Annotated in this window: 51 protein-coding genes, 1 tRNA gene and 3 pseudogenes (2 of these 55 only partly in view); 30 read left to right on the top strand and 25 right to left on the bottom strand. The window is 58.2% G+C overall.

The window, feature by feature from the left end:
- Positions 1-741, bottom strand: the 5' portion of a protein-coding gene (gene radA / locus IEV00_RS06000; protein WP_188359346.1) for a DNA repair protein RadA. 654 nt of this gene lie to the left of the window's left edge; 741 of the gene's 1395 nt are visible here — the first part of the coding sequence; the start codon lies at positions 739-741; its stop codon lies beyond the left edge, outside the window.
- Between the two features lie 126 nt (positions 742-867).
- The gene (locus tag IEV00_RS05995) at positions 868-2196 is read right to left on the bottom strand and encodes an FUSC family protein (protein ID WP_229723086.1); all 1329 of its coding nucleotides are present in this window, start codon (positions 2194-2196) and stop codon (positions 868-870) included.
- A gap of 204 nt (positions 2197-2400) precedes the next feature.
- Here IEV00_RS05995 and pstS point away from each other — a divergent pair, with 204 nt between their 5' ends.
- From pstS to pstB, 4 genes are all read left to right on the top strand, one after another.
- Entirely contained in the window at positions 2401-3516 is a 1116-nt protein-coding gene (gene pstS, locus IEV00_RS05990) for a phosphate ABC transporter substrate-binding protein PstS (RefSeq protein ID WP_188359345.1), read from the top strand.
- Positions 3517-3653: 137 nt separating this feature from the next.
- Positions 3654-4622 (top strand): phosphate ABC transporter permease subunit PstC, encoded by a 969-nt coding sequence (gene pstC, locus IEV00_RS05985; protein WP_188359344.1) that lies wholly within the window; start codon positions 3654-3656, stop codon positions 4620-4622.
- Entirely contained in the window at positions 4622-5722 is a 1101-nt protein-coding gene (gene pstA, locus IEV00_RS05980; RefSeq protein ID WP_188359343.1) for a phosphate ABC transporter permease PstA, read from the top strand. The genes pstC and pstA overlap by 1 nt, the downstream gene beginning before the upstream one ends.
- 215 nt (positions 5723-5937) lie before the next feature.
- Positions 5938-6717 carry a phosphate ABC transporter ATP-binding protein PstB gene (gene pstB / locus IEV00_RS05975; protein ID WP_188359342.1) on the top strand — a complete coding sequence of 260 codons (780 nt, stop codon included), beginning with the start codon at positions 5938-5940 and terminating at the stop codon, positions 6715-6717.
- Between the two features lie 64 nt (positions 6718-6781).
- Here pstB and IEV00_RS05970 read toward each other — a convergent pair whose 3' ends face one another.
- On the bottom strand, positions 6782-7330 hold the full coding sequence (locus tag IEV00_RS05970) for a YceI family protein (RefSeq protein ID WP_188359341.1): 549 nt from the start codon (positions 7328-7330) through the stop codon (positions 6782-6784).
- 301 nt (positions 7331-7631) lie between these two features.
- Between IEV00_RS05970 and IEV00_RS05965 the strand changes: the two genes are divergently transcribed.
- The gene (locus tag IEV00_RS05965) at positions 7632-9032 is read left to right on the top strand and encodes a sensor histidine kinase (protein ID WP_188359340.1); all 1401 of its coding nucleotides are present in this window, start codon (positions 7632-7634) and stop codon (positions 9030-9032) included.
- A 128-nt stretch (positions 9033-9160) separates the two neighbouring features.
- Complete coding sequence (locus IEV00_RS05960) at positions 9161-9814, top strand: response regulator transcription factor (RefSeq protein WP_188359339.1); 654 nt, start codon at positions 9161-9163, stop codon at positions 9812-9814.
- 54 nt (positions 9815-9868) lie between these two features.
- Here IEV00_RS05960 and IEV00_RS05955 read toward each other — a convergent pair whose 3' ends face one another.
- The 4 genes from IEV00_RS05955 to IEV00_RS05940 form a co-directional block, all read right to left on the bottom strand.
- Entirely contained in the window at positions 9869-10882 is a 1014-nt protein-coding gene (locus IEV00_RS05955; RefSeq protein WP_188359338.1) for an inorganic phosphate transporter, read from the bottom strand.
- A 3-nt stretch (positions 10883-10885) separates the two neighbouring features.
- On the bottom strand, positions 10886-11506 hold the full coding sequence (locus tag IEV00_RS05950; RefSeq protein WP_188359337.1) for a DUF47 domain-containing protein: 621 nt from the start codon (positions 11504-11506) through the stop codon (positions 10886-10888).
- 369 nt (positions 11507-11875) lie between these two features.
- Positions 11876-12601, bottom strand: a complete 726-nt coding sequence (locus tag IEV00_RS05945) for a hypothetical protein (RefSeq protein ID WP_188359336.1) — start codon at positions 12599-12601, stop codon at positions 11876-11878.
- 31 nt (positions 12602-12632) lie between these two features.
- Positions 12633-13310, bottom strand: a complete 678-nt coding sequence (locus IEV00_RS05940; RefSeq protein WP_188359335.1) for an ABC transporter permease — start codon at positions 13308-13310, stop codon at positions 12633-12635.
- Positions 13311-13421: 111 nt separating this feature from the next.
- On the opposite strand from IEV00_RS05940, the gene IEV00_RS05935 reads away from it, so the two are divergent.
- A tRNA-Lys gene (locus IEV00_RS05935) sits at positions 13422-13494 on the top strand.
- Between the two features lie 106 nt (positions 13495-13600).
- Here the strand turns inward: IEV00_RS05935 and IEV00_RS11260 are convergent.
- Positions 13601-13738 (bottom strand): annotated as a pseudogene (locus IEV00_RS11260) (helix-turn-helix domain-containing protein); the annotation flags it as partial.
- Between the two features lie 75 nt (positions 13739-13813).
- Here IEV00_RS11260 and IEV00_RS05925 point away from each other — a divergent pair.
- A pseudogene (locus tag IEV00_RS05925) lies at positions 13814-14323 on the top strand (recombinase family protein); the annotation flags it as partial.
- Positions 14324-14517: 194 nt separating this feature from the next.
- Here the strand turns inward: IEV00_RS05925 and IEV00_RS05920 are convergent.
- The 5 genes from IEV00_RS05920 to copR form a co-directional block, all read right to left on the bottom strand.
- A complete protein-coding gene (locus IEV00_RS05920) occupies positions 14518-15174 on the bottom strand; it encodes a DUF305 domain-containing protein (RefSeq protein WP_188359334.1) in 657 nt (218 codons plus the stop codon).
- A gap of 47 nt (positions 15175-15221) precedes the next feature.
- Positions 15222-17456, bottom strand: coding sequence for a copper-translocating P-type ATPase (locus IEV00_RS05915; RefSeq protein ID WP_188359333.1), 2235 nt, complete (start codon positions 17454-17456; stop codon positions 15222-15224).
- Between the two features lie 51 nt (positions 17457-17507).
- Positions 17508-17837, bottom strand: coding sequence for a heavy-metal-associated domain-containing protein (locus tag IEV00_RS05910; RefSeq protein ID WP_188359332.1), 330 nt, complete (start codon positions 17835-17837; stop codon positions 17508-17510).
- Between the two features lie 116 nt (positions 17838-17953).
- Positions 17954-19081, bottom strand: a complete 1128-nt coding sequence (copS, locus tag IEV00_RS05905; protein WP_188359331.1) for a two-component system sensor histidine kinase CopS — start codon at positions 19079-19081, stop codon at positions 17954-17956.
- Positions 19078-19800, bottom strand: coding sequence for a two-component system response regulator CopR (copR, locus tag IEV00_RS05900; RefSeq protein WP_143539176.1), 723 nt, complete (start codon positions 19798-19800; stop codon positions 19078-19080). Before copR ends, copS begins: the two co-directional genes overlap by 4 nt.
- A gap of 394 nt (positions 19801-20194) precedes the next feature.
- On the opposite strand from copR, the gene IEV00_RS05895 reads away from it, so the two are divergent.
- Both IEV00_RS05895 and IEV00_RS05890 read left to right on the top strand, forming a co-directional pair.
- Entirely contained in the window at positions 20195-20770 is a 576-nt protein-coding gene (locus IEV00_RS05895; protein WP_188359330.1) for a CueP family metal-binding protein, read from the top strand.
- 71 nt (positions 20771-20841) lie between these two features.
- Positions 20842-22323 carry a multicopper oxidase family protein gene (locus tag IEV00_RS05890; RefSeq protein ID WP_188359329.1) on the top strand — a complete coding sequence of 494 codons (1482 nt, stop codon included), beginning with the start codon at positions 20842-20844 and terminating at the stop codon, positions 22321-22323.
- A gap of 272 nt (positions 22324-22595) precedes the next feature.
- On the opposite strand, the pseudogene IEV00_RS05885 reads toward IEV00_RS05890, so the two are convergent.
- The 3 genes and pseudogenes from IEV00_RS05885 to IEV00_RS11255 form a co-directional block, all read right to left on the bottom strand.
- Positions 22596-23255 (bottom strand): annotated as a pseudogene (locus tag IEV00_RS05885) (IS6 family transposase).
- A 513-nt stretch (positions 23256-23768) separates the two neighbouring features.
- Positions 23769-24985, bottom strand: a protein-coding gene (locus IEV00_RS05880; protein WP_188359328.1) for an IS3 family transposase whose coding sequence is annotated in 2 segments (ribosomal slippage) — positions 23769-24706 and positions 24706-24985 — 1218 coding nt in all. Because the reading frame shifts where the segments join, the coding sequence is not laid out codon by codon here.
- An 8-nt stretch (positions 24986-24993) separates the two neighbouring features.
- A complete protein-coding gene (locus IEV00_RS11255) occupies positions 24994-25221 on the bottom strand; it encodes a replication initiation protein (protein WP_373868223.1) in 228 nt (75 codons plus the stop codon).
- A gap of 616 nt (positions 25222-25837) precedes the next feature.
- Between IEV00_RS11255 and IEV00_RS11250 the strand changes: the two genes are divergently transcribed.
- The 7 genes from IEV00_RS11250 (at position 25838) to IEV00_RS05845 (ending at position 31315) form a co-directional block, all read left to right on the top strand.
- The gene (locus IEV00_RS11250) at positions 25838-25978 is read left to right on the top strand and encodes a plantazolicin family TOMM peptide (RefSeq protein ID WP_188359327.1); all 141 of its coding nucleotides are present in this window, start codon (positions 25838-25840) and stop codon (positions 25976-25978) included.
- A gap of 107 nt (positions 25979-26085) precedes the next feature.
- Positions 26086-26607, top strand: coding sequence for a hypothetical protein (locus IEV00_RS05870; protein WP_229723085.1), 522 nt, complete (start codon positions 26086-26088; stop codon positions 26605-26607).
- Between the two features lie 77 nt (positions 26608-26684).
- Positions 26685-27392: a class I SAM-dependent methyltransferase gene (locus tag IEV00_RS05865; protein ID WP_188359326.1), complete on the top strand. Its 708-nt coding sequence runs from the start codon at positions 26685-26687 to the stop codon at positions 27390-27392.
- The gene (locus tag IEV00_RS05860) at positions 27389-28093 is read left to right on the top strand and encodes a hypothetical protein (protein ID WP_229723084.1); all 705 of its coding nucleotides are present in this window, start codon (positions 27389-27391) and stop codon (positions 28091-28093) included. Before IEV00_RS05865 ends, IEV00_RS05860 begins: the two co-directional genes overlap by 4 nt.
- Positions 28094-28102: 9 nt before the next feature.
- Positions 28103-29074: a TOMM precursor leader peptide-binding protein gene (locus IEV00_RS05855; protein ID WP_188359325.1), complete on the top strand. Its 972-nt coding sequence runs from the start codon at positions 28103-28105 to the stop codon at positions 29072-29074.
- Position 29075: 1 nt separating this feature from the next.
- Entirely contained in the window at positions 29076-30470 is a 1395-nt protein-coding gene (locus IEV00_RS05850) for a YcaO-like family protein (RefSeq protein WP_188359324.1), read from the top strand.
- A gap of 11 nt (positions 30471-30481) precedes the next feature.
- A complete protein-coding gene (locus IEV00_RS05845) occupies positions 30482-31315 on the top strand; it encodes a SagB/ThcOx family dehydrogenase (protein WP_188359323.1) in 834 nt (277 codons plus the stop codon).
- A 1458-nt stretch (positions 31316-32773) separates the two neighbouring features.
- Here IEV00_RS05845 and IEV00_RS05840 read toward each other — a convergent pair.
- From IEV00_RS05840 to IEV00_RS05830, 3 genes are all read right to left on the bottom strand, one after another.
- On the bottom strand, positions 32774-33397 hold the full coding sequence (locus tag IEV00_RS05840) for a DUF6338 family protein (RefSeq protein WP_188359322.1): 624 nt from the start codon (positions 33395-33397) through the stop codon (positions 32774-32776).
- Positions 33394-33552 carry a hypothetical protein gene (locus IEV00_RS05835; protein ID WP_188359321.1) on the bottom strand — a complete coding sequence of 53 codons (159 nt, stop codon included), beginning with the start codon at positions 33550-33552 and terminating at the stop codon, positions 33394-33396. The genes IEV00_RS05840 and IEV00_RS05835 overlap by 4 nt, the downstream gene beginning before the upstream one ends.
- Before the next feature lie 780 nt (positions 33553-34332).
- The gene (locus IEV00_RS05830) at positions 34333-34950 is read right to left on the bottom strand and encodes a class I SAM-dependent methyltransferase (protein ID WP_188359320.1); all 618 of its coding nucleotides are present in this window, start codon (positions 34948-34950) and stop codon (positions 34333-34335) included.
- Positions 34951-35534: 584 nt separating this feature from the next.
- Here IEV00_RS05830 and IEV00_RS05825 point away from each other — a divergent pair.
- Positions 35535-36329 (top strand): MOSC N-terminal beta barrel domain-containing protein, encoded by a 795-nt coding sequence (locus tag IEV00_RS05825; protein ID WP_188359319.1) that lies wholly within the window; start codon positions 35535-35537, stop codon positions 36327-36329.
- Here the strand turns inward: IEV00_RS05825 and IEV00_RS05820 are convergent.
- Positions 36326-37300 carry an acrylyl-CoA reductase family protein gene (locus tag IEV00_RS05820; RefSeq protein ID WP_188359318.1) on the bottom strand — a complete coding sequence of 325 codons (975 nt, stop codon included), beginning with the start codon at positions 37298-37300 and terminating at the stop codon, positions 36326-36328. The genes IEV00_RS05825 and IEV00_RS05820 overlap by 4 nt on opposite strands.
- Complete coding sequence (locus tag IEV00_RS05815) at positions 37300-38316, bottom strand: nitronate monooxygenase (RefSeq protein ID WP_188359317.1); 1017 nt, start codon at positions 38314-38316, stop codon at positions 37300-37302. Before IEV00_RS05815 ends, IEV00_RS05820 begins: the two co-directional genes overlap by 1 nt.
- Before the next feature lie 333 nt (positions 38317-38649).
- On the opposite strand from IEV00_RS05815, the gene IEV00_RS05810 reads away from it, so the two are divergent.
- The 5 genes from IEV00_RS05810 to IEV00_RS05790 all read left to right on the top strand — a co-directional run bounded on the left by IEV00_RS05810 (position 38650) and on the right by IEV00_RS05790 (position 43626).
- Positions 38650-39411 (top strand): succinate dehydrogenase cytochrome b subunit, encoded by a 762-nt coding sequence (locus IEV00_RS05810; protein ID WP_188359316.1) that lies wholly within the window; start codon positions 38650-38652, stop codon positions 39409-39411.
- Positions 39412-39421: 10 nt separating this feature from the next.
- Positions 39422-41362, top strand: a complete 1941-nt coding sequence (locus IEV00_RS05805) for a fumarate reductase/succinate dehydrogenase flavoprotein subunit (protein ID WP_188359315.1) — start codon at positions 39422-39424, stop codon at positions 41360-41362.
- Entirely contained in the window at positions 41362-42114 is a 753-nt protein-coding gene (locus IEV00_RS05800; protein ID WP_188359314.1) for a succinate dehydrogenase/fumarate reductase iron-sulfur subunit, read from the top strand. The genes IEV00_RS05805 and IEV00_RS05800 overlap by 1 nt, the downstream gene beginning before the upstream one ends.
- A 308-nt stretch (positions 42115-42422) precedes the next feature.
- Positions 42423-42902 (top strand): GNAT family N-acetyltransferase, encoded by a 480-nt coding sequence (locus IEV00_RS05795; RefSeq protein ID WP_188359313.1) that lies wholly within the window; start codon positions 42423-42425, stop codon positions 42900-42902.
- Positions 42903-43113: 211 nt separating this feature from the next.
- Positions 43114-43626, top strand: coding sequence for a GNAT family N-acetyltransferase (locus IEV00_RS05790; RefSeq protein ID WP_188359312.1), 513 nt, complete (start codon positions 43114-43116; stop codon positions 43624-43626).
- A 194-nt stretch (positions 43627-43820) separates the two neighbouring features.
- Here the strand turns inward: IEV00_RS05790 and IEV00_RS05785 are convergent, their stop codons facing one another.
- The 3 genes from IEV00_RS05785 to IEV00_RS05775 all read right to left on the bottom strand — a co-directional run bounded on the left by IEV00_RS05785 (position 43821) and on the right by IEV00_RS05775 (position 50290).
- The gene (locus tag IEV00_RS05785; RefSeq protein ID WP_188359311.1) at positions 43821-46007 is read right to left on the bottom strand and encodes a glucose PTS transporter subunit IIA; all 2187 of its coding nucleotides are present in this window, start codon (positions 46005-46007) and stop codon (positions 43821-43823) included.
- Between the two features lie 521 nt (positions 46008-46528).
- Positions 46529-49081, bottom strand: coding sequence for an HAD-IC family P-type ATPase (locus IEV00_RS05780; RefSeq protein WP_188359310.1), 2553 nt, complete (start codon positions 49079-49081; stop codon positions 46529-46531).
- Between the two features lie 267 nt (positions 49082-49348).
- A complete protein-coding gene (locus IEV00_RS05775; RefSeq protein WP_188359309.1) occupies positions 49349-50290 on the bottom strand; it encodes a DUF559 domain-containing protein in 942 nt (313 codons plus the stop codon).
- Positions 50291-50520: 230 nt separating this feature from the next.
- Here IEV00_RS05775 and IEV00_RS05770 point away from each other — a divergent pair, with 230 nt between their 5' ends.
- The 6 genes from IEV00_RS05770 to IEV00_RS05745 all read left to right on the top strand — a co-directional run bounded on the left by IEV00_RS05770 (position 50521) and on the right by IEV00_RS05745 (position 55525).
- Positions 50521-51177, top strand: coding sequence for an ABC transporter ATP-binding protein (locus IEV00_RS05770; RefSeq protein WP_188359308.1), 657 nt, complete (start codon positions 50521-50523; stop codon positions 51175-51177).
- Complete coding sequence (locus IEV00_RS05765; protein WP_188359307.1) at positions 51174-52547, top strand: hypothetical protein; 1374 nt, start codon at positions 51174-51176, stop codon at positions 52545-52547. The genes IEV00_RS05770 and IEV00_RS05765 overlap by 4 nt, the downstream gene beginning before the upstream one ends.
- A gap of 153 nt (positions 52548-52700) precedes the next feature.
- The gene (locus IEV00_RS05760) at positions 52701-53378 is read left to right on the top strand and encodes an SDR family oxidoreductase (protein WP_188359306.1); all 678 of its coding nucleotides are present in this window, start codon (positions 52701-52703) and stop codon (positions 53376-53378) included.
- Between the two features lie 2 nt (positions 53379-53380).
- Positions 53381-53695 (top strand): acylphosphatase, encoded by a 315-nt coding sequence (locus IEV00_RS05755; protein ID WP_188359305.1) that lies wholly within the window; start codon positions 53381-53383, stop codon positions 53693-53695.
- A 74-nt stretch (positions 53696-53769) separates the two neighbouring features.
- Entirely contained in the window at positions 53770-54720 is a 951-nt protein-coding gene (locus IEV00_RS05750) for a cation diffusion facilitator family transporter (protein WP_188359304.1), read from the top strand.
- A 16-nt stretch (positions 54721-54736) separates the two neighbouring features.
- Positions 54737-55525, top strand: a complete 789-nt coding sequence (locus IEV00_RS05745) for a spermidine synthase (protein WP_188359303.1) — start codon at positions 54737-54739, stop codon at positions 55523-55525.
- Here the strand turns inward: IEV00_RS05745 and IEV00_RS05740 are convergent.
- A complete protein-coding gene (locus IEV00_RS05740) occupies positions 55522-56496 on the bottom strand; it encodes an EamA family transporter (protein WP_188359302.1) in 975 nt (324 codons plus the stop codon). The genes IEV00_RS05745 and IEV00_RS05740 overlap by 4 nt on opposite strands.
- 214 nt (positions 56497-56710) lie before the next feature.
- Here IEV00_RS05740 and IEV00_RS05735 point away from each other — a divergent pair, with 214 nt between their 5' ends.
- On the top strand, positions 56711-57376 hold the 5' portion of the coding sequence (locus tag IEV00_RS05735) for a di- and tripeptidase (RefSeq protein ID WP_373868222.1). The gene runs 132 nt beyond the window's last position; 666 of the gene's 798 nt are visible here — the first part of the coding sequence; its start codon is at positions 56711-56713; its stop codon lies beyond the right edge, outside the window.

The raw sequence follows: 57376 nt of genomic DNA, 5'->3' as shown, positions 1-57376 counted from the left end.
GCCCTCAAACTGGCAGACCACATCAACCAGGTGCTCGAGCAGGCGGGGTCCAGCGATGGTGCCCTCCTTGGTTACGTGGCCCACCAGCAGCGTACACATGTTCCGCGCTTTGGCAGAGGCAATAATCGAGGCTGCTACTTCGCGCACCTGGGTCACCCCGCCGGCGGAGCCCTCCACCTCGGTAGAGGCCAGGGTCTGCACCGAGTCCACAATCAAAAGCTGCGGGTTGACCTGCTCAATGTGGGCCAGGGCGGTGCCCAGGTCTGTTTCCGAGGTCAGATAGAGGGTATCAGCTACCGAGTTGGTGCGGTCGGCACGCAGCTTTACCTGGGCCGCCGATTCCTCGCCGGTCACGTAGAGAACATCCCGCGCCGCGCCCGGAGCGACTCCGCGCGCGAAGGTGGCAGCGACGTCCAGCAGAAGCGTGGACTTACCCACGCCGGGTTCACCCGCCATGAGAATCACCGCGCCGGGCACCAGCCCGCCACCGAGCACGCGGTCGAACTCGGGGTTGCCGGTAGACATGTACTGCGCCACCGTTGAGTCCACCTGCGCAATAGGTTTGGCGGGAGCCTGCACGGACGACGCCGCGGTAGTCTTCGCCACCACCGGCCCGCCGGCTTCTTCTACGGTGCCCCACTGCTGGCACTGGCCGCAGCGGCCCACCCACTTGGCGGTGGTCCAGCCGCACTCGGTGCACTTATAGGTGTTAGCTGATCGAGAGGTTTTTCGAGGGCTCATAGCTCTATCTTAGAAAGGGGGTATGACATTTTAAGGCCGTCAGCGCCGGGGCGCCAGCTTGACGTACCGTAGAAGTCGACAGGCCCCCTCACTGGCGGCGCTGACTCCTCGATGCTGGCGAATCCTTTAGTCCTTTAGGTGTTGGGCGCGCAGCACGATGTTCAGCGCGCGGGTGTCGTCGGGCGCCAGGCCGTCGAGGTCCTCAGCGTCGTCCTCGTTCTCGCACAGCGGCTCCTTGGTGGAGAGATCCTCGCTGAGGACGACGCGCCGCGGCTGCTGCTCCACTAGCGAGATCTGGTTGGTACGCGGGGCGTGCTCGGTCATTGACTCGCCCAGGGGAATTATGACCTCGGTTGCCTGGGCGTGGGTTAGGCCGCAGGCCTCAAGCAGGTCAATCACCAGCGGGCGGATCATTAGCACCAGGGATTCACCTTCGAGGGTGCGCACCCCCATGAGGGCGGGGTCGAGGGTACCGGCAATACGTTCTAGGTCGCTGGCTGCCTTCTTCTTCAGGGCGGCGCGGGTATCGGCATCAGAGCTCGACATGGCATCGCCAAGAATGGTCACCGCCAGCGAAATCTCGTGCAAGGTGTCGGCGATGGCGTCAATAGCGGGTCTGGAAAGCTGCACGTGGCTAATGGTCGATGCCATGCGGCGGTTGAGCATGCGGGTGTTGCGAATCGCCAGGTCAACCGCGTGCAGGGTCTCGGAGAACTCGGTCAGCTCGGTCATGTGCGACTTGCCCAGCACGGAAATCTGCGCCATGCCCTTGGCGGTGACGATATCCCCGGACGCCGCGCTGTAGAGGGGGTCGAGTTTGCGGGCAGATTCCAGGGCGGCCAGGCCCAAATCGCTCTCGTAGGCGCGCATGGCGGTGGCTGATTCTCCCAGCGTGCTGCTGTAGGCCTGCATGAGCTTGTGGGCGTTCAAGCGGGGAGTAACTCGCGGGTCTTTGGGAAAGAGAAACATCATCAGGAAAGCGAAGAGGCCGCCCACCACGCCGTCGAGACTGCGGGCGAAGACGCCGTCGCCGGTCGGCTCCATCAGCACCACCAGGCAGGATTGCAAGCCCATCTGAATGGAGAAGAGAATACCCTTATCGAGAAAGCGGGCGGTGAGCACCGAAATTAGCAGAACCACCGCCGCCTGCCAGAGGCCGCGACCCAGCAGCAGCATAAGCACATCGCCAATGAGAATACCCAGGGTCACGCCCAGGGTTACTTCGAGCATGCGGCGAGAATGAGTGGAGCCGCGCACAAAGCCCAGCGACACAATGGCTGCGGTGGCGGCAAAAATCGGCTCGTGGTGGCCTAATACGTGCAGAGCGAAAGCGTAGGCGCCCACACCCGCCACTACAATCTGTAGGGACTGCACAAAACCCTCGCGAACGCGCGCCATTCCGGTGGTAAAACGGTTCTTTGCGCGAGTTTTCAGAAGGGTCCATGTATCAGCCATGTGTTTAAGTTTATGGGCAAAGTCGAGTGGCCGCAGGTAGCCCGGTCACCCACCCACTGACAGTAAACGTTGCCCCAGAGTTAAGCCTTTGTTCACCAAGGTTAATCTTGTGCGCTACCTTGGGCCCATACAGTCTAAACCGTTGACTTGAAAACACACACGGCTTAGGCATCTACGCTCGAGCACTTTGTAAAGGATACGTTTTTGAAGACTAAGGCATTCGCAAGCGCAGGTTCACTCGCTTTTGTTGGTCTGCTGGCATTCACCGCCTGCGGTTCAGACAACGCTACCGGAGAAGCCGGTAACTCAGAGTCGGGTTCCGGTTCTGAATCAAGCGTTTCAGGTACCCTCTCCGGTATCGGCGCTTCATCCCAGCAGGCTGCTATTACCGCTTGGGAATCAGGCTTCGCTTCAGCCAACCCCGATGCTTCCGTTCAGTACTCACCCGATGGTTCCGGCGCTGGCCGTAAGGCTCTGCTGGCTGGCGGTGCTGACTTTGCTGGTTCTGACGCTCACCTCACTGAAGATGAATACCAGCAGTCCCAGGACGTCTGTGGCCCCGACGGTGCCATGAACATCCCCGTTTACATTTCTCCCATCGCAGTTTCCTTCAACCTGCCCGGTATCGACTCTCTGAACCTCGATGCCGAGACCATCGCCAAGATCTTCAAGGGCGACATTAAGAAGTGGAACGACGAGGCAATCGCTTCTCAGAACGAGGGCGTTGATCTTCCCGACACCAACATCACCGTGGTGCACCGCTCCGATGACTCCGGTACCACCGAGAACTTCACCGAGTACCTGGCAGCTGCTGCCGGTGATACCTGGGGCCAGGAACCCGATGGCAACTGGCCCTCCGCCTACGCCGGTGAGTCCAACAAGGGCACCTCCGGCGTCGTCGATACCACCACCTCCACCGAAGGTGCTATCACCTACGCAGACGCTTCTGCTGTAGGCGACCTGGGCAAGGTCAACGTTGTGGTTAACGGTGAGCCCGTAGAGCTCTCCCCCGAGGCAGCGGCTAAGACCGTTGAAATCTCCGACCGCGTGGGTGTGGGCAACGAAAACGATATGTCCATCGACATCAACCGCACCCCCGATGAAGCAGGCGCTTACCCCATCGTTCTGGTTTCCTACCACGTAGTCTGCTCCTCCTACGAGGATCAGGCCACCGCTGATCTGGTCAAGGCCTACGAGTCCTACGTTGTCTCTGAGCAGGGTCAGCAGGACGCCGCCGATGCGGCTTCATCTGCACCGCTGACTGACGCTCTGCTTGAGGACGCTCAGAAGGCTATCGACTCCATTGAGGTTGCTAGCTAAAACAGCCTCGACATAACGGTGTGTTTGTGCTGATCAGCGCGGGAAACTGCGCCGGGCACAAGCACACCGTTCAGCCGTGTAAGCGGTTTTCTTGAATCACACTGACCACCTGAACCAAACTGAAAAGCACAAGGGATATGTCAATTTCATCTGACGCGCCTACAGGGCCCAGCTCGCCGAAGTCGAGCAGAAAAGAGCTACCCGACGTCGGTAACCCGGCTGCGGATAAGATTTTCTCTGGAATCTCGCTTGCTGCGGGTATTTTGATTCTTGTGGTGCTGGCTGCCGTGGCAATCTTCTTGGTTGCGCAGGCACTGCCGGTGTTCACCGCTGATTCTGAAGACCTCTCTCAGGGTAGCTTTCTCAAGTACATCTACCCGCTGGTAATCGGCACCCTGATTGCTTCTGCCATTGCCCTGCTACTGGCTACCCCGGTGGGCATTGGTGTGGCACTGTACATCTCCCACTACGCACCTAAGAAAATCTCTCAGGCTGTGGGCTATGTGATCGACCTGCTGGCGGCTATTCCCTCCGTTATTTTCGGTGCCTGGGGCGCCTCGGTCCTGGCACCTAAGATTGTGCCCTTCTACGACTGGCTGGCCACCTACTTCGGCTTTATTCCCATCTTTGAAGGTCCGGCCTCGCAGACCGGTAAAACCATTCTGACCGCCGGTATTGTGCTGGGCATTATGATTCTGCCGATCATCACCGCCATGTGCCGCGAAATCTTCGTGCAGACCCCCCTGCTCCAGCAGGAGGCAGCGCTGGGTCTGGGCGCTACCCGCTGGGAAATGATCCGCATGACCGTCTTTCCTTTCGCCCGCACCGGTATCGTCTCATCTGTCATGCTGGCCCTGGGCCGTGCACTGGGCGAGACCATGGCAGTGACCCTGGTGCTGGCATCCGGGCCCCTCACCGCCTCCCTCATCAAGTCCGGTAACCAGACCTTCGCATCGGAGATTGCCCTGAACTTCCCCGAAGCCTACGGTATCCGCATGTCAGAGCTCATCGCAGCCGGTTTGGTACTGTTCGTGATTACCCTGGTGGTCAATGTGATTGCCCGCATGATTACCAGCCGCTACAAAGAATTCTCAGGAGCTAACTAATGAGTTCATCCACCGCTGTTACCTCCCGACTCACCAGCGGCCAGGCACCCAAGTGGCTGGTTCCCGCAATCGGCCTGGGCGCCGTCGTCCTCGGAGCAGCCCTCTCGGCGCTCATCGGCTTCTCGATTGGCACCTGGGCAATCTTCGCCGGCCTTCTCTTTGTGATTGTGGCACCGCTGGTCGTTAGCATGATCGAGGGCCGGCGCAAGGGCGCAGACTCCTTCGTGCGATTCCTGGTCTACGGCGCCTTTATCGTGGCGCTGATTCCGCTGGTTTCTGTAATCTGGGTTGTGCTCTCTAAGGGTATTCCCGGCCTCTCCATGAACCTGCTCTCCACCTCTATGCGCGGTGTCACCGGCGTGCACGATAACGCCGCTGCCGAGGGTGCCGGCCCCATCTACGGCGGTATCTACCACGCCATTATCGGTACCCTGGAAATCACCCTTTTGGCCACCCTCATCTCGGTGCCAATTGGTCTGCTGACCTCCATCTACCTGGTGGAATACGCTAAGAACGGCCCATTGGGCAAGGCAATCACCTTCTTCGTGGACGTGATGACCGGTATTCCCTCCATCGTGGCCGGTCTCTTCGCGGCGTCCTTCTTCGCCCTGACCACCGGTGACCCCTCCGAGCGCACCGGTCTGGTGGCGGCAGTCGCGCTGTCGGTACTCATGATTCCCACCGTGGTGCGTAACGCCGAAGAAATGCTGCGGATTGTGCCCAACGAACTGCGCGAGGCATCCTACGCGCTCGGCGTGCGCAAGTGGCGCACCATCGTCAAGGTGGTTATTCCCACCGCTATCTCCGGTATCGCCTCGGGTGTTACCCTGGCAATCGCCCGCGTGATTGGTGAAACCGCCCCCATTCTGGTGACCGCCGGATTCGTGACCTCCATCAACTGGAACGCTTTCAGCGGCTGGATGGCTACCTTGCCCACCTACATCTACTACCAGATCATGACCCCGACCTCACCCACCGCAGCCTCCATCTCGGAGACCCGCGCCTGGGCTGCGGCGCTGGTGCTGATCATCATCGTGATGCTGTTGAACCTCATCGCCCGCGCGATTGCCAAGTTCTTCGCTCCGAAGACCGGCCGCTAAAGGTCTTCGTGGCTGAAGGACGCCGCTCGCCGACTTCGACAGAAGGGACGCCGCGTAGCCGACTGGCACCGGGGCTGGCGTGAATCGCGCAAGTGAGCGCCAGCGAACCCGCGCGAGAGGGAGGTCGGCGAGCGGCGTCCCTGGCGGCGAGTAGAGTAAGCAGTACCTCAGCAATAACCTAAGAAGTTTTCAGACCAAGAAGAAAGATTTACCCCATGTCCAAGCGCATTGACGTTGAAAATCTGAACGTGTACTACGGCGACTTCCTCGCTGTCGAAGACGTGAACATGACCATTGACGCCCGCTCCGTCACCGCCTTCATCGGCCCCTCAGGCTGCGGTAAGTCCACCTTCCTGCGCACGCTGAACCGTATGCACGAGGTCATCGACGGTGCCTACGCCAAGGGTAAGGTTCTGCTCGACGGCGAAGACCTCTACGGTAGGGGCGTTGATCCGGTGAAGGTGCGCTCGCAGATCGGCATGGTCTTCCAACGCCCCAACCCCTTCCCCACTATGTCTATTCGCGAGAACGTGCTGGCCGGCGTCAAACTGAACAACCGCAAGATTTCTAAGAGCGATGCAGACGAGCTGGTGGAGTCGTCCCTGCGCGGTGCCAACCTCTGGAACGAGGTCAAAGACCGCCTGGATAAGCCCGGCTCCGGCCTCTCCGGCGGCCAGCAGCAGCGCCTGTGCATCGCCCGCTCCATCGCGGTGAAGCCCGACGTGATTCTCATGGACGAGCCCTGCTCTGCGCTTGACCCCATCTCCACCCTGGCCGTTGAAGACCTCATCAACGAGCTCAAGGAGGAGTACACCGTCGTCATCGTGACCCACAATATGCAGCAGGCAGCCCGCGTCTCTGACAAGACCGCCTTCTTCAACATCGCCGGCACCGGCAAGCCCGGCAAGCTCATTGAATATGCTCCCACCCAGGAGATCTTCAATAACCCCAAAGAAAAGGCAACCGAAGACTATGTTTCGGGCCGTTTCGGCTAAAAAGAAAAGGGAGCCCGTGGGCTCCCTTTTTTGTTGCTCCGGGGCCGCCCCGGGGCAAACCGACCTACTGAACCTTCAGCAGAGACAGCTCAAATTCCAGAGAGATTTTGTCAGAGACCATCACTCCGCCGTTATCGAGTTTCTCGTTCCAGGAAATACCCCATTCCTTGCGGTCAATGCGGCGGTTACCCTCAAGGCCCGCGCGTATCTGCCCCGAGGAATCTTCACCGATACCGGTGACCTCCAGGGGAAGCGAGACCGACTTTGTCACACCGCGCATGGTGAGGTTGCCCACCACAATAAACTGGCCGGAATCTACCTCATCAATGGTGGTTGAGACGAACTCGATGGTGGGGAATTCTTTGCTGTTGAAAAAGTCCGCGTTGCGCAGGTGCTCATCGCGCTGATCGTTGCGGGTATCAATGCTATTGACCTGAATGGTGACGCTGGCGGTGGAATTCGCCCAGTCTTCGGAGTCGATGTGGGCCTCGCCCTCTACCTCATTAAAGGCACCGCGAATCTTGGTCACCATGGCGTGCCGGGCAGAGAAACCCAACCGTGAATGTATCGGGTCGAGCTTCCAATCACCGACAAATCGTGAATCAATAGACATAAAATCCCCTTAAAATAAAAGCGTGATGGCTTTGGGTGTGCTCTGGCAGTGGCTAAAGCTACACAGCAGACGTAGAGCCTACAAAAAGTTTACTTTTTAAACCGAAATAGCCCTCGGAGGATTCTGTACCCTCATTGGCTTGATAGTCTGCTCTGATTAGCAAGTTTACTCTTTTTTGTAGGATATCTATATATCCTCAGTACCCTTTGTAGATTTAAGGTATAGCTGGCTCTACCCGCAGAGAGTAGAATCTCCTCCACTGTAACGTGAACCCGATAGCGGGAGAATTAAAGCCATGAACATGACTCAGACTCTTTCTTCCGATGTGGACGCCGCTGGCGCTGCGTCCGTTGCTCAGACCGGTGCTCGGCGCCTCGATTCCTGGGAGGAACCGCCCACAACCCTCTGGCGGCAGCTACGCTCGCCCCTCTTTCTACTGACCAAGGCCCCCTGGATAGCTCTGTTGCACCTGGTGATTCTTTCAGTGGTGCCAGGGGTAGCGGTCGCAATTACTTCCACCATTGTTGGTATTCTTTTTCTTCCGCTACTGGCAATTGGCTATGCTGTCTTTGAGCGCTGGCGACTAACCCAGCTGGGCTATTCCACCCGCGATAACCACGTGGCCATGAACCGTAACAATCTCTGGGAATGGGCCAAGTTCCGCTATCAAGAGACCGCCACCTGGCGCGAGGTAGGTGCCCTGCTGGTGGCTATCATTCTCGGTAGTGTTGCCGGTCTGGTTCTAACTTTTGAAATCATCCTCTTCGTACTCGCAATCGGCACCATGATTTGGCTCATCAACGGTGGTACTCTGACCAGCTGGGGCATCTACTCCAACGGCTTAGAAAGCTGGCAGATTACCCAGGCAGAGTTCGCCCGCTCCAACGAAAAACTGCTGCTGGCCCTGCCCGATCTGCACCAGGGCACTTGGTGGATTCCTCTGCTTGCAGCCCTGGTGATGCTGCCCATCTTCGCCTACATCAACGGAATTTTGGCAGCGGCATCGGGCTCGCTCTCCCACGTTATTTTGCAGCCCCGCCCTGAGGAATACGAGAAGCAACTGGCACGTTTGTCTGCATCACGTTCCACCATCGTAGACTCTTTCGAGTCGGAACGCCGCCGTATCGAGCGCGACCTCCACGACGGCGTCCAACAGGAACTGGTGAACATCAACCTGCGCCTGGGCCTGGCCGAAATGGAAGCCAAACGCCTGGGGCAGGAGGGCGCCAACGCCACCCTTATTCAGGAACAGGTAGCTGGAGCCCGCGAACAGCTGGCCCACGCCCTAGAGACTCTGCGCAACACCGTACGCGGTATCTACCCGGCAGTGCTCGAAACCCACGGCCTGGGAGCAGCGCTTGAAGAACTCTCGCGGAATACCCTTACCCCTGTCTATGTGAGCTACCTGGTCAATGAGCGTCTGGCGCCCGAGGTCGAGCGCACCGCCTACTACGTGGCCTCCGAGGGCGTGGCGAACGCCCTGAAGCACTCCGGCGCGCACGAGATCAAACTTGAGGCATATACTGCCCGCAGCATGCTGGTACTCACCGTCGAAGATAACGGCACAGGCGGCGCTAGCCTTGCCGGTGGCAGCGGCCTAGCCGGACTCACCGAGCGGGTAGCCGCCTTGGGCGGCCAGCTCACCGTATTCTCTCCCGCCGGCGGCCCCACCCGCCTGCGCATGGAGCTGCCGAGTCTCTGAGCCACGCGATTATTATGAAGACGAAGCTTCCAGACTGAGGGCGCCGGTCAACCTCCCCTAAACGCCAGTCCCGATGCCAGTTGACCGGCGCTCTCAGCCTCTCAGTTGCCTGTGAAAGAATGAATCCCATGAAAATCATCCTTGCCGAAGATTCCGCCCTGCTCCGCGAAGGCCTGGTAATGGTGCTTTCCCATTTGGGCCACGAGGTGATTGCGCAGGCCTCCACCGCCGATGAGCTCCTGGCGGCGGTGGAAGAGAATCCCCGGGTCGAGGTGATTATCACCGACGTGCGCATGCCCCCTCACCACTCCAACGATGGTCTTGAGGCCGCCGCCACCATTCGCCAGAAGCACCCCGGCATGCCCATTCTGGTGCTGTCCCAGTACATCGCCGCAGCCTACGCCCGCGAGTTCTTTTCCGCCGGCGCCTCGGGCCTGGGCTACCTGCTCAAAGACCGGGTGGGTAACGTGGAGGAGTTCTCCCGTGCCGTCACTATGGTGGCCGGTGGCGGCACGGTTATTGACCCCGACGTGGTAACCCACCTGATGACCACCGCCGCCTCTACCCCAGGCAGCAGGCTAGAATGTCTCTCCCGCCGCGAGCTAGAGATTTTGGAACTGATGGCCGGCGGCCTCTCGAACAAAGAAATCGAGCAGAAGCTCTTTGTCTCCTCAGCTACGGTTGCCAAACACATTGGCAACATCTTTGACAAGCTGGGACTAGCCGCTGACGAGGGCAACCGGCGGGTGCGCGCGGTACTGGCCTTTTTGCAGGAGCACTAGCGACGGCGTCGTCCTGAGAAAAAGGACGACGCCGGCCCCGGCCGCCCCGCGCGGCTAGCCCAGTAGCGGGGAGAGGGCGAGAAAGAGGGTCGCTGAGAAAACAAAGGTGGCAGGTATCGTAGCCAGCCAGGTGGCCATCAGCTTGACCACAATGCCCGGGCGAACCGAGCTAAACCGCTGGTTCAGCCCCGCACCCAGCACTGAGGCGGCCGCCATGTGGGATGAAGAGATCGAAGACCCCAGCAAAAATTGCACTGCCAACAGGGTCAGCGCGGTGGTTCCCTGGGCAACCGAACCGCGGTAGGGATCGAGGTAGACCATCTTGTGGGCGAAGGTGTAGCCGATACGCCAGCCGCCCATCATGGTTCCCGCGGCAAGAACCACAGCGCAGAGCACCAGCGCCACCGCCGTCAGGGTAGGGGAGCCAGCCAGTCCCGCAGAAACCATAATGAGCGCGAAAAGCATGGTGGCTCGCTGCCCAATCTGCATGCCGTGCACCAGGGAAATAATGGAGTTGGCCAAGGACATCACGCTGCGCGAGACCCGATTGACCGTGCGCGGGTAGGCGCGCTGGGCAAACCAGCCGGTAGCAAAGACCATGAACCAGGCCAGTACAAAGATGAGCACGGGCATGAGCAACAGGGGAATCAGCACAAAGGTGTAGGCAGATTCCGCGAAGGGAATAAAGTTATCTAGCCCCACAGCCCCTGAGGCCCAGGTAGCACCGAGCAAGCCACCAATCAGCGCGTGGGTGGAGGACGAGGGCATGCGTAGCCACCAGGTGATAAAACCCCAGGCACACTGGGCAATCAGGGCGGTTGCAAGCACCCCCAGGCCAACCACATTTTCGGGAATCGTCACCCACTCGTGGGCCAGGGTACTAAAAACCATTCCGCTGAGAATTACGCCCAAGAAGTTGCAGATAGCGCTCATGCGCAGGGCGGTCATGGGGGTCAACGCCCGGGTACGAACCGGCACCGCAACGGAGTTGGGGGCATCGTGAAAGCCCGAGACAAACAGGTAGCTTGCCAGTCCGATAAACGAAAGAACGGTAAGAAGCAGAACCACGGCCTATGATTCCTGCACGATAATGCGGCCAATCTGGGTGGAAACCGCCCGCATCGAGTCAGAGGTGGCCTTCAGCTTGGCAATGAATTGCTCAGTCTGCAAAAAGCGGTTGGTCTTGTAGTGCTCGATAATCTCAGCGGTGTAGGCCTCAGAGGTACGGGTTGCCTGGCGGGAGATGCGCAGCATGTCCATCCAGTACTGGTCTAGGCTTTTGAGTTCCTCAAGCCGGGGAAGAACCGAGGACGTCAGCACCGCCTCCCGCTGAATAATATCGAGCATGGTGGTGGCGTGGTTGGTGAAACGGTCAATCTTGTGCAGGGTCAGCACGTGCCCGGCGGAGGTCAGGTGCTCGGTAGCGGTCATCAGATGGGTTGCTAGCGAGTAGAGATCTTCGCGGGGAATGGGGGAGGTAAAGGTGGAGCGCACGTGGGTCATGGTCTGAAAAAATAGGTCCTGGGTTTCAGCCTCGTGCTCCACCATGCGGTCGAAGAGCTGCTCATAGTTATCGGTGCCATTCTCGCCCACCATCTCAGAGAGCAGAGCCGCCGCCTCAGCCACCTTGTTGGCAAGGCTCGACAAAGACCGCAGAGACACACTCTCCTGCGGAAAGAGACGCTCAAACATACTTCCCCCGAACCTTTTGGCTTCAGCTCCTTCGGCACCGTTGCGATCAGTCGCCTAAAGCGCCAAACAAGCCCATCATAGAGCACCCAAATTAACCAGGAGCCCGCGTTACGTTCTGCGACACCCGGTAAAAAGAGCCCACACGCATAGGGCATGTGGGCTCTTAAAAGTTAGCGGTGCCGGACTGGGAGCGCCTCTCGGCGGAAGGCCGCTCGTAGCGGCTATGATTTGGAGCCCGGGGCTACCTATTAGCAGCCCGACACCTGTTAACCAGTCTTCTAGGTTTACCGGTGGCTGTCAAACCGATACTTCCTTGGGCCGGGCTCGCTCCGCCGGGCCAGGTGTGTCTACTTCGGCGGAGGCACTTACCTAATCTAGGGTACCCGCCCGCCACTTGGCGGCGGCGGCCTCTAGCTCCACCGCTGTCCCCACCAGGGCGTGGGCCCTCTTTCTCAAGGACGACGCGCGGGCGGCGGCCTCAGCCTTGACTTCGGCGCTCGGTGCGCTGTGGCTGGGAGCCGGGCGGGCGCCGTCCTGTCTCATATGCGCTGTAGCGGCAGAATAGGTGCCCGGCTCGGTCGCCTGGGCGGTGGCTTGCTGGCCGGCGGCGATCACGCGGCAGAAGGCGGCGAAGCGTTCCAGGGCGATGTCTAACTCGCCGGTGTAAGCGCCGGTGAGAATCTGATTGGCGGTGGCAACAATCTCGTCTTCGGTCGGCGGATTAGCCACACCGGAAACTACCCGAGAAGTCCAATCGGTATTCATGCCCCGTTCGTAGAAGCGGGCAATTTTTTCGGTGTTTCTGCGGATGGTATCGCGCAGGGCATACATGCGCCACAGGGCACCAGGCAGGGAGACCGCCGGGGCATGGCGCCACATTCTAGCGATGGTTTCTAGACCAAAAACATCGGTGAAAGATACCAGCCGTTCGGTGACTTGAGGGTCTCCGTTGGCACGGCCCCGGTTCACAATGGCGTGGGCAGACTGGTGGGCTGCCAGGTTGAGGGTGGCGGGATCGTTGCCTCCCTCGAAGAGCTCAAACTTCTCGGTGGAGAACTTCACGGGCTTGTGATGGCGCTGTGTGTTTTCAGGCATGGCTACCATTGTAGGCGGTGGTGCCGGTTGGCTAAAGGGGGTTTACTCTTGGCGGAGTTCTTCTGGCTGGAAGCTGCCGGGCCCTAGAGATCCAGGCGGTAAAAACAAGGGAGGCGATGAGCCCGGAGAGGGTTTGGCCGGCGAGCACCGCAATTTGCATCTGCGCGGCTAGAAGGGGCGGGGCGCCACCCATGAGAGCACCCACGAAAGTGCCCGGCAGGGTGCCCAGCGCCCACCAGCCCTCAATCTCGCCCACCCGGTATTCGCACTGGGAGATGAAGTTTCTAGCGGTGAAGGTTACCGCAGTCATGGTTCCGCCGATGATAATGCCGCTCATCGCAATGAAGTTCTGGGTAGAGAAAGGTACCAGCCCCAGAACGAAAATGGCGGTGACGGTGAGGACGGCGCCCAGGGCAAGACCTGCTGTGGCGGCTGCCGGGCCCCGATGCAGAGGACGGGTGTGCCTGCCCGATGTGTAGGCTGCCGTGGAGAGCATGAGCACAAAGAAAAGGGGAGCGGCCCAGGAGAAACTGATAATTCCCCGCAGCACCAGGGCGATGAGCCCCAGCTGAACCACAGCTCTGAGAATAGCCGTGACCGGTAGCGCTCCGAGTCGGAGAGAAAATATTCGGGTGAGCACCTGGGTTGTTGCTACCAGCAGGGCAAGGCCAAGCAGGTAGCGGGCAAGCTGCTCCAAGGGGATCTCCATGATGTTGAGCTTAGCGGCTCAGTCACGGGCGGGGCGAGCAACACGAACCGAAATTTTTTGGTTGGGCGGGGAGTCATGTATAGTGGGTGATGCTGATTTTTATCGGTGGATGCGCCTTTAGCTCAGTTGGTAGAGCATCGGACTTTTAATCCGTGGGTCGTGGGTTCGAGCCCCACAGGGCGCACATCTTCATCAGATTCACCCCGTTCCGGCGATGCCGGAGCGGGGTTTTCTGCATCTTCACCGGTGAGAGGTACATCAACTACAGAACCAAGAAGCTGTCCGAGGGTGATTCCCATATGTGCCGCAATCACACCTAAGTCGTTGATGGTAAACGCGCTTACTCCTCGAAGTCTCTTTGACAAAGCAGAGTGGGCCATGCCTATTTTGTCTGCCAGTTGACGGGCACTTAGTCCACGTCTTCCCATCCAGGCCTTTACCTCCCCTGCAACAGCTAGTTCAAATTCAGAAACAGGGCCACTTGTCCATGTCTTAGGCATCATGCCTCCCTACGGCGCGATGACCTCTACACCGACCATGGCCTCTCCGGCGCACTGGCCAAACGACCCGGCTAGGATAAAGCACTGACCGCACTGCATCCGGGTGACACGCTCGTGATCACCACTTTGGACAGGCTCGGGCGCTCCACCCAGAAAATACTCGAACTCGCCGAGGAACTACGAAATCGCAATACCGGTTTGCGCGTGCTCAACCTGGGTGGTGGTGATGTGGATACTAAAACACCCATGGGCGCCATGGTCTTCACCGTCATGGCAGCCCTGGCCCAAATGGAACTAGAGATCAAACGCGAACGCATCACCGACTCCGTCACCAAACGCCGCACCACCGGCGGCGACCCCGGTGGCCGACGCTCCACCTTCGCCGAATCCCAAATCCGCACCGCATCCAAACTCATCCAAGCCAGCGAACCTGCAACCCAAGTTGCCAAGGATATGGGGATGTCCCGTGCGACGCTCTACCGAAGAATCAAAGACGCGGATTCTTCTTTATAGTCCTAGTCCTCCAAGAGTCTGGACACAGGAGCTTACCCCTTTCCTCAGCGGTGCGACCAGAGGGAGAAGAAACATCCACCCCGGTGCACCTGCTGCGGTGACAACGACCCATCGCCCGCAGCAGGTGGCAATCGTCACGGTTATCCCTCTTTTTCAGATTCCTGTCCTCGGGATCAGAAAAAGACGGGCACCTGTCATAGGTCAGTGAGCATCTGCTGCATCTGGGCGATCTCGGCCTCCTGGTCGCTGATAACTTGTTCGGCCAGGGTGATCGCATGGGGATTCTGGCCGTCAGCAACCTCGTCACGGGCCATGTCGACCGCACCTTCGTGGTGGGTGGTCATCTGCTCCAGGTAGAGGCGGGCAGCCTCGGTGCCTTGGGCTTCCTCAAGGGCTGCCATGTCCTCCTGGCTCATCATCCCGCTCATGCCACCCATCTTGCCATGATCCATGCCACCAGAGTCGGTGACCGGCTGCTGGTCCCAGGCCTCGAGCATGGCGTTCATCCGGTCAATCTCCGGTCCCTGGGCGTCAATAACCCCCTGGGCAAACTCCACGACCTGGGCGGGGATACCCTCCTTGGCCAGGAGCATCTCACTCATCTCCACGGCCTGCTGGTGATGGGGGATCATCATCTGGGCAAACATGATGTCCGCGTCGTTGTGATCGGCGGAGATCTCCCCGTCCGCCTCAGTCGTCGCCGTGGTGGTCTCGGTCGTCTCAGGTGTAGTCGTTGCAGTGCTGGTGGCAGAGGTGGTGGCGTCGGTGGTGGCGTCAGTGGCCTCACCGCAGGCGGCCAGCGCCAGGGCGGAGGCCACGGCGAGAGTGGAAAGAACAAGGGTGCGCTTCATAGTGGAGCCTTTCAGCGTCATATGGGGCAGTGGAGAGAAGTGGTGAATCAGTGGACGGCAGTGGATGCCGGAGTAGGCGTGGTGTGTTCCTCCTTCGGACTGGTGGGAGCCAGGTGGGCCGGGTCCAGATCAATCCGGCGCAACAGCTGGGCGTTCAGGGCCACCACGATGGTCGAGGCAGACATCAAGATCGCGCCCACGGCCGGGGACAGCACGAACCCGATCGAGGCGAGCACTCCGGCGGCCAGCGGCACGGCGAGGATGTTGTAGCCAGAGGCCCAGATCAGGTTCTGGATCATCTTGCGGTAGCTGGCCCGCGAGAGCTCAATCATTGACAACACTGCCCGGGGATCGTCACTGGCCAGGACCACTCCGGCGGATTCCATCGCCACATCCGTGCCGGCCCCGATAGCGATGCCGACCTCGGCGCGGGCCAGGGCCGGGGCGTCGTTGACACCGTCGCCGACCATGGCCACGCTCAGGCCACGCTCCTGTAACTGGGTGACCTTGGTGTCCTTGTCCTGGGGCAGGACCTCGGCGAAGACCTCATCGATCCCCAGGTCCTGGCCAACCGCCTGGGCCACCTGCTGCGCGTCACCGGTGATCATCGCGACCTTCACCCCGCGATCCTGCAGGGCTTGCACGGCGGCGCGGGATTCGGGGCGGATCTTGTCCTCGACGGCCACCGCGCCGATGATCTGACCGTCGCGGACAATATGGAGCACACCGGCCCCGCGCCCGGTCCAGGCGCTGGTGGTGTCGGTGAGCTCGGCCGGGGCGGTGAGGTTGAACTCGCGCAGCATGTTCGGCCCGCCCACGCGAATCTCAGCGCCATCGACAGTGGCCCGGACCCCCCGGCCGGAGGCGGCGCTGAAACCAGTTGCACGGATTTGCCGACGGGAGGCCTCGGGATGGGTGGCCGCGGCCGCCACGATGGCGCGGGCCACGGGGTGCTCGCTGTCGGCCTCCGCGGCGGCGGCCAGGGCCAGCAGCTCGCCCTCGGTAACGCCGACAGCTGCCGCGACACCGGTGACCGCGTGCGCACCCTCGGTCAGGGTGCCGGTTTTGTCGAAGAGCACCACGTCGATGGTGCGCATCCGCTCGAGCGCCATCCGGTCCTTGATGAGCACCCCAGATTTCGCGGCCCGCTCGCTGGAGATCGCAATGACCAGCGGAATCGCCAGGCCCAGGGCGTGCGGACAGGCGATGACCAGCACCGTGACCGTGCGCACCACGGCATCGTCCGGGCTGCCGATGATGGTCCACACCACCGCGGTGATCAGAGCGGAGATCAGCGCGAACCAGAACAACAACGCCGCCGCCCGATCCGCCAGGGCCTGGGCCCGGGAGGAGGACTCCTGGGCGTCGGCAACCATGCGTTGGATCCCGGCCAGGGTGGTGTCCCCGCCGGTAGCCTCCACACGGATGCGGACGGAGTTGTCGGTGGCCACGGTACCGGCAACCACCTTGTCACCGGTGTCGCGGAAGACGGGGCGGGATTCGCCGGTGATCATCGCCTCATCGAATTCGGCGGCTCCGTCGAGGATGGTTCCGTCGGCCGGCACCCGGGCACCGGCCCTCACCAGCACGACGTCGTCGACGACCAGCTCGGAGATGGCCACGGTGCGGGTGGTCCCGTCGATGACTTTCTCGGCCTCATCCGGCAGCAGGGCAGCCAGCGCATCAAGCGCGGAGGACGCGGCCCCGAGAGCGCGCATCTCCAGCCAGTGGCCCAGCAGCATGATGGTCACCAGCAGGGCCAGCTCCCACCAGAAGTCCATGTCAAAACCGCCCAGCCCCAGAGTGGTGACCCAGGAGGCGACAAACGCCACGGTGATGGCCATGGCAATCAGGAGCATCATCCCGGGTTGGCGGGATTTCAGTTCCGTCCATCCGCCCTTGAGGAAAGGCGTTCCGCCGTAGACGAAGATAATCGTACCCAGTACCGGGGGGATCCAGGTGGATCCGGGGAATGCCGGGAGGTGGTAGCCGAGCAGGTGGGCGACCATGGGGCTGAAAATAACGACGGGAATGGACAGAATCAGTGACCACCAGAAGCGGTCACGAAACATTGCGGTACTGTGCCCGGCGTGTTCGCCGTGACCATGAACGTGGTGGTCTTCGTCCAGGACGGAGTGCGGGTGATCGTAGGGCATCGCCTGGCCATGGGTGTCAGCATCTGCGTGGTGCTCGTGGCTGGCATAATCCGGGTGGCGGGTGTGGTCTGTTTCCGGAGCGGGGTGATCACCATGGTGATTACCGGAACGGTGGGGAGTGCTCATTAGGTTCCTTCCGCTCAACCCGGTCGGGGCTGAGGTGATTGGTAAAACTGATCAGGATAAGACGGCGTAGCCAGCCTCCTCGATGGCCCGGCGAACCATCTCCGGAGGTACGACACCGGTGACCGTGACGGTGGAAACACCACCAGTAGCGAGATCAACCTGGACGTCGTCGACCTGGGGAAGAGCCTGAAGGGCCTGGATCACGCTTTTCGCGCAGTGCCCGCAGGTCAGACCGGTGACCTGGTAGCTAGGGGAGGACCCTCCTGCTGACGAGTCGTTGGCGGCAGGGATGGAGGCGGTGCCGGTACGTGAGGCAGGCTCGCAACAGCTGCAGCCGTGGGAGGCCATCGGCAAGAGGCGGGGCGGGGAGGTGGTCGTCATGGGAAAGCTCCTACGGGTTGGCGGGATGCGACGATGCTACCCTCTAGCATATACCCCAGGGGGGTATATTTGGAAGGGGGGGGGAGGGCACGGCCCTCACGCGGGGCAGGGTACGGTCACCGAGCAGCCTCCTCACTGTCGGGAGGGGACAGCGGGAGGAGGAGGGTAAACACCGCTCCGCGACCGGGTCCGGGGGAGGTGGCGGTGAGAGTGCCGCCGTGGGCCTCGATCAATGCCTTGGAGATGGTCAGACCGATACCGGCCCCGCCGTTGTCCCGGCTACGGGCGGCATCCCCCCGGTAGAAGCGTTCGAAGATGTGTCCGAGCTGGCCAGGTGGGATGCCCTCGCCGTCATCGGCGACGTGGATGAGCGCGGTGGATGCCTCCTGTCGGTGGACGCTGATCCGGACCTGCCCGCCGGCCGGGGTGTGCCGTAGCGCGTTCGACAGGAGATTGCTCATCACCTGGCCGAAGCGTTGCCGGTCCACGAGCACCCGGGCGGTGTCCGTAATGGTCTCGACCTGTAAATCGACGCCTTTGTCAGCATAAGCTTCCCCCGCGGCAGCAGCGGCGGTATGGAGCAGATCCCCGAGCCCTTCCTCCGCCAGGTCCAAATCGATCCGGTGTTCCTGGGCCCGGGAGACATCGTCGATGTCTTCCATCAACCGGGTCAGGCGGGCGAGTTGATCAGCCATGATCGTGTGGGTGGCATTATTCCAGTCCACAACCCCGTCCTGGAGGCCATCGAGGTAGACCTTGAGCACCGATAAGGGGGTGCCCATTTCGTGGGCTAGATCAGAGAGCATCTGGCGGCGGACCTGTTCGGTGCGTTCCAGCCGGTCGGCCATGGTGTTGAAGGCATGCGCCAGGGTGGTGACCTCGGGGCCTGCTTCTCCGGCGGGCACGTGGATACGGTAGTTGCCGGCCGTCAGGCTGGTAGCGGCGCGGGTGAGATTCTGCAGGGGGGTGCGCAGGCGACGCGACAACCACAGGCTGGCCAGCAGGGCGCTGATCAAGGCGGTGGGCAGGGCGACGGCCAGGGTGATCAGGCTGGCGTCCCGGTAGGCCTGCTCGGCATGGAGCAGCTCCAGCGAGGGGTCCTCCTGGTCGGTCATCAACATATGATCATGGAACAGGGTCGGGCCCACCATCGTGGCCACGGCCGCAGCCACCAGCAGGCTAATCACCACGACCAACACCTGGGCGGCCAGGAAGCGGAAGGTCAGGCCGGGTCCGTGATTCATGGCTGCCCCACCCGGTAGCCCACGCCACGCACGGTGTCGATAAACCCCCGGCCCCGGGTGTCGGTGCCGAGCTTGCGACGCAAGTTGCCGATGTGGACATCGACGATGCGTTCATCACCGACCCAGGTGGTGTCCCAGACCTCGGTGACCAGGTCGTGGCGGGTCAGCACCTGGCCGGGGCGCAGAGCCAGGGCAACCAGCAGCTCGAACTCCGTGCGGGTGAGCTCCACGGTCGTCTCCCCCACCCGCACCTGATGGGCGACGGGGTCAAGGATGAGGTCACCAACGATCAAGGGGGTGGTCACCTGCGGTGGGGTGGTGCTGGTGCGCGGGCGGCGCAGCACCGCATGCACCCGGGTCACCAGTTCTCGGATGCTAAAAGGTTTGGTGATGTAGTCATCCGCCCCCAGGGTCAAACCGCTGATCTTGTCGTCCTCGCTGCCACGCGCGGTGAGCATGAGGATGTAGCAGTCCGAGAAGGTGCGAATCCGTCGGCACACCTCCAGGCCGTCGAGTTCGGGTAGCCCCAGATCCAGCACCACAACATCGGGGGAAAAGCGACGGGCCTCGTCCACGGCCTGGGTGCCGGTGTGAGCCTGGCGGGTATCGAAGCCGGCCCGGATGAGGTAGGAGGCCACCATCTGAGCCAGGGGTTGTTCATCATCGACGACCAGCACCCGCCCCGGGGGCGTGGCGGTGGTCGGTGTGTAGTCAGCCATAGACCCCAGTATCGCTCCGGCCAGGGGGGAATACCACCCTCGCTCAGTGCCCGGCGGGGAAATCTTCATCAAATCTTCAAACATCACCCTTCGACCGCCGTCACCCCTGTGCCCCACCCCGGGCCGGCGGCATCGCCTCCACTGGCCGGTTCAGCAGGTGCCACCAGGGATTTCACTGCCTGCACCGCATATCCGGGGCGGGTAGAAGGACATCGCCCACGGCTGTGGGGTGGTGACCCAGCCCACCGAATTCACCCCCTTTTCGCCCTGTCATAGTGCTGTGAGCAGGGTTTTTGTTTTCTAGTCCGTCAGGCACCCGTGTTAGACATAAGGTATGGCATCGACCTTGAGACGGTGTCTTCTCACGGTCTTACCACGATCCAAGGAGATTGACGTGAAACGAGCAGCGATCGCAGCCGCCGCCCTTGCCCTCGCCCTCACGGGGTGTTCGGCCGCCGACCCGGAACCCACCGCCGACGGGACAGTGTCCCAGGATACATTCCTGACTACCCATGGCCTGGCCGACATGGACGCGGTGGAGATCATTGATCACCTCGACCGGCAGAAGGTCACTGAGCGTCCCACGGATCTGATCGCCTCAGTGCGTGCCGATGAACTGCTGCTCTCGAGCGATGACCAGGAAGTCGTGGTCGATCTTCCCGACAATCAGACGTATGTCTCGATCGCACCCTATCTCACCTCCACCCACGACTGCTTCTACCACAGCCTCACGACCTGCCTGGGGGAACTCAACAATGAGGATATCCAGGTCACGATCACCGATGAGGCGACCGGTGAGGTGCTGGTGGACGAGGCGACAACCACCTTCGACAATGGGTTTATTGGCTTCTGGCTTCCTGATGATACCACCGGCCTGATTGAGGTCAGCTACCAGGGGCGTACCGGCACCACGGAGTTTTCCACCACCGACGACGGTGCCACCTGTGTCACAGACCTGCGCCTGACGTGATGGCTCAGCAGGGTCCTCACCTGTACCTGTCTCCCGTATCACTGAAATCTTGCACCAAGAAAGGTTAAATCATGACAAACGCGTCTTCCCGACGACAGTTTCTGCTCGGCGGGCTCGTCCTCGCCGGCACCGGGGCCCTGACCGCCTGCACCAGCGCCCCTGGACCCGCTGCCTCGGGATCAGGTCCCTCCCTTCGCCCCATTCCCACCCCCACTGCGCTCGGTGAGCCGACGGTGCGCCGGACACTGACCGCCCGGCCCCTCTCCCTGGATATCGGCGGCATCGAAGCCAAGACATGGGGGTACGTCTCTGACACCGGGGATGCGGCCATTGAGGCCACCGCTGGCGACGTCCTCCAGGTCGATATCACCAATGAACTGCCTGAGAGTACCTCCATCCACTGGCATGGCATCGCACTCCACAACGCAGCCGACGGTGTGCCCGGCATGACTCAGAACCCCATTGAACCTGGCGAGTCTTTCTCCTATGTTTTTGAAGTCCCCCACGGTGGCACCTACTTCTACCATTCCCACACCGGCCTGCAGCTTGATCGCGGCCTCCACGCCCCACTGATTATCCGTGACCCGCAAGACGCTGAGGACCAGGACGTCGAGTGGACCATCGTGCTCGACGACTGGGTCGATGGCATTCAGGGCACTCCCGACGATGAGCTCGACAAGCTCACCGGAATGGGTTCGGGCGACCATAACGGGGGAATGGGAATGGGAGGTCACGACCAGATGATGCACGGCACCCCGGATCAGGTACTTGGCGGGGATGCCGGCGATGTGATGTATCCGCACTACCTCATCAACGGACGTATCCCCCGTGCTCACCGGACCTTCAAGGCTCGCCCGGGCGACAAGGCCCGCCTGCGGTTTATCAACTCCGGCGGTGACACCATCTTCAAGGTGGCCCTCGGTGGTCACCGCATGACCGTCACCCACACCGACGGCTTCCCTGTCCAGCCCTGGGAGACCGAATCGATCTATCTGTCCATGGGCGAGCGTGTCGACGTCGAGGTCATCCTCGGCGACGGCGTCTTCCCGCTCACGGCTTTGGCGGTGGGTAAGGACGACCGCGCCTTCGCTGTCATCCGCACCGCCGGCGGTCAGGCCCCCCGCCCCGATGTCGACTTCCCCGAGTTGTCGTCCACCGGACTGCTTCTGTCCTCCCTGAAGCCAGCAGACCGTGCACTCTTGCCCGAGGGCACACCAGACCGAGAAGTCAGCATCGACCTGGGCGGGCAGATGATGCCGTATGAATGGAGCATTCTCACCGACGGCCAATCCTCCTCCGCGACCGTGCAGGAGGGCCAGCGCCTGCGGATGGTCATGCGCAACAGGACCATGATGCCCCATCCCATGCACATCCACGGCCACACGTGGGCGCTGCCCGGCAGCGGCGGGCTACGCAAGGACACCGTCCTTCTCCGCCCGGGTGAAACCATAATCGCCGACCTGATCGCTGAGAACCCCGGTGAGTGGGCATTTCACTGCCATAACGCCTATCACATGGAAGCCGGGATGGTCAGCTCGCTTCGCTACGAGTAACCCCACAGCAGGGTTGAGTGCCCAGGTGGGCAGAGTTGCTGCAGACCGCCCACCGGGCAGCACGATGACCTTCCTCGGTGTTGTGGTCTTCCGGGATAACCAGAAAACCGTCTTCTTCCCCACCGGGTTACTGATGATCGGCATCCTGGCTGCGGCAGCTGCAGATCTGATCTCGTTCGCTTCCTCGTGCGTCGGGTGCTGTTGCAAAGTTGGGCGGAGAGCAGCGAAGACTCAGTTTCTTATTCCCTGATCACCGCTGCGTGTGGGCGTTCTCAGGCCGTCTCGAAGACCCGGTTGGCGATCACCGCGCCCGGGTTCGGTTGCCCGTAGGTAAACATCGTGCCTTGCCCTTTCCGCAATGAGTGCATCGCCTCCATCCCTTTCAACGTCCGATATGCAGATGTCCGGTTCTTAAACGCGCCTTTCGGACCGAGGATCCGCTTCAGCCGACCATGGTCGCCTTCCAGGATATTGTTGAGGTATTTCACCTGCCGGTGTTCCACTGTTGGCGGGCAGATTCCCTCTGACTTCAACTCGGCGATTGCCCTGGCTAGGGAGGGTGCTTTATCGGTGTTGATCACTCTGGGATACCCGGCTGACGCATTGGATCTGTGGGCCTCGGCCAGGAAACGCTTCGCTGCGACCGCGTTCTGCTTCGGAGAGAGGTAAAAGTCCAGGGTCTGGCCACCGGCGGTGATTGCCCGATAGAGGTAGCACCACCTGCCGCTGACCCGGATATAGGTCTCATCCACCTGCCAGGAACTGGCCTGCCAGTCAGGTACCTGCCGGCACCACCGTGTTTGCTTGTCCAGCTTAGGGCCGTATTTCTGGACCCAGCGGTAGATCGTGGTGTGATTGACCGGCATACCCCGCTCAGTCATCATTTCCTCCAGATCGCGATAGCTCACCCCGTAGCGGCAGTATCACCGCACTGCCTACAGAATGATGTCACGGGGGAAATGACGACAGGAGAAGATACCCATGGCTGTGATTATTTCACGTCGCTCTTCCTACTGCCCCAACTTTGCAACAGCACTGATTCGAGGAATCGACCTTGATGGGATCAGCCAAGGTGCGCACCCCGACCTCACGCTCCGTGGGTCGTGGGTTCGAGCCCCACAGGGCGCACGCAAAAACCCCGCCTCACTAGGTAAAACTAGCGAGGCGGGGTTCTTTATATGAGGTCGAAAAACGCCCAACCCATCACTTACCCATCACTTTCAAATCTCAACACCCGCTTGCTGAGGGTTACCGAACGCCTGCAACAGAGCCGACATATCCGGGGCGAAAACATCACGCATGATGTAGTGCTGTTCCGTTATCCGCTCGCTCGAGTGCCCCAACTGCAACGAGGCCGCAGATATGCTCTCAGAGTTCGCAATATAGGTCGCGACAGTGATATGTACTGGGTTTCGGTCACACCCACCACCCAAAAAACTAACACATCAAACAACAGCAACTAAAGCATCATCCACCACCTCCTGAGGAGCCCGATAACCAAGAGCCGAATGCAACCACTGCCGATTCCACCAACACACCCAACCCGCCGTGGCAGCCTCCAACTGAGCAACAGATTCAAAGAACCGGCCACGTACAAGCTCAGTCTTATACGCACCGTTAACCGACTCAGCCAGGGCATTATCGTATGAATCTCCAGTAGATCCTACGGACAACCGAACACCCAGCTGGACCAGCTCACGAGTGTAATCCTCAGCCACATACTGCGAGCCCCGGTCTGAGTGATGCACCACCTGCGTCAAATCAGACCCTGAACGCCTGGCTTCAAACAAAGCCTGCTTAAGAGCCATCAGCGGCATACCCTGAGTATGCATAGTCGAGGAAACGCCCCAGCCCACAATTTTCCGGCTGAACACATCAGTGATGAACGCGGTGTAGCAAAACCCTCCAGCAGTACGCACATAGGTGAAATCTGCGACCCACAGACGGTTCGGCGCATCAGCGGTAAAACGGCGGTTGACCAGATCAGGGTGGTGATCCAAGACAGTGGCAGGCCTAGTAGTCACAGGCTTACGCCCCCGATGCACACCCTGGAGACCAGCTGCACGCATCAATCGGTAGATCTGGTCCCGTCCGACTGCCCAGCCTGCTCGTCTCATCGCTTGCCACATTTTGCGCACGCCATAGACTCCGTAGTTCTCCTGGTGGATTCTGATCAGTTCAGGAATGAGGAGCTGGTCGGATAGTGATCTGGCTGAAGCGACACGGCCAATTGCGCGGTAATAACCGCTGGCCGTAATGAAGCCACCATCAAGATACTCGGATAGGACTCGGCATATGGGCTCGACCCCGAAAAGATCCTTATAAGTGTTGATGAATCGGATCATCATCGGGCCGGTCGGTCGAGCTCCGCTGCGAAAAAAGCTGAGGTGGTTTTCAAAATCTCGTTGGTCCTACGCAGTTCCGCGTTTTCTCGTTTCAGGCGTCTGATTTCGGCCGCCGCGTCACTAGTAGTACTGATTTCTTTGCCGGTGTCCAGTGCAGCAGTGTTGCACCAGCGGGCCAGGGTGTTGTGGGAAATTCCTAGCCGAGGGGCGATGTCTTTGATCGCCGCGGTTATGGATGGAGCGTCAGCGTGGTTGAGTCGGTCGCCTACGAGTCGTACTGCTCGTTCTTTGAATTCTTGGGGGTATTTGGTGGGCATGGTCTTTATTATTCCTTCCGGTGGGGTGTGGGTGGAAGGTGTGGACTGAACCCAGTACATATCAATACTGCAATCTTGTACCAGCGATAAGCTGTAGGAGCTTTACCCATGGAAAAAGGGTTTCGACTAAACCTGTAGGGAAAGTGCGGGTCATGGTCTAAAAACTCACCCAGTACGCACGTAGTTGCTGCCAGTAATTTCATCTGCGCAGATTTATCATGAACTTGGGCGCCCAACGATCATAGATCGAGATCAAAAGATGAGCGCCTGTGTGTAGATAGCGGGGAGCTTGTGTCAGGTTTTGGTTCGGGCGTTTTTCGGAGCTTGGGCAAGCGGAGAAGGGGGCATCTGAGAATTTTTTGCAGGCTGCTTTTACCCGGCTCTGTTTGGCCCAACAAACGCTTCAAACGCGTATTTTCTTTACGAAGTCGTTGTAGTTCTTTAACTTTGCTCTTCGCCATCGCCCCGTACGTTGACTGCCATTAGTCCAGCGTGGCTTCACTGATTCCCAGTTTAGTGAGAATTTGATCTGTTGTCGCCTCTGATTCCTTCAACTCCGTACTCTGTCGAGCTTGCGAACAATCTGTTCGGGAGTGTGTTTACTGAACTTTTTCGCCATTGCTCCACTCTCCCTACTCGAAGGCAGGGCATCAATGGGAAATACTTAAGTTACTTGGAACTAAAACCTAGGGCACTCCACAAGTATGTCTCTCGCACTGCCGATCAAAAACTTTGCGATAGGTCACCCAAAGGTATTGAATATCATTCCGAAGTATGTTTATCATCAATGTGTGCCATGAAGCACACTTGCATGGGAAGTCCATGTAGTTGATACGCGAAAGAGAGAAGCACGTGTCCACACTAATCAATAAGCTGCCTCCCGCAGTTTCAACTGGTTCCTCAAAGATTGTTTCCGAAGTTCAGGCATTCGAGCCTACCGCTGCTCGTTGCTCCTGCACCACAGTACCTTGTTGCTGCTGCTGCGGCGGTTAACCAACCAAAGAAGCCGCTGGGCACTTGCCATCACTGAGAGGAGCAAGTGCCCAGCGGCTTCCCTTAGGATTTCGGCGTGAAGAACCCAACTTCTGGAGGCACGTAGATTGATACTCATCGCTATCGTTGTGGCCGAGGTTTTATTCTGGATTCTGCTATTGGCCGGACTGTTGACACGATATGCATTGAAGGCTCCGCGCATCGGTGCAGCACTACTCATTGCCACTCCAATCGTCGATCTCCTGCTACTGACCCTAACTTATATCGACTTAAGCTCAGGCAAATCTTCGAATTTTATTCACGGCCTTTCTGCTTTATATATCGGATATTCAATCGCGCTAGGGCCGACAATCATCCGCGCATTGGACGTGCGATTTGCTCGCCGATTCGGCACACACGAGAACAACACCAACAGTCCAGATAACCGCACTGCGGAATCAGCAATGACAACGTGGAAACGAGCCTGCTGGGCCTCGCTGATCAGTGTTGTCCTGCTCACTATTGGTATCGCCATCACGAGTTTGCAAGGTGCATTCTGGTTGATTTATTGGATAATCGTCGCCATATTTATCGTGGTGTTGTGGTGGTTTATTGGCCCGCATCGAGAGAAAAAAGAAGAAACGCGGTAAAAGTATGAAAACGGCTAAACTTCAGAATGTATCTACGTCAGAAGAATCCTCTCCTCGACAACCTGCGGATGAATAGAGTGACCTATTCAACTAACTTGGAACCGACACAGCTGGTAGCTGACGAGGTCAAACACAGAGCTCGCCGATGGTACCGCGATCCTGAACGTGTCCCTGTTGCTCGGAACCATGACGCGGACGTGGAGCCCCGATATTCCAGTTTTGTTGCCCAGCAAATACACATGCTTGGGATGAATACTCCCCCTCGCATTATCGATGTTGGTTGTGGCGAAGGTTTGCTTGCCAGCCAATTGGAAGACTTTGAAGAATACATCGGAGTCGACCCAGATAATTCAGGCATACATACTGGTAATAGTGCGTTATCCGCGAAGGTGAAGTTTATACGTGCTGGTGTCGAAAACATCCCGCCTTCAGTTTCCCACGCTGACATTATTGTGTCCTCGTTGAATCTCGCGCTTTGGGACGATCCCATTCGTCGGTGTATTGATTTACGCAAAAGACTCAGCCTTGGTGGTCGAATACTCATCATTGACCTTCTGAGAACAGGTTCGCGTATTGAATACGCCGCAAGTAACGAGCTCAACCAATTTCTCATCGACCAGCACAACGCTTCGCTTACACCTGAGGATCTCAAAGTCCTTTGCCGAAAGGCACTACCAGGTGCCGAGATTTCAACATTTACCGATAACCGAGAAACGATCGTCCCCACAATCGACACCGCCTCGGACTACGGCAACCTATTTTTCATAAACTACCAGGAGGCATGAACGTGGCAACCACGTATCTTGGGGCTCGCAGTCATATCGCTCAAATACTGGATAAGTGTGGCATTGTCGATCCACCAGTTGTGGTTGATGCTGTCACCTTGAACCGTGAGGGATTGGTTGAGCAACTCGAGACTACTGCGAATGCAACAAAACGATTGTTGATTCGCCCAGCGGTTATTAACAAAGACATTTCCGATCGTGCTGCAGATTACCTTGCCTGGCTCGACACAATCGAGTCTAGATTGCGCCAGTTTGGGGAAACTAGAGTTCTTACCCTCCCCCGTTCAGTAGAAGACTGGGAGGAAGACATCAACAAGGCCATCGAATTCAAAGTGTTTTGTCTTGTAGAACCAGCACAATTCATAAGCCTGATCAGTCGTAAACAGAGAACTGAAATGGTGCAGGCAGCCGTTAATGCAACGGCTGCCGGAGCTAATTTTCAATCTACTGTTACGCCCTCGACAGTGCCTGCAGATTCCATCACCAAGATCTTGAGCTCCGAGTTCGATGAGAACATTAGGTCTGAGAGGGTTAAACCAGCGGACCTATACGACGTCATGGTTACTGCTGGGATGGGCGCAGAGCTCAGCAACCGTATCGTATCCGCTCAGCAACTCGCCGTGTCAGAGGTCGCAATCGATAACCCTAACGGAGAGGAAGCATTGGAAGACTTCCGAATGTACGTAAGCAGAAAGAAGTAGTGAGGAAAGATGGCTGAAACTCAGAGGTACCAAGTTAACCCAGACCTGCGGGTATCACGCGACGGCAACCAGATTGTTATAGAAGCCGCGTCAAACACATATAGTCTCTCCGATGAGGCCCTATGGCCTTTTATCTCTGAGGTGCTCTCAACCACCGAGGAGCTCGCCATTCCAGAAAACAATGACGAGTATGAGCCTAGAGACATTGAACGACTTCAAGCAGCATTTGAAATTCTTTCAGAAACTGAAGTTCTTATCCCATCTGAACGCACCCCTTGGCCGGATACAATAGTTTCATTAGCTAACAGAAGTGGACGACTCGTTCCTCTAGAAGACATTGCACACCGTTTAGAAACAGCAGAAATCCTCATCGTGGACCCGCATAGCTCCTCCACAGTGAGTACTTTGACAGCAGCAATGAGAGACTACCCCATCGCTGAACCGACAGTCGTACAACAATTACCGAAACACAGCTCAGCCGACCTGATGGTAGTCGTTGCCGCAGATGAACACGACCCACTGCTCGACGAGGCGAACAAAATTGCACTGAACTCTGATATTCGCGTTTGGACGCCACTGACACCAACCCGCAACGGCAGGTTCAGGGTTGGCCCTTGGTTCTACCCCAATCAGTCCGCCTGCTACAAATGCCTCCGACTGCGAGAGGGCAGTGTCGAACGAGAACCGGTACTTGCTGACATCCAACGAAAAGGCCAGTCAGCCATACCAAGGCATGATCGTTTCGACAGCCAGCCAGCGATGACATCAATGATGATTTCGATGCTCACCGATGCAATGCTCACCCACATAGCTCTCGACGGAGCTCAAGGCCAAGCACCGGTCGGTGGTTTCGTCGAAGTGAAATACGGGCTAGAAGGGTTTGAATTAGCCAATCACCGAGTGCTGCGTGTTCCTCGATGTCCTCAATGTTCACCTGCTTCCGGGACAGGTTATCCACAAATTTGGTTTCATGAGGAGTGAAATGGCCGCATCAGCAGAATTTTCGCGACCAGCCTACACTGAACTGACGTCTGGGAATCGCTGGTCAAGCTTAGAAGATGGAATGAAACGAGCCCGCCTACTGGTTTCCGATCGAGTGGGCATCGTCAGTCGTGTGTTCGACAAAGTACATGACATTGATGACTCATACTGCTATGCCATTGGTTCGGAAACGGCCAACGGAGAATATCTGATAGGCTCGACGAGCAATAAATTCAATGGCGGTGGTGCGATCTCAGAGACAGGCACATACCTAGCTGCCATCGGTGAATGCGTTGAACGCTACAGTGGTGCATGGGTACCGTGGGAAAGTCTTCGACGGACTAGCTACTCGGCCCTGAGTAAGGACTCAACGCCTGGCGTACACCCAGACGTGTGGAGTCCCTTTCATGCCCGCCAGTTCGAGGATACGAGTTTCGAATATCGTCCATTAACGCACGATAGGGAGCTAAACTGGTCTGCTATGCAGGACCTTTCCACCGGAAAAACGGTATGGGTGCCTTCTCAGATGCTGTATCTATATCCGACGGACCCGCATCATGAACAATCAGCTGTGGGTTACGCAACCAGTAGCGGGTTAGCCTTCCATTCTACGCCTGCGGAAGCTATTCTTGGCGGTCTTTATGAGCTGATTGAACGGGATGCGTTCATGATCGTCTGGCACTCACGGCTCACAATGCCACTCATCGACATTGAGTCGCAACCTGAGCTTTCCAAGTTCATGTGCCGCTACATTAAACCCTCAGGTGTTGATGTGTATCTGGTCGATCTCTCTAGCGTCTCGAGGATCCCGGTTGTATTGGCAGTAGCTATCAATCCACACACGGATCACGCACCCGTTGCTCTGGGTGCTGCCGCAGGCCCCACACTGCTCGCCGCTGCTAAAGACGCAGCGATCGAGTGCTTGCAGACAAGGAACTGGGTTAAAGCGGAACAGAGGGATGGAAATTCCCTTGACCCGGACCTTCGTGACATGAAAGCCTCCATCAGAGATTTCGACGATCACATTCGCTTCTATGCAAATGCGAAGGCACGCGACCGAGTGAAGTTCCTCATCTCTTCAGATGAACGAACTGATGTATCTGCTGGCGGAAGTTTCGCCGGTGACAGCCCAAATGAAGAGATCGCCACGTTAGTATCGGCTTTGAACACACAAGGGATCGATGTGTTCGCCAGAGACCTCACGAGCCCAGATGTACGCGAAGCAGGCGGTGCGGTTTTTAAGGTCTTTAGCCCGCAGCTGCAAATGCTGGATGTTGGTTTCCACCGCCGGTTCCTCGGAAGCCAACGTCTCCGAACTCGCGCCCGCGAACTCGGCGCTCGCTCTAAGGATCTCAGTTTTGAAGATTTCAACCCTCTTCCCCACCCATTCCCATAAGGAGGAAATTCTTGTCATCCGCAGCCGAAGCAAGCCACAGCGCCAACCTTCGAGAAATCGTTTACAACACTGGCGTACCGGAAGTATCCGACCCCAGCGAGGACTACTTTGAAGCGTCAAAACTGACTAGGGACGGCCTTGCCTGGGAAACACCCGGCATCCCTCTGCTGCTGCAATCGCCAGAACTTCAGAAGATGAGTGGACGAGCGTCAAGACGCTACACCTCGCGTCCCTTCACCGAACTAGGCGAACCTGAGCCGCTTCCGAGAGGTCTGGACTCATTACTTCGATCACGACGTTCATGCCCCCAATTCGGAGGAGGCAAACTGTCGCTGAACTCGATTCACCAAATCCTGCATCATTCCTACGGAGCCTATCCTGTCGATAATGGGCACCAAACACGCAGAAATGTGCCTTCAGGTGGGGCTTTATACCCGCTTGATCTTTATCTCGTGTCTCGCAACGTTGAGACCCTAGATGCAGGAGACCTTCACCACTTCGACCCTTACAGAAAGGGGCTCGCGCACATTCGAAGTAATGTTGACCTCGACTCGCTTGGCGAGGCCCTCTTGTTGCCGGAGGTAGCGCAGGACGCGTCGGCCTTCATAATAATCAGCGCTACTTTCTGGCGTAGCAGGTTTAAATACTCCCAGCGAGCTCTGCGTTTCAGCCTGATGGAATCAGGTCACGTTGCTCAGAACCTGATCACAGTGGCTACAAGCATCAACATTCAATCTCGAGTATTCGGTGGATTCATCGACAGTGAGGTGAATTCGATTCTTTCCGACCATAACGGCGTGGATGACGCAAGCCTGTACGTGGTGCTCTTAGGATCTGAGACATGACCTTTCTGTCCAAGTTCGTTCATGTGGCGTGGACATTCAAAGGACCTGAACTTCTAACTCGAGCTCGGAAACAATGGCCCAAACAGTTCCGCCCCTCCGCGGGGTGGTATCACGACATCCCAACAGCAATTATTGCTGGAATATCCCTCTGTGAAGAAGTGCTGCGATGCCACAGCCTCCCCTTACTATGGAAAGGGGGAAAGAGTTGCAGCTTGATGGCCATTGGCGCTGGTTTGGCGTGGCACAGTCTCAGCGTTTTCGTGTTAGCACGACGGGTGCCTCAGTACCATTTCCGCTCCCTGTCAAAAGTACAGCTTGCACAAACTATAACGGTCGCAGCCGCAGAAGAAATTATCTGGAGAACCGACGGCGGATATACCTCACGACTCATCGAAAGTACAGGGTTCGGCCTTACTCATCTAAGAATTGGGTCAATTCCCAGTGTAATCCATATGGGTATATTTGCGTTGATTGCGCGCTATTTCGAGCGGAGACATGGGTTGGTATACTCCGCCTTGTTCCATAGCTCCTACAACATTGCTCATGAAAGCGAATCGCATAGAGACAAGAAGTAATCGGAAACTACCAACCTTGATGTCCCATGATTAGGGATGTCACGAGGCCATGCCCAATCTAGGTTACTAATTGGGTGAATTACCCCTAGTCAGTGGCGATAAATGAACCTGAACGCCCACTGAATGAAACCTGTATTTTAGAATCCGTGGGTCGTGGGTTCGAGCCCCACAGGGCGCACATCTTATAACCCCGCTGGTTCCCTTTGTTTGTAGGGAACCAGCGGGGTTTTACTTTTCTAGAAACGGTCATTTGACAACAATTTGACAACACGAGCGCAACCAACCAGCACAAGCCACCGTGAGAATTAGACCTCCGAAAGGTTCTTTGCTACTCTCTCGGAATACAAAAAGAGCTGGCAGCCGAATTTTCCACGGCTACCAGCTTTAGCTTGAAGAGTATGCCAAGAAGCAATAATTTAGCTATGACGTTGCCCAGTACTCGAGTACCTCATACTCACGGCCTGGAACTATACGCATGTTCTCACGAAGTGCCTTGAACTCAGCCGCTTCCCTCTTTAGCTCAGTGTCGCTACGCCAAACAATCTCGATCTTCTTTCCTGGGCGCGGCAACGCGCTAAGCGCAGCACCCCAGGGCAATAGAGCCGCAAGCCTGTGATTGCCTTTATGACCGTTCGCTCCAAGCTCTACAAAGGAAGGATAATTTAGCTTTTCTTCATGTTCAGGAGGCAATGCGCGGTTTGCCGTAATGAGGTAGGCCCCACTGACAAAGGTCTTAGTTGGAGTGAACTCGGTGCTTACTTCTCCAAGAAGTTTCCGGTGTTTGCCTGGGGCAACTAAATGTAACTGGGCCAGAACGGTTCGAATACCTTGGCTTTCTACTGTGTCGGTTGTTGTTTTGCCGGCATCTGAGAAGCAATGAGAGTCATTTGACTTCTACGTTCGTAAAGCCGATCCGCCAGCTTTCAATTTTTCCAAAGGAAACTAAAAAGTAACCATCTGAAAATTTTGTTCCTTCGTCTTCATCGCTTCGCTTAATGAGATATGGAGGAGCAAGTACAACAGTTTTGTCCGTTGTTTCAGGGCCCACGTCATAATAATGTAGTGAACCTATTGCTGTTGAGCCGTCGGATAGTTTTAGTACCACAGTAGGTCGGGTGCCCTGTGGCTTCTGCTCAACAAACACCCAATCCAGGGCAGAATACCTAGTAAAGGTTGCCTTGTCTTTGAAGTAAACGTAAGCGGTTATGCAACTTATAGCGGTTGCTAATAGCACATGAACAGTCGTAAGAAACCCAAGATGCAACCACGCGTACTTGTCGAGATAGCCATCTATCGGGAGCTCTTGAAAGAACCTAACCCAGAACCACCCGCAAATTAAAGCGGCGATAACTAAAAATATAACTGAGTAGAAAGCAATTCTAGAGAACTCTGTAAGGGCAGACTCTTTCACCGGTGCTACATGTCTATTCCGTATGAATCTCCAAGCACCGCCGGGAACTACCAAAAACGCAAACAGAATGAGGCTTGCTACTGAGCCGAGAATCATTTTTCCTTCTCGTTCTGGGGCTTACCATGTGAGTTGATCATGTTCGCAATATCATTGCTAATCCCAGGCTTTACATCGTAGACCAAGTGGCCGCTACCTGTGAGAGATTCTCTTGTCTGGATTTGCTTTTCTGGAGTTGATTTCTTATCTGACATGGTTGCTCTTTCTGATTATCTAATACGGGAGAGGTAGCAATTTAGAAGCCAGGTCTACCTCTTTGCTCAGCTCACACTAGATAGTGTGTACCCACCACATATTTTACGTAGATGGTTGCCGAGATTCGTAGACCATGGTGAACCCTATGAGGATGTAGAGGCCCAGTAGCCTGCAATCCTAGAACTCTTGGATGGGCTATAATCCACGCTCAGCAGCATATAAAGTGGCAAACTTCTAGGCGCATTATCAGGGAGGTGCATTTAGGCACTTAACCTAAGCAAGGCAGGTAGCTACTCAGCCAGTAGTCTGGAGAATCCACAGCCTAAATAACTAGTGAAACCCGGGGGATAGAGCTTCTTCCGACACTTGCTTTCTTCTCACCAAACCACCCGCCGCGTTCGCTACTTGTTGCAATAGTGCTACTGGTAGCGAGCGCCGGTATAGGTAAGTCCCGAGAGATATTTGGACACTGTAGGACTCTAGGCTTTGAGGGTTATAGGCAGAAAAGTGTGTCCCCTCCCGGGCGTGTCACCCGAGAAAGCGGCAGAAAAGCGTCTTCTAACAACCTGTGTGCAGATTCAAAAAAGGACAAGCACACCGAGTCGCCGTTTCAGTTGCATTTCGCCGGTACGGTACCGGCGAAATGTCGCTGAAGCGGCGACTCGATGAAACAGGGGCAACTGCACGGGTTACTTTGATTGCCGAGGGGCCATTTTTAGACCGTTTTCCTCCGATTTTCGGTATAAAAGTGGCCACTCGGGGGGCCTCACTTGTACCTTTCACAGACTTGTTTCTGTTTTAGCGGCAACTATTGCCCCATGTGGACGAGCATCCAGGTCAGCTCGATGCTCTTGATAAAGGATATGGAACCCTACCTGTTTAAGAACCTCGGTGATAAAACTGTCCGGCCAGTACCAGGCTGGGGCAATCGCGTGGTTAAAGGCTTCTAGGGAGCTTCCTCGAAAATATCCAAGCAGAAGGGTACCGCCCTCAGAAAGAACTGACCAAATATCTTTAAGTTCCTGTAGGAGTTCGTCAGGGGAACAATGTATGAGCGAGTACCAAGCAAGAATGCCGCCGTATTCATTTCCCCTCTCATCTGCAATTGTTCCCACCTCGAACTGCTCACGAGGATATTTTTCTGAGGCAATTTCAATGAAACGGGACGTAGGATCAATTCCTTTTACACTTCTGCCCAACGAAGCGATGAAGTTTGTCCAGTGCCCAGGTCCGCACCCAAGGTCAAGGATGCTCCCCGCCACGGAACTAGACCAAGAACTAACCAGCCTCCGGTCAGGCTCTTTTGTAGCTGTAAGATGCCCTAGCACTGTGGCATACTCTTGAGCCCTCTCAGAATAGGCAGAGATAGTTTGCGCATGGGCCTCATTAATTGGCATCTAGGTGATTTCCTAACCTTTCATCTACCGATGGATTTTACCCAATCCTCAAGGCAGCACTGTCTGAGATGAGCGATGCTAAGAAATAGGTAGAAGTGAGTAAGCCCTGTGTATGCGTAACATCTTCTTCATGGCTTCCTTATTTTTCTTGGCTTGATTGCTCAGAGATAGGGCAGGGTCTGAAACCAGTATTTTCCGTATCTATCATCTTGGCTGAGGGCTCTATTTACTGCATTCCTTAGCATAATCTCGAGGATGTCGATGGCAACTAAGAGTTTCTTGGTTATATGAGTGTTCCGCTGATATGTAAGTGTCTGGATGACAATACATTCGGTACCTATGGAGTCGTGGCTCGGAGAACCACTCCTCTAAGTCTGTGGTTGATGCCTTCCTGTCTCCCCGGGTTCATAGTATTACATTAGAGAGTGAAAGCCCCGGAGCGATCCCTGTACCTCGCACATCGCCGGGGTTGCTGTCGTTAAGGAGCCAGCTTCTGTGCAAAGAGCCGCTTAATAAACGGCCTTTTGTTGAGAAGCCGGCTCCTTGACAGGGGGAACGGAAGAACAGCCCACTATCCTGGGGTCATGCGAACTCTCAACGTCGAAAGTTACGGTTTCTCCCCGCTCAAAAGTGTGCGGCACCTGCCCTTTAGAGCAAGCCGGGAGCCCCAGCACCCCGCCGATCCCGGCTACCTGGCAACCACCGGCCCGGTGGGCGACCGCCGCTTCTGCCTGGTAGACCTTGAAAAGAAAGCGGTACTGAGAACCATCGGCCACCTGGAACTCATGCAGGTGGTCTGCACCTACCGCGGCCAGAATCTCGCTATCACAATTCCCGGCCAGCCCGAAATAACCCTCGACCTAGAGAACCTCAGCGTGACCGGCCAGCTCACCTGCGACTATTGGGGCCGCGAAACCACCCTGCAACTGCTCAACGCAGAGGCAAACCGGGCCTTCTCAGCCTTTCTGAAAAAACCAGTTACCTTAGCGCAGGCCCAACCCAACGAGGTTGTCTACGGCGAAGCATTCACCCTCATCGGCTCGGCCACCCTGGACTACCTGGGCGCCCAGCTCAAACACCCACTCCTGCAAGAGCACGCCCGCATCCGCTCCACCTTCCTGGTAGAAACCGAAGAACCCTTTGAAGAAGAAACCTGGCAGGGGCAGCCCCTGCTTTTGCAGGCCAAGGACGACGCGGGCCTCCCTCCCACCCGCTTCATCGCCGGTGAGCCTCTGGGCCGCTGCGCGGTGGTCGATGCTAACCCAGAAACCGGTGAACGAGACTTACCGCTCTTCAAGCTCCTCAGCCAGACCCGCCCCCGCAACCGCAGAGGCGAGCCCGTTCTGGGTATCTATCTAGCACTGGCCAGGGGCGCCTAGCTCACCTGAACCACCGTACGGCCGGTGCCCTTGCCTTCCAGAAGCGCCGCGGCGGCGTCCTGCGCCTGATCCAGCGAAACCGTGGAGGTAATCAGGTCAACGTGCTCGGGCGAGAGATCCGCCGCCAGGCGGTCCCAGGCCAGCTGGCGCATACCCGCCGAGACCTGCACCGAGTTGATGCCCAGCAGGGAGATTCCGCGCAGAATGAAGGGCAGCACGGTGGTGGGTAGATCGGAGCTTGCTGCGAGGCCGTAGGAGGCAATAGCGCCGTCCGGGTCAGTGGCGGCGATAGCGCCGGCGAGGATTTCCCCGCCCACGCCGTCCACCACCGCAGACCAGCGGGTGGAGTCCATAGGACGACGCGCGGCCGCCACCTCATCGCGGTGGATCACCTCGGTCGCGCCGAGGGCGCGCAGCTGGGGGCCAAGCTTATCTACGCGACCGGTTGCCGCGGTGACCTCGTAGCCGGCGGCAGCCAGCAAAGAGATAGCGATGCTACCGGCGCCTCCACCGGCACCGGTCACCAGAACGGGGTGCTCGTCAGGGAGTAGACCGTTGCCCTCAAGCGCGGTAACGGCAAGCTGGGCGGTGAAACCGGCGGTGCCGATAGCGCTTGCCTGGGCGGGGGTAAAAGCAGAGGGAACAGCCACCAGATCTGCCCCCTTGACCCGCGCCATTTCGGCCAGGCCCCCGTGCAGGTTCTCGCCCAGGCCAGCGCCGTTGAGGGTCACCATATCGCCGGGCTTCCAGTTCTCGTGCTCGGATTCCACCACCTCGCCGGTCACGTCGATACCGGCAATCAGCGGAAAATTCCGGATCACGCCGGGACGGCCGTGCAGGGCCAGGGCATCCTTAAAGTTGATGCTGGAGGAGTGCACCTTAATCAGGGTGTCGCCCTGCAAAATGTCTTCGGAGACTTCCTTGAAGACCGCCGGCGTTTTCTTATCTTCTACGTACCAAGCGTGAAACATTAGATTCCTTCCGTGAGCCAGGTGATGGTGTCTTGTACGGGGCCGCTGCGCGCCGCCTGCCAGCCGGTTCCTGCCCAGCAGTGCAGGTACTCTGGGGCGCCAGCGGTGTTGGCAGCTTTGCGCAGGGGCTGGGTTAGAAAGTGTACCTGGGGGTAGGCGATAATTGCCTGCTGCTGGTGCTTTTCAAGGTACCGGTTGACGAGCGCTCGCGCTGGCCGCCCGGTGAAAGCACTGGTGAGTGCGGTTTCTGTGAAGCGCGGATTTGCCAGGGCTTCTCGGTGGGTGGCACCGGTGCCCGCCTCGTCGGTGCGCAACAGAAGCGTACCCACGGCAACCGCTTGGGCGCCGGCGTCCAGCAATTCTTTGACGGCGCTGGGATCGTCTACGCCGCCGGCGGCAATCAGCGGTAGGTCGCAGACTTCGCGCACGGCGGTGAGTATCTCAAGGGTGGGAGCGTCGTCGATGGTGCGGGCCGGGGTGAAGGTTGCGCTGTGTCCACCGGCGCGAGGCCCCTGGACGACGAGCGCGGCCGCCCCGTTACGCGCGGCGGCCTGAGCCTCTGCGGGGGTGGTGACGCTGACGACCGTGGTGCTACCTACTGCGCGGAGTCTTTCAAAAACATCGGCGCTGGGGAGTCCAAAGGTGAAAGAAACCACCGGAACCGGGTTTTCCTCAAGGTAGCGGAGCTTTTCTTTCCAGAAATCATCGCTATCTCGTGGCTCGGCGGGCAACTCTACCCCAAAGCGGGTGGCGTCTTCCGCCAGCGCTTTTCTGAAAGAGTCATAGTCTTCGCGGTTGAAGGGGTGGGGGCCGGGAACAAAGAGGTTGACCCCAAAATTCTGGGTGTGCTGGGAGAGCTCGGTGATTTCGGTGGCCATGGCCTCAACGGTCTTATAACCCGCGGCGAGAAAGGGAAAGGCGCCTGCGGCGGCAACGGCTCTCGCCAGGGCAACAGTGGAGGGTCCACCTGCCATGGGCGCTGCCACCAGGGGTAGCTTGGTCTTGAGAAAGTTCATGGTGACCTTTCGCGCGGATGCTTTCTTCCCACGCTAGTGTCTGCTGGCAGGGAAGACAATACACGATTGACCGGCTTCTGGCCCCAAGAGGTGTTCACGGATACCTCTTGGGGCCAGAAGCCGGTCAACTGCGAGCCAGCATCGGGGCCGCCACAGTCCTATCGGGCCAATAAACGCACATTAGTCTTACGGAAAACTTAGGGTCAGAGACCTCAAAACTTCATTCTGCTACTTATAAACAAAACCACAGGTCAGCACAGGTAATCAAAGGCTAAACATGACACGGTGGAAAGTACTACATCCTGTGAAAACACCTAAATAAATGGGGAAAATATGAGTGCGACATCCTCCGTTGCCGCCACATCAGCTACCTCCACTGGCGCGGCGAAGCAACACAAACAGATTGGTCCTAAGTGGCTGAGCAACGTGCTCGCCAAGTACATCATGGCGGTTACCGGTGTGGTGTTTGGAATCTTTGTGCTGGTGCACATGTACGGCAATCTCAAGGTCTATACCGGCGCTGAACATTTCAATGACTACGCGCTTTTTCTGCGCTCTCTGCTCATGCCGCTGCTACCCTTTGAGGGTTTTCTCTGGCTCTTCCGCCTGGCCTTGCTGGTGTGCCTGATCGGCCACGTCTACTGCGGCTGGCTCATTTCAGCCCGGGCTAGGGCCCGCCGCGGTGGTCACAAGCGCAGGGGACTGAAGGGCTTCCAATCTTTTACTACCCGCACCATGCCGGTTACCGGCCTGGTTCTGCTCTTCTTCATTATCTTCCACATCCTTGACCTCACCGCCGGGGTAGGCGTTGCCCCCGAGGGCTTCCAGCACGGTAACGAGGCAGCCAGCTATGCCTACCAGAACCTGATTGCCAGTTTCTCCCGCCCGCTGGTCTCCCTCTTCTACTTACTTGCCATGGTGATTCTCTTCCTCCACCTGGCCCACGGCCTCTACGCCGCGGTGAGCGACTTTGGTGTGACCATGAGCCAGAAGGTCCGCTCCTGGGTCATCTTGCTCAGCGGCCTCTTTGCGCTGATCGTCATGCTCGGCAACATCAGTATTCCCATCGCGGTGTTTACCGGAATTATCTCGTAAGGAACCTCCCATGGTAGATATCAACATTTCCTACGGAAACGACATCAGCGGTAGGGTACCCGAGGGCGACCCTGCAACCGCCTGGGAGCGGCGTCGTGACGAATACAAACTCGTCTCCCCGCTCAACCGTCGCAAGTTCAAAGTGATTGTGGTGGGCACCGGCCTGGCAGGCGCGGGCTGCGCGGCAGCTCTGGGGGAGCTGGGCTATCAGGTTTCTAACTACACCTTCCACGACTCCTCCCGCCGGGCCCACTCGGTAGCGGCCCAGGGCGGTATCAATGCGGCCCGGGCCCGCAAGGTAGACAACGACTCAATCCACCGTTTCGTCAAAGACACCGTCAAAGGCGGCGACTACCGGGGCCGCGAGGCAGATGCCTTCCGTCTGGCAGAAGAATCCGTGCGCGTCATCGACCACATGAACGGCATTGGCGCCCCCTTCGCTCGCGAGTACGGCGGCGAGCTGGCCACCCGCTCCTTCGGCGGCGTGCAGGTTTCCCGCACCTACTACACCCGCGGCCAAACCGGCCAGCAGCTTCAGGTATCAGCCCACCGTGCCCTGCAACGGCAGGTGGCAGCGGGAACGGTTACCCTGCACACCTACTCAGAGATGCTGGATCTTATTGTCAAAGACGGCAGGGCGGTAGGCATTGTCTCCCGCAACCTGCGCACCGGTGAAATTAGCGCTGAAACCGCCCACGCCGTCGTCCTCGCAACTGGCGGCTACGGCAACGTCTTCCACAAGTCAACCCTGGCCAAGAACTCTAACTGCACCGCCGCCTGGCGGGCCCACCGCCGCGGCGCCTACTTTGCCTCGCCCTCCTACATTCAGTTCCACCCCACCGCGCTACCCATCAGCAATAAGTTCCAGTCCAAGACCACGCTGATGTCGGAGTCCCTGCGCAATGACGGCCGCATCTGGGTGCCCAAGAAGGCCGGCGATGAGCGCCCTGCCAACGAGATTCCCGAAGACGAGCGCGACTACTACCTGGAACGCAAGTACCCGGCCTTTGCCAACCTGACCCCGCGCGATATTGCCTCCCGCGCAGCGCGCGAGCAGATTGAGTCGGGCCACGGGGTGGGGCCACTGAAGAACTCGGTCTACCTGGACTTCCGCGACGCCAAGCAGCGCCTGGGCGTGAAGGTGCTGGACGAGCGCTACGGCAACCTCTTCGAGATGTATCAGGACGCCACTGGCGAGGATCCCCACGAGGTTCCCATGCGCATTGCCCCCGGCGCCCACTTTGCTATGGGCGGTCTCTGGAGCGACTACGACCAAATGACCAACATCCCCGGCCTTTTCGTGGGCGGCGAGGCAGGCTGGGGCTACCACGGCGCCAACCGGCTGGGGGCAAACTCCCTGCTTTCTGCCTGCGTAGACGGCTGGTTCACTCTGCCCTACTCGGTGCCCAACTACCTCGCCGACCAGCTGGGAACTGCCCCGCTCGATTTGCAGGACGACGCCGTCATCACGACCCTGCGCGAGGTGCGCGAACGCGTCAACCGGCTGGTGGGGATTAAAGGTAAAACGCCCACAGACCATTTCCACGCGCGCCTGGGCGAGATTCTCTACGAGGGCTGCGGAGTCTCCCGCAACGAAGAGAAACTGACCCGAGCGATTGAGCAGATTCGTCAGCTCCGCGACGAGTTCTACCGCGACCTCTTCGTTCCCGGTACCGGCGAAACCTACAACCAGGAGCTAGAGCGGGCAGGCCGGGTGGAGGACTACCTCTACCTTGCTGAGCTCATGTGTGTCGATGCCCTAGACCGCAGGGAGTCTGCCGGGGCCCACTTCCGCGAAGAATTCCAGACCGAGGACGGCGAGGCGGCGCGCAACGACGAGGACTGGTGCTTTGTCTCCGCCTGGGAAGAAGGCCCCGACGGCGCGCACATTCGCCACGCCGAGCCCCTGCACTTTGAAGCCATTAAGCTACAGACAAGGAACTACAAGTAATGCGTTTGACCATTGAAGTATGGCGCCAGGATTCCCCCGAGGTGGAGGGCCACTTGGAGACCCACCTGGTAGAGGGCGCCCAAGAAGAAATGTCCCTGCTGGAGCTCATCGACTACCTCAATGACCAGCTGGTTTCAGCCGGGCGCGAGCCCATAGCCTACGATTCTGACTGTCGCGAGGGTATCTGCGGAACCTGCGGTATTACGGTCAACGATCAGGCCCATGGGCCGGTTGCCAACACCCCTGCCTGCCGCCAGCACCTGCGTTCTTTCAAGGACGGCGCTGTCTTGCGGTTGGAGCCCTTCCGCAACGGTGCTTTCCCCGTGATTCGAGATTTGGTGGTTGACCGTTCAGCTATGGACCGCATTTTGCAGGCTGGCGGATACGTCTCAGTTGATGCCGGTACTGCCGCCGATGCCGACTCTGTGCAGATCAGCCACGGAAGGGCGGAGAAGGCCCTGGACTTTGCTGCCTGTATTGGCTGTGGCGCCTGTATTTCAGCCTGCCCCAACGGCGCAGCTAACTTGTTTGCCGGTTCTCTATTGAACCATCTGGCGACCCTGCCCCAGGGGGCTCCCGAGAGGGCTAGGCGGGCACGGGCAGTTATTGCCGAGCTAGACGAGTCATTTGGCCCCTGCTCTGTCTACGGTGAGTGTGCTCAGGTATGCCCCGCCGGTATTCCGCTCTCAGCCATTGCGGCTGTTAATAGGGAGCGGGCGCGTGCCATGATTCGGGGCGGCAAGGACGACTAGTTTTTGCTGTCTGGGCTTTGCCGAGCGGCCGCGATGACGCCGAGTGGCCGGGGTATTCGCGGCCGCTCGGCGTTTTTTGCGGCCACTCGGTGGGCTGGACGGAAGCTGGCTTGTTTGGTACACCTGAATTCCCGCACCAAACCGGTTGGTACACATTCAGCGCGCCAGTACATGTCTAGATGTGTACTGGCGCGCTGAATGTGTACTAAAGCCTAGAAGTAGACCCTGCTCAGAGGCATGTGAAGTCCCTCCCAAACCCCGCTTCAAACCTGCCATGCCGGGGCGGGACTTGCTAGGGTAGGGCACCTATGTTTGTAGCAAAACACTTCAATGAGCTCACCCTCGAAGAGCTCAACGCCATCTACATTATTCGCGCCAAGGTATTCGCTATCGGCCTGGGCTTCGGAGACCCCGACCCCGACCTTGCCGACCGCGAAGCAATCCACCTCATGCACGAGGACGACGACGGGCGGATTCTCGCCTACATGCGGCTGATGGACATCCACGAGAATATTCAGGGCACCAAGTATGGGCCCGTACCCGACTCCTGGACTCTCTCCCGAGTCTCTGTTCTCGAAGAGACCCGTGGAACCGGCCTAGGTCGTCGTCTTCTCGAAGAGGCTCTTGACTACATCAAAAATGAAACCGACGCCGCCTACGTAGACATCTCTGCCCAGGCCTACCTCAAAGATACCTACTACAAGAGTGCCGGCTTTAAGCAAATCAGCGATGAGTATGATGAGGCGGGAATGCCCCACGTCCGCATGATCAAGAAAATCGAACGCTAAGAGTGGGGCATTCCATTCCGCGCCCTCTTGTGAGCTCGCGCGCTCGCTCTCGGGCGCTCCATCCCCACGTTCGCATGATTAAGAAAATCGAACGGTAAAAACGAACTCGCGAATGGTGGATTTTAGGCTTAAATCTCGCAATTTTAAGCCTAAAATCCACCGTTCGAGCTGGTACCTATCAAGCCTCTGACTCGGTGCTACCGTGGTACCCATGACCAAAGCAGCACAGACCGAGAATGCCCAGCCTCAGATTCACATTAAGACCTTCGATGAACTCACCACCCGCGAGCTCCACGCCATCTATGTAACCCGCGGCCTAGTTTTTACCGTGGGTCAGAAGATTACCGACCAGGAGGTCGATGATACCGACCTGGTCTGCTTTCACCTCTTCACCCAGAATAAAGAGGGGAAAGTTACCGCCTACCTGCGCATGTACGACCTTGGAAAATACGCCGATGAATCCCACGAGATTACTCCCGGTGCCTGGACTATTGGCCGGGTAGCTGTGCTTGATGAAGCACGTGGTACCGGTCTGGGCCGCCGCATTGTTGCCGAGGCGATCGAGTGGATTCGAGACAACACCGATGCAGAACGAATCGAAATCTCAGCCCAGCAGTACCTCGAAAACAGCCTTTACGGTAAGGCCGGTTTTGTCACTGAGGGAGAGCCCTACATAGAGGCCGGCATCGAGCATGTCCACATGAACCTGGTGCTGGAACGCTAAGGGGAGCTTGGGAGAGACGAGTGCGCCGCAAGCCGACTGGCTGGGGCTGGCGTGAATCGCAAGCGAGCGCCAGTGAGCCTGCGAGAGGGTCAGTCGGCGAGGCGCACTCGTCTCTACCCGCGCTGTCCTTGCGATTGCAGATAAAAGCCCCGCCCCTCACAACCGAGGGGCGGGGCTTTCAGTAACCGGGAAAATTACTTCTGGGTAATCTTCAGCAGGTTGTCGCCGGGAACAACGGGGCCGGTTTCGCCCTCAACGTCGGCGAACTTGACGGTGTTGGTCACCAGCACGGGGGTGGTCAGGGGGTAGCCTGCCTTCTCGATGACCGCGCGGTCGAAGGTCAGCAGTGCCTGACCTGCTTCAACGGTCTGGCCCTTGGTGACCTTCACGTCGAAGCCCTCGCCGGCGAGGTTCACGGTGTCAATACCCACGTGAATGAGCAGTTCAACGCCGTTCTCCAGCTTCAGACCCACAGCGTGGCCGGATGAAGGAGTAGCAATAACCTTGCCCGCCATCGGAGCGAACACGGTGTCGCCGGTGGGCTCGATGCCCGCGCCCTTGCCCAGCTTGGCGCCGGCAAAGATGGGGTCGGGAACATCGGAGAGCGCAATTGCCTGGCCCTCAAGGGGAGAGGGGATAACGAGTTCAGCGGACTCGCTTGCCCAGGGCAGGTTGCTCTCGCCCTGTTCTGAGGACGACGCCGCTGCGGCAGCACCGGCACCGGCTGCTGCTCCGCCCGCTGCGGCGGGGGCTGCGGGGCTACCGGCTACCACCGAAGATGCATCGGTGGTAGCGGAGTTTCCTGCGGTGGCACCCACGGTTGCAGGCTTGCGGTCTACTACGCCGGCCTCAACCTCTTCTTCGTTCTTGGCTTCGTCAACAGCCTTCTTGGAGGACTTCTTGTCGTAGCCGAAGATCAGCACGCCAGCCATAGCACCGAAGAATGCTACTGCCAGGCCCAGTGCGTAGAGCAGGGAGGGTTGCATAGCGGGAATGGAGAGCAGGGAGGTGAAGGCGAAGGCGTAGGACTTAACGCCCAGGGTTGAAATCAGCGCACCACCGATCACTGCGGGAACCAGAATCAGCGGGATAACGCGCTTGAAGCGCAGAACCACACCGTAGAAGGAGGGCTCGGAGATACCGCCGAGCAGACCGGAGAGTGAAGCACCGAAAGCGGTCTGGCGCAGTTCCTTGTTCTTACCAGCACGGATAGCAACGGCGGTAACAGCACCGAAGACTGCGAAGTTGAACGCGCCCATGGGGGACTGGATGAAGTCGAAGCCGTCGGTCTGCAGGTTGTTGATCATCACGGCGTTCAGGGGCCAGTGCAGACCCAGGGGAACCATGAAGAGGTAGGCACCTGCGATCACAGCACCCACCAGCCAGGGAGCTACGCCGTTGAGCCACTCGAAGGCGTTAGAGATACCCTGGCCCAGCAGAATACCGAAGGGGCCAATCACCAGAGCGGTCAGCGGAACCATAATCATAATGGAGATCATGGGCACGAAGACCATGTGCAGCATGGTGGGAATAATCTTCTTGAGCAGGCGTTCCAGGGGAGCCAGCAGGGCTACCGCAAACAGCGGGGGGAAGATCTGGCCGGTGTAGGAGAAGAGGTAGAGGGGAACGTCCCAGCCACCGATGGAGAAGAGGGTCAGGTGGGTTGCGCCTTCGGGCAGAATCTCAGAGAGACCGCGGAAAGCGTCGGTCATCAGAGCTGCGGGGATTGCAGCACCAACCCACATGTTAGCGCCCAGACGCTTTGCAGCGGTTGCACCAATCATAATGGGCATGAAGTTCAGCACCGACAGTGCAGCTGCCAGCAGCAGGAACCAGAAGGTGAATTCCTGGCGCCAAGCGTTGAGCATCTCTCCGTTGAGGGCGTCGTCGCCGAGCTTGGGGCCGTTCACCAAGTCCTTGACCACAGATTCGCCGGCGAAGTTGGTGTAGTGACCAAAGTAGCCGAGCTGCTGGAGCAGAACGATCAGGGTCAGGATCATGGAGGAGCCCAGCAGCGCCCAGAGTACGGGGCGGAAGGAGTCCGAGAGGACGTCGAACATGCGGGTGATCACGCCCGCCTTCTTTTCGTCGCCGTCGGCGGTCTTGGCGGAGGAATCACCCTCGCCGACCTTGTTCATGCCGGGCAGTTTCAGCATTTCGTTGTAGACGGACTCAACCTTGTCACCGAGAACAACCTGGGTCTGGCCAGACTGCTCGATGACGGAGAGCACGCCGGGGGTCTTTTCGATCAGTTCCTGATCGATTGCGCCGCGGGACTTCGGGGTAACACGCAGGCGCGTTGCGCAGTGGGTGAAGTGGGAGATGTTATCGGGGCCGCCCAGGCCCTCGAGGATGCTCTCACCCATGTCTTTGTTGCTCATAGCGTTCCATTCATGGTGTGTGACTGTTTTTTGGGAAACAAAAAAGACCCGGGGTGCAACCGTGCCCGATTCTGCATAGAGCTCCGCTCTTATGCTCCACCCCTGAGAGGGTGTACGGGTACCTTGAACTTTCTGCTTCCCGGCTTTCACCGGTGGGCTTTCAAGGTGGTGCAACCCAGGTCTTGCCTGCTTAACCAGTAACAATCCTGTTTGGTTTTCTAGGGCGCTTTCGCGCCGTTCGCGCTATACATTACTCCCTTTGTAACATGCTTGCAACATTTGGTTATAAGGGATTTTTAGACAGCATGCTTGCATTGGCGTGGGGCACGGGCGCGTGTCGTGAACTGGCTGGGGCTGGCGTGAATCGCATGCGAGCGCTAGCGAGCCTGCGAGAGGGTCAGTTCACGACGGCGCGCGTGCCCCACGCTCGCACTCGCGGCGTTTCATCCCAGCCAGTTGACTCCCGCCGCCTCCCGCTTGCTCCCCTGCTCGTGCTTATCTGGCACGACGGCGCTCGCCCGCTATGCCTGCAAACTCGCCCTCTCTGCCGCCACGGCATTTGGGTGCTTGCGCGCTAACCAGCGCCTGTGCAGCTGCAGATTGAGCTCGATCAGCACCACGCCGATGAGACCCAGTCCCAGAGCCCAGCTGCCTAGAGAACCGCTGGGAAGCGCAAATTGGTGGTAGGTGGCAAGCAGTGGAACAAAGAGGGCCAGGGCCATACCCGCGTACATGGCGGCCACCAGCGCCAGGCGGTAGGGGCGCAGGGGGCGAATTGCCGTGGTGATGTTGTAGACCCCCATGATCACCAGGGTGATAAAGGAGGCTGTCTCTAGCTCGCGGGTTCCGACCCCCTGGGAACGACCAATAAAGTTCACCGCCACCAGCATGGCCACGATAATGAGAGCGGCTGGAATCGCGTAGTGCAGGGCTCGGTTGAGGAAGCCCGGCACGTACTTGCGGGTATTGGGAAAGAGCGTAATGAAGAAGGCGGGGCCGCCGACAATCAGCAGGTCGGCGGTGGAGTACTGGCGCGGTAGGAAGGGGAACTGCCAGCAGAGGATTCCCAGCACCACACCCAGCAGAATGGCAAAGCTGGTTTTGGTGAGGAAGAGGTGGGTGACCTTCTCGATATTGGCAATAATCTTGCGTCCCTCGGCCAGAACAGAAGGTAGCCGGTCAAAGCGACCGTCCAGCAAAACCAGGCGGGAAACCGCCTTGGTGGCCGGTGCCGCATTGCCCATAGCGATACCGAGGTCGGCGTGTTTGAGGGCCAAGGCATCGTTAATACCGTCGCCGGTCATGGCTACCGTGCGCCCCTGCTTCTGAAGTGCTAAGACCATGTTTTTCTTCTGCTGCGGGTTGACCCGGCCAAACACGCTGTGGCTGGCCACTGCCTGCTCGAGTGCCGGGCCGTCGTCAGGAAGCTCAGACATATCGACCGCCTGAACCTCAGCCGAGCCCGGCGCTATCATGCCTGCCTGGGTTGCTGCCGCCGCTACCGTACGCGGATTATCGCCGGAGATCACCTTCAGCTCAATACCCTGCTCGCGGAAGTAGGCCAGGGTCTCGGGAGCTTCGGTGCGCACCTGCTCCTTGAAAATCACAAAGAAAAGCGGGGAAAGCCCCTTGGGCAGGGAAGAAAGTACCTGCCCCTTTTCATCGCGGTTCAGCTCTTCAGCCGCCGCCAGCACCATGGTGCGCAAGCCCCGCGCAGCCAGCTCACCGGCGCGGTGGCGCTCGCGGGAGCCTGCTGCCAGAAGAACCTCGGGAGCTCCCAGAATCCAGGCGCCCGAGTCGGCAAACTCCACGGCTGAAAAACGGGCGGCCGAGTTGAAGGCAATGGTGCCGGTGGGACCATCCGCCGGCGGGTTCTCAAAGCCCGCCGCCAGGGCTGCCGCGGTGGGGTTGGCGTTCTCATCAGCGCCAAACCAGGCAAGTGCAGCCTGCGCCTGAGGGCTTGCCTGAAAGGACGCCGCCGGGCTACCTGCCGCCCGGCTGGTGCCTGCCGCAGCGGCGTCGTCCTCATCTACCAGCGGCAGAAGCTGACTAAACCGCACCCCACCCTCGGTGAGGGTGCCGGTCTTATCAAAGCAGACCACGTCAACGCGGGCGAGCACCTCAACGGCGGGCTGCTCCTGAATCAGAACCTCGTGCTGGGCGAGCTTCACCGCGGCGGTGGCAAAAGAAATGGTGGTCATCAGTGCCAGGCCCTGAGGAATCATGGAGGCGATGGAAGAGACAGCAACAATCAGCGCATCCTGCCAGGCGCCCGACTCAAGGGCGGGGCCCCAGCCACCCGCGGCAACCATCTGGCCGTTGAGCACAATGGCAATAATTGGAATAAGGGCCCAGGTAATCCAGCGAACCACCCGCTCCATGGCGGCGCGCAACTCAGAATGGATGGTCGAGAACTTCTTCGCCTCGCGAGAGAGCTTTGCTGCGTGGGACTTCGCGCCCACGGCGGTCAGCTGCACCCGGCCACTACCGCCCACCACCGCGCTGGCCGAAAGCACACGGTCGCCGGGCATCTTCGCCACGGGATCGTTCTCGCCGGTGAGCATGGACTCATCGAGGTCTAGACCCTCGGACGTCAGCACGGTGGCATCAGCGGGAACCTGATCGCCGCGGCTCAGCACCACCACGTCCCCCTCAACCAGCTGCTCCATGGGCACCTGCTGCCGCGCGCCGTCACGAATTACCTGCACCGGATCCCGTTTGAGCAGGGCAATGCGGTCGAGCTTCTTCTTGGCGGAGAACTCCTGAACAAAGCCCACCACAATATTGGCAATCGCTGCCAAGAGAAAAAGAAGGTCTAGCCAGCGGCCCAGCATAATCACCACGGCACCGCAGGCGCCCAGCACCAGATTGAAGAGCGTAAAAAGGTGGGTGCGAACAATGGTGGCGGTGGAGCGCGAAGTCGAGTTATCTTGCCGGTTGACTAACCCCTGACGTTGCTTGTCTTCCACCTGGGCACCGGTAAGACCCCGCTGTGCTAGCTCATGTGCCTGCTCGGGCAGGCCGCTGCCCAGGGGGGTGGCGGGGGCGAGTGCGGTCTCTCGACTGGTATTCATGAATCTCCGTGGGCAGGACGCCGCTTGTTCGCTCTTCGACCGGGCGTTCACAAATCGCGGGGTGGGTAGGTACTTCTCTAGCTTAGTGGGTACTTTTGGCGCCTACCTTAGCCTTCAGGACTATCTTGGGCAAGTGCGCCCTACCTCACGAGAAGGTGGGGTGCGTGCGTTGCTTTGGCCCGCCTCCCGCGTTTGACCGGCAAGTGGCCCCAATGACGGCGCTTTGGCCGGGTACGGGGCCAGTTGCCGGTCAATTTCATCTGCCCCTCAGCCCATCCGGCGGGGAGCATTTTTGATGAGGTTCCAAATTTCTGCCTCTACCTGGGCAGGGGAGAAGAGCACCTTATTCCAGGAGGTGCGGTAGACCAGAAAGCCAGCATTTTGCAGGACTTTCTCGCGGTAGCGTTCGTTCTGCTCGACATCGGTCTGGTTGCCGAACTGGGAGTATTTGATGTCGCCGTCGAACTCGATGATGATGTTGTAATCCGGCAGATAGAAGTCCACCCTGTAGCCGCGGTAGCCGACATAGACGGGGTACTGTTCTATGAATTTCACGCCCATGTTGATGAGAACTGCCCTGGTGAGGGACTCGCCGGGCGATTCGGCCTTAGCGCTCATGGCTCGGGCAATTCTGTGCACCTTCTTTGAATGGGTGCCTTGAAAGTCTGAGAGGTAGGTGCAGAGTTCTGCGGGCAGGCATTTTTGCAGGTGAAGGGCTGAATCAGCAATCGGTAGTGCTTCGAGAAAGGGCAGAGTCCTGGTGCAGTCTAAGACGGTTCGATAAACATCGGTCGCTTGGATTCCTAGGGTCGGAATTTCCAGGTGAAACGGCGTACCGGTGGCGTGTTTTGAGACCCCCTGAGTCGTTCCGCGAGATGACCCGGGGGAGTACACGTGCTGTTTGGTGGGAGGTTTTCCAACGAGCCAGAGCCCGTGAAGAAGTGCCGCACTCTGGTGGGAGAAGACCGGCGGGTGGCCAAGATTGGATGCACAAAGGTGGTAGGCGAAAAGGTCTGCCGAATAGCGTTCCCAGGGTGAGAAATTCTCAATCTCTTGGGCATTGATGTAGATACCCTGCCGGAGCCTTACTGCACTGCCGGTGCGGACGTTCTTCTGAATTGCCTTGCTAGAGAAACCTCTGCTGAGTAGGTCTTTCTTCCGATGGATTAGGCTGCTGATTTCATCTATTTTCCTATATGTTCTACTCATAATATAAATTATTATGCTTTTTAATATAGTTTGACAATACTTAATAGTAATCATGGTTGACCGGAAAGTGGCCCTGAGGACGGCCAGAGCGCCGTCATGGGGGCCACTTGCCGGTCAAGCTCGAACCCCCCCCACCCCGCCAGGCAGTCAAAATCTTGAGCTGGGTGCGGGAGCGAGCATCTCTGCTCAACTAATCTGAGTAAAAGACTTCATAAGGAAGAAGGTTGGTAGTGATTGAGATTCGCAACGGTGCGAAAAATTTCCAGTCAAATCAGGTGTTCGAGAAGATAGATCTAGTTTTTGAACCTGCCACGTACTACACGTTTACCGGGCCTAATGGATCAGGCAAGTCCACGCTTATGAGCTGTTTGCTGAGGCAGACCGCGCTGTCTGAAGGTGAGATTCTGTGGTGCGGGAAAGACACCTTGGCAACGAATGCGACCTATGCTGAGCAGGTCTTTGGAATTAATGATTCGATTGGGTGGCTTCCGGGACTCACCGTGGGGAACCACCTGAAACTGATGGAAAAGAATTCGAAGAATCTGCCGAACCTTCTGAACCAGGAGTTGCTCAGCCCGGAGGAAGCTCTTGAAGAATTGGGCGTACCTCAGGCATTTGAAAAGGAACCATACGCGCTGAGTTCGGGGCAAGAGCAGCGGGCGCGTCTAGCTTCTTTGCTGGTGAGGCCGGCCAGCTACTACTTCCTCGATGAACCCGAGAAAAGACTTGACGCACAAGGTGTTGAATGGATTGCCCACTGGGTTCAAAGCAGGGTAGAGGCAGGGGCGATGGTCTGTATAGCAACCCACGACCCGGTACTCAACCAGATTCCAGGAACAGTAAATATTTCCTTTCCTCTCGAAGGTTCAGGGGTGGAGCCTCGGTGAGCTCAACAAACACTAAAAGTTCTCAGAAAACAGGTAGATTCCTTGATCTCTATAACTGGATTTTTACCCTGGTCTGTTTTCTGGCAGTAGCTGTGAGTATCTGTTTTGCTTTTCGCGATGTTCGTGGAACCTACAGGTGGTTTAGTCTCTCTGATTCCAACGCGGTGTTCTTCTTCGTTGGGGCGATGCTAATTGTGAGCGGAATTTTTATTCAGGTAGTCTTTTCGCTCGGACCTCTAGCCTATTCGCAGGCAGAAATTTTTTGGAGATTTTCAGGCTGGGCAAAACTGCCTAAGAACCTCTGGGCATCTGCCCTCACCTGGGTTCTCATCGCAGGGTGGTCTTTGGTATCGGTGCTTCTGGCTACCATTTTCGCGCCACTTTCTATCGGCTGGCTGGTAGGAACAGCCCTTGTTACCACGGCTTTAGGGGTTACATTTATCTGGGGTGCTTCTGGGGCCCAGCTTTTGTCGCGGGAGAAAATGCTGAAGGTCTGGGCGCTAGCTTCGGTGATAGCCGGCGTTGCGCTCACCCTGTGGGCAGCGATGCTACCGGCTAATTCAGTTAGCTTCTTAGCAGTAGCGGGAGCTCTCCTGTGTAGTGGATTGTTGCTGAGCCTTATCTTGCTCTTACTCTCAAGACGTTCTCAACTTAGTTCTGTATCTGCAACAGAGGCTTTTCAGCGCAGGTCTGTGGTGCTTTCGGCGATATCAAATATTTCTTCTCCCGCCGGTTATAAGTATTACGGCGGCACCCGTCGCTGGGCTCGTTCGCGAATTCGGTCAAACCACCCTGCTTTCATCTCGCTTGCTTCATCGGCAGATAGTTCGCTGACCGTGCTCGGAGTTTTTCTATTTTCTCTACCCGTAGGTATTTTTCTCTCGATCGCTTTGAGAGAGATGGGCGCCGGACTTGCTGTAATCTGCGGTTGCTGGATGGTAGCAACGCTTAATCGGTGGCTTGCCCGTGAGTGGATTGCACAACGCAGTGTGCGCGCTTGGATAGGCGGCTCCTACCTGCGGCAGCTTGTGGGATTTGCCCTGGGGCCAGCGGTAGCAACCTGTTTGTATAGCCTTGCGATGGCTTTTGTGTTTGCCATACCCCTGCATATAACGGCGCTAGCTTTTCTGATGGGCTTGTCGGTAAGCCTGGGCGACTCCGAGCCACAAAGCGGCATTGAATATGACCTCACTATCACCACCGCCGAGGGCATCGTGATTCCCCTGCAATACGTCACTTTGGTGGTTTCTTTGACGGTGGTGCTAGGTGTGCACGTGGTGGCTCTGCTTCTTCCCCCTGTGGTGGGTGTCTTGCTGGCGCTTGGGTTCTTAGTTTTTATTCTGTTTTCTCACTGGAGAGCCTCCCGGTGATTGACCGGCAAGTGGCCCCAATGACGGCGCTTTGGCCGGGCACGGGGCCAGTTGCCGGTCAGACGCCGCGCTAGCACTCCGACACTGCCCGGGAATAATAGTCAGCCTACTTCTGTTTCCCCTAGAGTAGGTTCCAAAGGTAAAGGAGTAAAAATGGCTAACGTAACCATCATCGGTGGCCACGGCAAGGTGGCGCTACTGGCAGAGCCCAAGCTCGTTGAAGCGGGTCATGCTGTCAACGCGGTCATCCGCAACCCCGAGCAAACCGAAGAGGTAGAGAAGACCGGCGCCAGCGCCGTCATTCTGGATATTCAGAACGCTTCCACTACCGAGATCGAGAACATGCTCAAGCAGACCAAGACCGATGTGCTCGTGTGGTCTGCCGGTGCGGGCGGTGGCGACCGGCAGCGCACTTTCGCCATTGACCAGGACGCCGCTATTCGCACCATGGAAGCGGCCCAGTATACCGGAGTCAAGCGCTACATTATGGTCTCCTACATGGGCGCGGGCAACGGTCACAGAGTGCCCGAGTCCAATGGCTTCTACGCTTACGAGACTGCCAAGGCGGTTGCCGATGCTTTCCTGCGCGACTCCGACCTAGACTTCACCATTTTGGGCCCCGGCGCGCTGACCACCGATCCTGCAGAGGGTATCGAGGTCAATAATGACCCCGAGAACAATGAGACCCCGCGCGAGCTGGTTGCCGAGGTGATTGCGGCTGTCGTGGATGATGACTCAACCATCGGCAAGGCCATTCCCTTCTCGGCCGGCTCCGATTCGGTGAAGCAGGCTATTGCCGCCGCCCCTGCCAAGCGAGATTTTAAGAAGTAGCTATGGGATTTTTCGGAATTTTTGACGAGAAAGAGCCCAGCCGGGCCGAGGCCCAGCTCCACGCCATTGTGCACGGCAGGGTGCAGGGCGTGGGCTTTCGCTGGTGGACGGCGGGGGAAGCCAAGCCGCTGGGCCTGGTGGGTTTTGCTAAGAACCTGGACGACGGCACGGTGGAGGTTCTCGCGCAGGGTAGCCGGTCTGCCTGCCAGCAGCTTCTGGACACCCTGAACTCGGGCGATACCGCAGGCCATGTTGAGCATGTTGACGCCGAGATTGGCGAGCCCGAGGGCAAATATAAGGGTTTTGCCACCTACTAGAACACGCTGCTAGAGGTCGCCCGCCAGAAACTATATTCTGGTGGGGTAAGCCTTTTTCAGCGAAAGCCAGCACCATGTCGCATTCACACAGCCCCGGCAGCCACGGGCACCAGCACGGACACTCCCACAGCCATGCCGATGGCCTGGGTCAGCGCCGTCTGCTGGCGGTGATGGGGATCGCCTGGCTGATCTGCCTGGTGCAGCTGGTGGGCGCCCTGCTCACCGGTTCGCTAGCCCTGCTCTTTGATACGGTGCATGTGCTCACCGATGCCCTGGGAGTGAGTGCAGCCTGGGGTGCCGCGAAGCTGGCGGCCCGCCCTTCTTCGGCAAAACGCACCTGGGGTTTTAAGCGGGTTGAGGTGATTGCCGCTATGTTCCAGGCGGCGATTCTTTTATCGGTGGGTATTTTTGTGCTGATTACCGCGGTGCAGAGGTTCTTCACTCCTCACGAGATTCCCGGCGTGGACGTGCTCATTTTTGGCGCCGTGGGTCTGGTGGGCAATATTGTGATGATTCTGGTGCTCCTGGGTGGCAACCGCACCAATTTCAATATGCGGGCTGCCTTTCTTGAGGTGGTCAACGATGCCCTGGGCTCCCTGGCGGTTGTTATTTCAGCAATCGTGATTGCAACAACCGGCTGGTATCAGGCAGACGCCCTGGTGGCGCTCTTTATCGGCGCCCTGATTATTCCGCGCACGGTCAAGCTGCTCAAGGAGACCCTGGACGTTCTGCTGGAATCTACCCCGCCCGACCTCGATTTACCGGAGATTCAGAAACATCTTGAGGCCCTGCCCCAGGTGGTTGCGGTGCATGACCTGCATATTTCGAGGATTTCTTCTGACCTGCCGGTGCTCACCGCCCACGTGATTATCCACGACGAATGCTTTATTACCGGCGGTTCCGGCCAGGTACTACGGGCCCTGCAAACCTGCGTGAGCGAGCATTTTGAGGTCAGTATCAAGCACGCGACCTTCCAGCTAGAACCGGAGTCTTTCCGCTCGGCTGAGTGCGCCGATCTGCCCTAGGTGTACCCTGAAACCTATGCAGTCTCCTTCTATCCAGCTTTCTGTCTCGGGCCAGTCGGCGCGGATTATTCCTGACGGCTTGAGCTATTCCGGTTTTATTCTTGAGATTGGCGGAGCTGAGCAGTCCCACGTCGATCTGGCGCATCCGGAAAATATCTTTTACGAGTACCTGCGCCGGATTGGCCATATCGCTGATCTCGTTGCCGAGCCCGGCCAGCCCATTCGTGCCGCTCACCTGGGTGCCGGGGCGCTTACTCTTGCTCGCTACATTCAGGCAACCCGGCCCGGCTCAGCCCAGGTGGCGGTGGATATTGAGCGGGAGCTGCCCTCCCTGGTGCTGGATTATCTACCTCTGCCGGCCGGTAGTCGCCTTGAGGTTTTAATTGATGACGCGCGGGCGGCGCTTCCTCGGTTACGGCCGGTACTGCACGGGGCGGCACCTGACCTTCTTGTGCTTGATATCTTCTCGGGCTGGGGCGCTCCTGACCACCTGACCGAGAGCGGCTTCTATGAAGAAATGCGCGTTGCGCTCGCCGAGAACGGCTTTCTGGCTGTCAACGTGGGTGATGACCCCGGGCTGACTTTCTTCAAAGCCCAGGCGCAGATAATGCTTGAGGTTTTCGAGCACGTCTGGTGTCTCACCGACTCCTCGATGCTTAGCGGCAAACACGCGGGCAATCTTATTTTGGTCGGAACCACTCGAGCACTGGACGCTGATACCCGCGCAAACCTCACCGCGGCAGGGCCCCACCCCGGCGCCATCCTTGACACCTTTGAGACGGCGGAGTTCGTGGCGAGCCTTTAGGGCTTGAGCGGGGGCTCCTCGACGTCGTCGGGGGACTGAAAGCCGGAGACGGTGGGGAGGGCGCCGGTAGAGAGGTCCTCGGCATAGGTGATATCTACCCGGTGGGTCTCGGGTGCTGGGGTGCGGGTGACCCCGATGCTGGCGGTAATGAGCAGAACGATGGCGCTCCACCGCAGCACAGAGGTTTCCTGGCCGAGCAGGCTCAAACCGGCAAGCTCAGCGAAAGCCGGTTCGAGGGAGAGCAGAATGCTGAAGACATTGCGGGGTAGCCGCCTCAGCGCGGCCAGCTCAAAAGAGTAGGGGAGCACCGACGAGAGTACCGCTACCGCCAGGGCAAAGAGCAGAAGCCTACTGTCGGAAAAAGCATCTACCGCCCCACCCAGACCCAGCGGCATAAGCACCAGAGAGCCAACCGCCAGGGCAACCACCAGGCCTCCAGCGCCGTCAATCACCTCGCCCACCTTAGCGCTGGCAAGAATGTAAAGAGACCAGAAACCACCGGCAATCAGCGCGCAGAGCACGCCCAGGGGATTGATGTTATCGGCGGCTACCAGGGCTTCGTAGCCGAGCAGGCCTAGCCCCACCGCGGCAAAGCCAGACCAGAGCAGGTCAATCTTGCGGCGGGAAAGAACCACCGAGAGCAGGAGCGGCCCCGCGAACTCCACCGAGACAGCCAGGCCCAGCGGAATCATTGAAAGAGCGGTGAAGAAGATGCCGTTCATTCCGCCCATGGTCAGGCCAAAGAGAATGGCGGCCCTCCACTGGTGCCAAGACCACGAACCAAGCCGTGGCCGTATCAGAGCCAGCATTATCAGCGAGGCAAGGCCCAGACGCAGCACGGTGGTTCCCCAGGAACCCAAATGCGGAAAGAGCTGCACCGCAAAGGCCGCACCAAACTGAAGAGAAATGCAGGAGCCAATCACCAGCGTCACCCCGGCACCGGTGCCAGAAGTTGAGATACGGCGGTTCATTCCTGCTCCTTATGTAGCTCCTGAGAGAGTGTCTTGAGAGGGCTCAAGAAGCTCTCGCGCCCCATGCGTCTCACAAATTATGCCCAACTGCCCGGGGCAGGTGCTAGTCCCCATGCGACTGTTGGGGCAAACAAAACCTCACGCCGGTGTGCTCTGGGCGTATTCTCTGGAAAAGTAAGTAGCCAGATGATTTACTGGTTTCATGTTTAACGCCATGAAGAATGTCTTTGATAAGGACGGTCAGCCCACTCCCGCTCTGACCAAGACCCTGGACACCGTCTTGCGTGTGCAGCGCCCCCTGGTGCTCTCCATGGTCAAGAAGATGCGCGAGAAGTACCCCAACGACACCCCCGCACAGATCGCTAAGCGCCTGGAACAGCAGTACCTGCGCGACGTCACCGTGGGTGGCGGAGCTATCGGTGCCTCGGCCTTTGTGCCCGGTATCGGTACCGCAACCTCTGTTGGTCTCTCCGCCCTGGCAGTGGGAGGCTACCTGGAACGCACCGCCATCTACGCCCAGGCCGTGGCCGAGCTGCACGGTGTTCACGTAGAAAACCCCGAGGCAGCCCGCACCATGGTAATGGGTATTATGCTGGGCGAAGACGGCTCGGTTCTAATGAACTCCCTGCTGGCGCAGTCGTCCAAGGCATCGGGTATCTCTAACAAGTGGGGTCTGATGATGGGCAAGGACCAAAAGAACGGCAAGATGTTCTCGGTCGAGCGCACCATCCGCAACATGTTCATCAAGCGATTCCTCACCCGCCAGTCGGGCGCTCTGCTGGGCCGCGCCCTGCCCTTCGGCATCGGTGCTGTGGTGGGCGGCGGTGCCAACCTGGCGCTGGGCAAGAAGGTGATCGAATCTGCCAACGAGGCCTTCGGC

It is taken from the genome of Rothia aerolata (genome assembly GCF_014635585.1).
GTDB classification, from domain to species: domain Bacteria; phylum Actinomycetota; class Actinomycetes; order Actinomycetales; family Micrococcaceae; genus Rothia; species Rothia aerolata.
The sequence above is the reverse complement of the archived record's forward strand: the minus strand, read 5'-3'. Positions and strand labels throughout refer to the sequence as shown.

Excerpts from the sequence above, each read along its gene's own strand:
- IEV00_RS05835 (WP_188359321.1), bottom strand. The coding sequence starts at position 33,552 with ATGTCAGATAAGAAATCAACTCCAGAAAAGCAAATCCAGACAAGAGAA.
- IEV00_RS05945 (WP_188359336.1), bottom strand. The coding sequence starts at position 12,601 with ATGCCTGAAAACACACAGCGCCATCACAAGCCCGTGAAGTTCTCCACC.
- IEV00_RS05750 (WP_188359304.1), top strand. The coding sequence starts at position 53,770 with ATGTCGCATTCACACAGCCCCGGCAGCCACGGGCACCAGCACGGACAC.
- IEV00_RS05805 (WP_188359315.1), top strand. The coding sequence starts at position 39,422 with ATGGTAGATATCAACATTTCCTACGGAAACGACATCAGCGGTAGGGTA.
- IEV00_RS05795 (WP_188359313.1), top strand. The coding sequence starts at position 42,423 with ATGTTTGTAGCAAAACACTTCAATGAGCTCACCCTCGAAGAGCTCAAC.
- IEV00_RS05920 (WP_188359334.1), bottom strand. The coding sequence starts at position 15,174 with ATGAAGCGCACCCTTGTTCTTTCCACTCTCGCCGTGGCCTCCGCCCTG.
- IEV00_RS05855 (WP_188359325.1), top strand. The coding sequence starts at position 28,103 with ATGGCTGAAACTCAGAGGTACCAAGTTAACCCAGACCTGCGGGTATCA.
- IEV00_RS05850 (WP_188359324.1), top strand. The coding sequence starts at position 29,076 with ATGGCCGCATCAGCAGAATTTTCGCGACCAGCCTACACTGAACTGACG.
- IEV00_RS05790 (WP_188359312.1), top strand. The coding sequence starts at position 43,114 with ATGACCAAAGCAGCACAGACCGAGAATGCCCAGCCTCAGATTCACATT.
- IEV00_RS05810 (WP_188359316.1), top strand. The coding sequence starts at position 38,650 with ATGAGTGCGACATCCTCCGTTGCCGCCACATCAGCTACCTCCACTGGC.
- copR (WP_143539176.1), bottom strand. The coding sequence starts at position 19,800 with ATGGCTGACTACACACCGACCACCGCCACGCCCCCGGGGCGGGTGCTG.
- IEV00_RS05800 (WP_188359314.1), top strand. The coding sequence starts at position 41,362 with ATGCGTTTGACCATTGAAGTATGGCGCCAGGATTCCCCCGAGGTGGAG.
- IEV00_RS05915 (WP_188359333.1), bottom strand. The coding sequence starts at position 17,456 with ATGAGCACTCCCCACCGTTCCGGTAATCACCATGGTGATCACCCCGCT.
- IEV00_RS05940 (WP_188359335.1), bottom strand. The coding sequence starts at position 13,310 with ATGGAGATCCCCTTGGAGCAGCTTGCCCGCTACCTGCTTGGCCTTGCC.
- copS (WP_188359331.1), bottom strand. The coding sequence starts at position 19,081 with ATGAATCACGGACCCGGCCTGACCTTCCGCTTCCTGGCCGCCCAGGTG.
- IEV00_RS05830 (WP_188359320.1), bottom strand. The coding sequence starts at position 34,950 with ATGCCAATTAATGAGGCCCATGCGCAAACTATCTCTGCCTATTCTGAG.
- IEV00_RS05815 (WP_188359317.1), bottom strand. The coding sequence starts at position 38,316 with ATGAACTTTCTCAAGACCAAGCTACCCCTGGTGGCAGCGCCCATGGCA.
- IEV00_RS05755 (WP_188359305.1), top strand. The coding sequence starts at position 53,381 with ATGGGATTTTTCGGAATTTTTGACGAGAAAGAGCCCAGCCGGGCCGAG.
- IEV00_RS05840 (WP_188359322.1), bottom strand. The coding sequence starts at position 33,397 with ATGATTCTCGGCTCAGTAGCAAGCCTCATTCTGTTTGCGTTTTTGGTA.
- pstA (WP_188359343.1), top strand. The coding sequence starts at position 4,622 with ATGAGTTCATCCACCGCTGTTACCTCCCGACTCACCAGCGGCCAGGCA.
- IEV00_RS05965 (WP_188359340.1), top strand. The coding sequence starts at position 7,632 with ATGACTCAGACTCTTTCTTCCGATGTGGACGCCGCTGGCGCTGCGTCC.
- IEV00_RS05745 (WP_188359303.1), top strand. The coding sequence starts at position 54,737 with ATGCAGTCTCCTTCTATCCAGCTTTCTGTCTCGGGCCAGTCGGCGCGG.
- IEV00_RS05740 (WP_188359302.1), bottom strand. The coding sequence starts at position 56,496 with ATGAACCGCCGTATCTCAACTTCTGGCACCGGTGCCGGGGTGACGCTG.
- pstC (WP_188359344.1), top strand. The coding sequence starts at position 3,654 with ATGTCAATTTCATCTGACGCGCCTACAGGGCCCAGCTCGCCGAAGTCG.
- IEV00_RS05960 (WP_188359339.1), top strand. The coding sequence starts at position 9,161 with ATGAAAATCATCCTTGCCGAAGATTCCGCCCTGCTCCGCGAAGGCCTG.
- IEV00_RS05760 (WP_188359306.1), top strand. The coding sequence starts at position 52,701 with ATGGCTAACGTAACCATCATCGGTGGCCACGGCAAGGTGGCGCTACTG.
- IEV00_RS05910 (WP_188359332.1), bottom strand. The coding sequence starts at position 17,837 with ATGACGACCACCTCCCCGCCCCGCCTCTTGCCGATGGCCTCCCACGGC.
- IEV00_RS05780 (WP_188359310.1), bottom strand. The coding sequence starts at position 49,081 with ATGAATACCAGTCGAGAGACCGCACTCGCCCCCGCCACCCCCCTGGGC.
- IEV00_RS05970 (WP_188359341.1), bottom strand. The coding sequence starts at position 7,330 with ATGTCTATTGATTCACGATTTGTCGGTGATTGGAAGCTCGACCCGATA.
- IEV00_RS05890 (WP_188359329.1), top strand. The coding sequence starts at position 20,842 with ATGACAAACGCGTCTTCCCGACGACAGTTTCTGCTCGGCGGGCTCGTC.
- IEV00_RS05950 (WP_188359337.1), bottom strand. The coding sequence starts at position 11,506 with ATGTTTGAGCGTCTCTTTCCGCAGGAGAGTGTGTCTCTGCGGTCTTTG.
- pstB (WP_188359342.1), top strand. The coding sequence starts at position 5,938 with ATGTCCAAGCGCATTGACGTTGAAAATCTGAACGTGTACTACGGCGAC.
- IEV00_RS05995 (WP_229723086.1), bottom strand. The coding sequence starts at position 2,196 with ATGGCTGATACATGGACCCTTCTGAAAACTCGCGCAAAGAACCGTTTT.
- IEV00_RS05820 (WP_188359318.1), bottom strand. The coding sequence starts at position 37,300 with ATGTTTCACGCTTGGTACGTAGAAGATAAGAAAACGCCGGCGGTCTTC.
- IEV00_RS05825 (WP_188359319.1), top strand. The coding sequence starts at position 35,535 with ATGCGAACTCTCAACGTCGAAAGTTACGGTTTCTCCCCGCTCAAAAGT.
- IEV00_RS05785 (WP_188359311.1), bottom strand. The coding sequence starts at position 46,007 with ATGAGCAACAAAGACATGGGTGAGAGCATCCTCGAGGGCCTGGGCGGC.
- IEV00_RS05775 (WP_188359309.1), bottom strand. The coding sequence starts at position 50,290 with ATGAGTAGAACATATAGGAAAATAGATGAAATCAGCAGCCTAATCCAT.
- IEV00_RS05860 (WP_229723084.1), top strand. The coding sequence starts at position 27,389 with ATGAACGTGGCAACCACGTATCTTGGGGCTCGCAGTCATATCGCTCAA.